Annotated in this window: 53 protein-coding genes and 3 pseudogenes (1 of these 56 running past the window's edge); 40 read left to right on the top strand and 16 right to left on the bottom strand. The window is 30.7% G+C overall.

Annotation, left to right across the window (positions count from 1 at the left end):
- Positions 1-233 precede the first annotated feature (233 nt).
- The 7 genes and pseudogenes from JMUB898_RS04655 to JMUB898_RS12760 all read left to right on the top strand — a co-directional run.
- The gene (locus JMUB898_RS04655; protein ID WP_002476284.1) at positions 234-566 is read left to right on the top strand and encodes a hypothetical protein; all 333 of its coding nucleotides are present in this window, start codon (positions 234-236) and stop codon (positions 564-566) included.
- A gap of 78 nt (positions 567-644) precedes the next feature.
- Positions 645-1,232 (top strand): pathogenicity island protein, encoded by a 588-nt coding sequence (locus JMUB898_RS04660; protein WP_126501929.1) that lies wholly within the window; start codon positions 645-647, stop codon positions 1,230-1,232.
- A complete protein-coding gene (locus tag JMUB898_RS04665) occupies positions 1,232-1,441 on the top strand; it encodes a hypothetical protein (RefSeq protein ID WP_126501930.1) in 210 nt (69 codons plus the stop codon). The genes JMUB898_RS04660 and JMUB898_RS04665 overlap by 1 nt, the downstream gene beginning before the upstream one ends.
- A 54-nt stretch (positions 1,442-1,495) precedes the next feature.
- On the top strand, positions 1,496-1,945 hold the full coding sequence (locus JMUB898_RS04670) for a pathogenicity island protein (protein ID WP_070873149.1): 450 nt from the start codon (positions 1,496-1,498) through the stop codon (positions 1,943-1,945).
- Positions 1,942-2,283 (top strand): MarR family transcriptional regulator, encoded by a 342-nt coding sequence (locus tag JMUB898_RS04675; protein WP_126501931.1) that lies wholly within the window; start codon positions 1,942-1,944, stop codon positions 2,281-2,283. The genes JMUB898_RS04670 and JMUB898_RS04675 overlap by 4 nt, the downstream gene beginning before the upstream one ends.
- Before the next feature lies 1 nt (position 2,284).
- Positions 2,285-2,857 carry a terminase small subunit gene (locus tag JMUB898_RS04680; RefSeq protein WP_002476275.1) on the top strand — a complete coding sequence of 191 codons (573 nt, stop codon included), beginning with the start codon at positions 2,285-2,287 and terminating at the stop codon, positions 2,855-2,857.
- A gap of 534 nt (positions 2,858-3,391) precedes the next feature.
- Positions 3,392-3,510: pseudogene (locus tag JMUB898_RS12760) on the top strand (YolD-like family protein); the annotation flags it as partial.
- A gap of 87 nt (positions 3,511-3,597) precedes the next feature.
- On the opposite strand, the gene blaI (JMUB898_RS04690) reads toward JMUB898_RS12760, so the two are convergent.
- Both blaI (JMUB898_RS04690) and blaR1 (JMUB898_RS04695) read right to left on the bottom strand, forming a co-directional pair.
- A complete protein-coding gene (blaI, locus tag JMUB898_RS04690; RefSeq protein ID WP_126501933.1) occupies positions 3,598-3,978 on the bottom strand; it encodes a penicillinase repressor BlaI in 381 nt (126 codons plus the stop codon).
- Entirely contained in the window at positions 3,968-5,725 is a 1,758-nt protein-coding gene (gene blaR1, locus JMUB898_RS04695) for a beta-lactam sensor/signal transducer BlaR1 (RefSeq protein WP_126501934.1), read from the bottom strand. The genes blaI (JMUB898_RS04690) and blaR1 (JMUB898_RS04695) overlap by 11 nt, the downstream gene beginning before the upstream one ends.
- A gap of 106 nt (positions 5,726-5,831) precedes the next feature.
- Here blaR1 (JMUB898_RS04695) and blaZ (JMUB898_RS04700) point away from each other — a divergent pair, with 106 nt between their 5' ends.
- The 4 genes and pseudogenes from blaZ (JMUB898_RS04700) (at position 5,832) to JMUB898_RS04715 (ending at position 15,989) form a co-directional block, all read left to right on the top strand.
- Positions 5,832-6,677, top strand: coding sequence for a penicillin-hydrolyzing class A beta-lactamase BlaZ (blaZ, locus tag JMUB898_RS04700; protein ID WP_000733621.1), 846 nt, complete (start codon positions 5,832-5,834; stop codon positions 6,675-6,677).
- Positions 6,678-7,005: 328 nt separating this feature from the next.
- Positions 7,006-7,125, top strand: a pseudogene (locus tag JMUB898_RS04705) (YolD-like family protein); the annotation flags it as partial.
- Positions 7,126-8,478: 1,353 nt separating this feature from the next.
- Positions 8,479-9,819 carry an LPXTG cell wall anchor domain-containing protein gene (locus JMUB898_RS04710; RefSeq protein ID WP_037541843.1) on the top strand — a complete coding sequence of 447 codons (1,341 nt, stop codon included), beginning with the start codon at positions 8,479-8,481 and terminating at the stop codon, positions 9,817-9,819.
- 218 nt (positions 9,820-10,037) lie between these two features.
- Positions 10,038-15,989, top strand: coding sequence for a SasC/FmtB family protein (locus JMUB898_RS04715; protein ID WP_002445386.1), 5,952 nt, complete (start codon positions 10,038-10,040; stop codon positions 15,987-15,989).
- Between the two features lie 53 nt (positions 15,990-16,042).
- Here the strand turns inward: JMUB898_RS04715 and JMUB898_RS04720 are convergent, their stop codons facing one another.
- Complete coding sequence (locus JMUB898_RS04720) at positions 16,043-17,332, bottom strand: aminotransferase class I/II-fold pyridoxal phosphate-dependent enzyme (protein ID WP_002445389.1); 1,290 nt, start codon at positions 17,330-17,332, stop codon at positions 16,043-16,045.
- Positions 17,333-17,523: 191 nt separating this feature from the next.
- Between JMUB898_RS04720 and JMUB898_RS12765 the strand changes: the two genes are divergently transcribed.
- From JMUB898_RS12765 to pmtD, 7 genes are all read left to right on the top strand, one after another.
- A complete protein-coding gene (locus JMUB898_RS12765; protein ID WP_002445390.1) occupies positions 17,524-17,622 on the top strand; it encodes a Trp-rich small protein in 99 nt (32 codons plus the stop codon).
- 249 nt (positions 17,623-17,871) lie between these two features.
- Complete coding sequence (locus JMUB898_RS04725; protein WP_002445392.1) at positions 17,872-18,042, top strand: SE1626 family protein; 171 nt, start codon at positions 17,872-17,874, stop codon at positions 18,040-18,042.
- A 180-nt stretch (positions 18,043-18,222) separates the two neighbouring features.
- Complete coding sequence (gene pmtR, locus JMUB898_RS04730; RefSeq protein WP_002445393.1) at positions 18,223-18,600, top strand: PSM export ABC transporter transcriptional regulator PmtR; 378 nt, start codon at positions 18,223-18,225, stop codon at positions 18,598-18,600.
- Positions 18,600-19,499 (top strand): phenol-soluble modulin export ABC transporter ATP-binding protein PmtA, encoded by a 900-nt coding sequence (gene pmtA, locus JMUB898_RS04735; protein WP_002445395.1) that lies wholly within the window; start codon positions 18,600-18,602, stop codon positions 19,497-19,499. The genes pmtR and pmtA overlap by 1 nt, the downstream gene beginning before the upstream one ends.
- Positions 19,496-20,155, top strand: a complete 660-nt coding sequence (gene pmtB, locus JMUB898_RS04740) for a phenol-soluble modulin export ABC transporter permease subunit PmtB (RefSeq protein WP_002445397.1) — start codon at positions 19,496-19,498, stop codon at positions 20,153-20,155. Before pmtA ends, pmtB begins: the two co-directional genes overlap by 4 nt.
- 20 nt (positions 20,156-20,175) lie before the next feature.
- Complete coding sequence (gene pmtC / locus JMUB898_RS04745; protein ID WP_002445398.1) at positions 20,176-21,048, top strand: phenol-soluble modulin export ABC transporter ATP-binding protein PmtC; 873 nt, start codon at positions 20,176-20,178, stop codon at positions 21,046-21,048.
- The gene (gene pmtD, locus JMUB898_RS04750; protein ID WP_002445399.1) at positions 21,048-21,779 is read left to right on the top strand and encodes a phenol-soluble modulin export ABC transporter permease subunit PmtD; all 732 of its coding nucleotides are present in this window, start codon (positions 21,048-21,050) and stop codon (positions 21,777-21,779) included. Before pmtC ends, pmtD begins: the two co-directional genes overlap by 1 nt.
- Positions 21,780-21,812: 33 nt before the next feature.
- Here the strand turns inward: pmtD and JMUB898_RS04755 are convergent, their stop codons facing one another.
- Positions 21,813-22,376, bottom strand: a complete 564-nt coding sequence (locus JMUB898_RS04755) for a thioredoxin family protein (RefSeq protein WP_002445400.1) — start codon at positions 22,374-22,376, stop codon at positions 21,813-21,815.
- 166 nt (positions 22,377-22,542) lie between these two features.
- Between JMUB898_RS04755 and JMUB898_RS04760 the strand changes: the two genes are divergently transcribed.
- The 3 genes from JMUB898_RS04760 to JMUB898_RS04770 all read left to right on the top strand — a co-directional run bounded on the left by JMUB898_RS04760 (position 22,543) and on the right by JMUB898_RS04770 (position 24,483).
- Positions 22,543-23,028, top strand: a complete 486-nt coding sequence (locus JMUB898_RS04760; protein WP_037541850.1) for a hypothetical protein — start codon at positions 22,543-22,545, stop codon at positions 23,026-23,028.
- Between the two features lie 64 nt (positions 23,029-23,092).
- Positions 23,093-23,650, top strand: coding sequence for an HAAS signaling domain-containing protein (locus tag JMUB898_RS04765; protein ID WP_044466844.1), 558 nt, complete (start codon positions 23,093-23,095; stop codon positions 23,648-23,650).
- A complete protein-coding gene (locus tag JMUB898_RS04770) occupies positions 23,647-24,483 on the top strand; it encodes a DUF4097 family beta strand repeat-containing protein (RefSeq protein ID WP_044466843.1) in 837 nt (278 codons plus the stop codon). Before JMUB898_RS04765 ends, JMUB898_RS04770 begins: the two co-directional genes overlap by 4 nt.
- Before the next feature lie 118 nt (positions 24,484-24,601).
- On the opposite strand, the gene JMUB898_RS04775 is transcribed toward JMUB898_RS04770, so the two are convergent.
- Entirely contained in the window at positions 24,602-25,642 is a 1,041-nt protein-coding gene (locus tag JMUB898_RS04775) for a C45 family autoproteolytic acyltransferase/hydrolase (RefSeq protein ID WP_044466842.1), read from the bottom strand.
- 400 nt (positions 25,643-26,042) lie between these two features.
- Between JMUB898_RS04775 and JMUB898_RS04780 the strand changes: the two genes are divergently transcribed.
- On the top strand, positions 26,043-26,213 hold the full coding sequence (locus tag JMUB898_RS04780) for a hypothetical protein (RefSeq protein ID WP_002435939.1): 171 nt from the start codon (positions 26,043-26,045) through the stop codon (positions 26,211-26,213).
- A 75-nt stretch (positions 26,214-26,288) separates the two neighbouring features.
- Here JMUB898_RS04780 and JMUB898_RS04785 read toward each other — a convergent pair.
- Positions 26,289-26,591 (bottom strand): annotated as a pseudogene (locus tag JMUB898_RS04785) (YolD-like family protein); the annotation flags it as partial.
- Positions 26,592-26,773: 182 nt separating this feature from the next.
- Between JMUB898_RS04785 and JMUB898_RS04790 the strand changes: the two are divergent.
- From JMUB898_RS04790 to JMUB898_RS04805, 4 genes are read left to right on the top strand one after another with little or no spacing between them, the layout of a single operon-like run.
- The gene (locus tag JMUB898_RS04790; protein ID WP_002489584.1) at positions 26,774-27,886 is read left to right on the top strand and encodes a tyrosine-type recombinase/integrase; all 1,113 of its coding nucleotides are present in this window, start codon (positions 26,774-26,776) and stop codon (positions 27,884-27,886) included.
- A 2-nt stretch (positions 27,887-27,888) separates the two neighbouring features.
- Complete coding sequence (locus JMUB898_RS04795; protein ID WP_000026848.1) at positions 27,889-29,952, top strand: tyrosine-type recombinase/integrase; 2,064 nt, start codon at positions 27,889-27,891, stop codon at positions 29,950-29,952.
- Between the two features lie 8 nt (positions 29,953-29,960).
- Positions 29,961-30,326: a DUF6262 family protein gene (locus tag JMUB898_RS04800; RefSeq protein WP_000410573.1), complete on the top strand. Its 366-nt coding sequence runs from the start codon at positions 29,961-29,963 to the stop codon at positions 30,324-30,326.
- Positions 30,327-30,330: 4 nt separating this feature from the next.
- On the top strand, positions 30,331-31,701 hold the full coding sequence (locus JMUB898_RS04805) for a hypothetical protein (RefSeq protein WP_002489582.1): 1,371 nt from the start codon (positions 30,331-30,333) through the stop codon (positions 31,699-31,701).
- Positions 31,702-31,743: 42 nt separating this feature from the next.
- Here the strand turns inward: JMUB898_RS04805 and JMUB898_RS04810 are convergent, their stop codons facing one another.
- Both JMUB898_RS04810 and blaZ (JMUB898_RS04815) read right to left on the bottom strand, forming a co-directional pair.
- Positions 31,744-32,154 carry a YolD-like family protein gene (locus JMUB898_RS04810; protein WP_000612778.1) on the bottom strand — a complete coding sequence of 137 codons (411 nt, stop codon included), beginning with the start codon at positions 32,152-32,154 and terminating at the stop codon, positions 31,744-31,746.
- 310 nt (positions 32,155-32,464) lie between these two features.
- A complete protein-coding gene (blaZ, locus tag JMUB898_RS04815; RefSeq protein ID WP_000733270.1) occupies positions 32,465-33,310 on the bottom strand; it encodes a penicillin-hydrolyzing class A beta-lactamase BlaZ in 846 nt (281 codons plus the stop codon).
- Between the two features lie 106 nt (positions 33,311-33,416).
- Between blaZ (JMUB898_RS04815) and blaR1 (JMUB898_RS04820) the strand changes: the two genes are divergently transcribed.
- Both blaR1 (JMUB898_RS04820) and blaI (JMUB898_RS04825) read left to right on the top strand, forming a co-directional pair.
- Positions 33,417-35,174, top strand: a complete 1,758-nt coding sequence (gene blaR1 / locus JMUB898_RS04820) for a beta-lactam sensor/signal transducer BlaR1 (protein WP_126501935.1) — start codon at positions 33,417-33,419, stop codon at positions 35,172-35,174.
- The gene (gene blaI, locus JMUB898_RS04825; RefSeq protein WP_001284652.1) at positions 35,164-35,544 is read left to right on the top strand and encodes a penicillinase repressor BlaI; all 381 of its coding nucleotides are present in this window, start codon (positions 35,164-35,166) and stop codon (positions 35,542-35,544) included. Before blaR1 (JMUB898_RS04820) ends, blaI (JMUB898_RS04825) begins: the two co-directional genes overlap by 11 nt.
- Before the next feature lie 13 nt (positions 35,545-35,557).
- Here the strand turns inward: blaI (JMUB898_RS04825) and JMUB898_RS04830 are convergent, their stop codons facing one another.
- Both JMUB898_RS04830 and arsB read right to left on the bottom strand, forming a co-directional pair.
- Positions 35,558-35,734, bottom strand: coding sequence for a hypothetical protein (locus JMUB898_RS04830; protein ID WP_126501936.1), 177 nt, complete (start codon positions 35,732-35,734; stop codon positions 35,558-35,560).
- Positions 35,735-35,849: 115 nt separating this feature from the next.
- Positions 35,850-37,139, bottom strand: coding sequence for an arsenite efflux transporter membrane subunit ArsB (gene arsB / locus JMUB898_RS04835; protein ID WP_002445410.1), 1,290 nt, complete (start codon positions 37,137-37,139; stop codon positions 35,850-35,852).
- A 180-nt stretch (positions 37,140-37,319) separates the two neighbouring features.
- Here arsB and pglS point away from each other — a divergent pair, with 180 nt between their 5' ends.
- On the top strand, positions 37,320-38,348 hold the full coding sequence (pglS, locus tag JMUB898_RS04840; protein ID WP_126501937.1) for a 6-phosphogluconolactonase: 1,029 nt from the start codon (positions 37,320-37,322) through the stop codon (positions 38,346-38,348).
- Positions 38,349-38,408: 60 nt separating this feature from the next.
- Here the strand turns inward: pglS and JMUB898_RS04845 are convergent, their stop codons facing one another.
- The 3 genes from JMUB898_RS04845 to JMUB898_RS04855 form a co-directional block, all read right to left on the bottom strand.
- Positions 38,409-39,788: an aldehyde dehydrogenase gene (locus JMUB898_RS04845; protein ID WP_002445413.1), complete on the bottom strand. Its 1,380-nt coding sequence runs from the start codon at positions 39,786-39,788 to the stop codon at positions 38,409-38,411.
- A 273-nt stretch (positions 39,789-40,061) separates the two neighbouring features.
- The gene (locus JMUB898_RS04850; protein ID WP_002445415.1) at positions 40,062-40,988 is read right to left on the bottom strand and encodes a manganese-dependent inorganic pyrophosphatase; all 927 of its coding nucleotides are present in this window, start codon (positions 40,986-40,988) and stop codon (positions 40,062-40,064) included.
- 54 nt (positions 40,989-41,042) lie between these two features.
- Positions 41,043-41,597, bottom strand: a complete 555-nt coding sequence (locus JMUB898_RS04855) for a cysteine hydrolase family protein (RefSeq protein WP_002445416.1) — start codon at positions 41,595-41,597, stop codon at positions 41,043-41,045.
- 241 nt (positions 41,598-41,838) lie between these two features.
- Here JMUB898_RS04855 and JMUB898_RS04860 point away from each other — a divergent pair, with 241 nt between their 5' ends.
- Positions 41,839-42,924 carry a glycosyl hydrolase family 28-related protein gene (locus tag JMUB898_RS04860; protein ID WP_037541844.1) on the top strand — a complete coding sequence of 362 codons (1,086 nt, stop codon included), beginning with the start codon at positions 41,839-41,841 and terminating at the stop codon, positions 42,922-42,924.
- Positions 42,925-43,203: 279 nt separating this feature from the next.
- Here the strand turns inward: JMUB898_RS04860 and JMUB898_RS04865 are convergent, their stop codons facing one another.
- Together JMUB898_RS04865 and JMUB898_RS04870 are read right to left on the bottom strand one after the other, a co-directional pair.
- Positions 43,204-44,007 carry a prephenate dehydratase gene (locus JMUB898_RS04865; protein WP_002445420.1) on the bottom strand — a complete coding sequence of 268 codons (804 nt, stop codon included), beginning with the start codon at positions 44,005-44,007 and terminating at the stop codon, positions 43,204-43,206.
- An 18-nt stretch (positions 44,008-44,025) separates the two neighbouring features.
- Positions 44,026-45,093 (bottom strand): nitric oxide synthase oxygenase, encoded by a 1,068-nt coding sequence (locus JMUB898_RS04870; RefSeq protein ID WP_002445422.1) that lies wholly within the window; start codon positions 45,091-45,093, stop codon positions 44,026-44,028.
- Positions 45,094-45,303: 210 nt separating this feature from the next.
- On the opposite strand from JMUB898_RS04870, the gene JMUB898_RS04875 reads away from it, so the two are divergent.
- The 10 genes from JMUB898_RS04875 to JMUB898_RS04920 all read left to right on the top strand — a co-directional run bounded on the left by JMUB898_RS04875 (position 45,304) and on the right by JMUB898_RS04920 (position 56,892).
- Positions 45,304-46,773 carry a nicotinate phosphoribosyltransferase gene (locus tag JMUB898_RS04875; RefSeq protein WP_037541845.1) on the top strand — a complete coding sequence of 490 codons (1,470 nt, stop codon included), beginning with the start codon at positions 45,304-45,306 and terminating at the stop codon, positions 46,771-46,773.
- Positions 46,766-47,587 (top strand): ammonia-dependent NAD(+) synthetase, encoded by an 822-nt coding sequence (gene nadE, locus JMUB898_RS04880; RefSeq protein WP_037541846.1) that lies wholly within the window; start codon positions 46,766-46,768, stop codon positions 47,585-47,587. Before JMUB898_RS04875 ends, nadE begins: the two co-directional genes overlap by 8 nt.
- An 88-nt stretch (positions 47,588-47,675) precedes the next feature.
- The gene (locus JMUB898_RS04885; RefSeq protein WP_002445428.1) at positions 47,676-48,302 is read left to right on the top strand and encodes a DUF2179 domain-containing protein; all 627 of its coding nucleotides are present in this window, start codon (positions 47,676-47,678) and stop codon (positions 48,300-48,302) included.
- Entirely contained in the window at positions 48,286-48,465 is a 180-nt protein-coding gene (locus JMUB898_RS04890; protein ID WP_002445431.1) for an NETI motif-containing protein, read from the top strand. Before JMUB898_RS04885 ends, JMUB898_RS04890 begins: the two co-directional genes overlap by 17 nt.
- Before the next feature lie 272 nt (positions 48,466-48,737).
- Positions 48,738-50,033 carry an adenylosuccinate lyase gene (gene purB, locus JMUB898_RS04895; RefSeq protein ID WP_002445433.1) on the top strand — a complete coding sequence of 432 codons (1,296 nt, stop codon included), beginning with the start codon at positions 48,738-48,740 and terminating at the stop codon, positions 50,031-50,033.
- Between the two features lie 123 nt (positions 50,034-50,156).
- Positions 50,157-50,459 (top strand): YerC/YecD family TrpR-related protein, encoded by a 303-nt coding sequence (locus JMUB898_RS04900; protein WP_002445436.1) that lies wholly within the window; start codon positions 50,157-50,159, stop codon positions 50,457-50,459.
- 323 nt (positions 50,460-50,782) lie between these two features.
- Positions 50,783-51,472, top strand: coding sequence for a heptaprenylglyceryl phosphate synthase (gene pcrB / locus JMUB898_RS04905; protein WP_002445438.1), 690 nt, complete (start codon positions 50,783-50,785; stop codon positions 51,470-51,472).
- A complete protein-coding gene (gene pcrA / locus JMUB898_RS04910; protein ID WP_002445440.1) occupies positions 51,472-53,661 on the top strand; it encodes a DNA helicase PcrA in 2,190 nt (729 codons plus the stop codon). Before pcrB ends, pcrA begins: the two co-directional genes overlap by 1 nt.
- Before the next feature lie 6 nt (positions 53,662-53,667).
- Positions 53,668-55,671: an NAD-dependent DNA ligase LigA gene (gene ligA, locus JMUB898_RS04915; RefSeq protein ID WP_126501938.1), complete on the top strand. Its 2,004-nt coding sequence runs from the start codon at positions 53,668-53,670 to the stop codon at positions 55,669-55,671.
- A gap of 12 nt (positions 55,672-55,683) precedes the next feature.
- Positions 55,684-56,892 (top strand): CamS family sex pheromone protein, encoded by a 1,209-nt coding sequence (locus JMUB898_RS04920; protein ID WP_002445442.1) that lies wholly within the window; start codon positions 55,684-55,686, stop codon positions 56,890-56,892.
- 77 nt (positions 56,893-56,969) lie between these two features.
- On the opposite strand, the gene putP is transcribed toward JMUB898_RS04920, so the two are convergent.
- On the bottom strand, positions 56,970-57,671 hold the 3' end of the coding sequence (gene putP, locus JMUB898_RS04925) for a sodium/proline symporter PutP (RefSeq protein WP_044466839.1). It continues 834 nt past the right edge of the window; the window shows 702 of its 1,536 coding nt (coding positions 835-1,536); its start codon lies off the right edge, out of view; its stop codon occupies positions 56,970-56,972.

Genomic DNA, 57,671 nt, shown 5'->3' on the forward strand with positions numbered 1-57,671 from the left:
TTTAGTGTGAAAGTAGTTGAGAATACTTATTTAATGGCGTTTGATAACTGTTAAGTAGTTATTAGAATTCTATAAAATAGGAACATTTGTTTGTTATTTCGGTGTAAATTTAGTATAATAGTGTTATAGGAGTTATATACTTCTATATCTAATAAAAATCTGGATTAAATATTTGTTGTTTACTTATTGCCTAAATATTGCCTCCTCATTAAAGATGAAATGAGGATAAAACAATGACAATAACAATTGAAAAAGAATTAACGAACGATCATATTAGAGTATTAAACGTATTACGAAACACTAAGCACGAGATTATTACTAAGCAAAATATATTTAATCAATTGAATATGGAATTTAACCGAAACAACGACAGATGGTTAAGAAATACGATTAATAGTTTAGTAGTTGATTATGGTTATCCAATAGGATACAGCTATAAAAAAGATGCAAGAGGTTATTTCATGGTTAAATCTGAGGAACAAAAAGAATTAGCCTTAAGAAGTATCAAGCGTCATATCGAAGGTAGTTTGAAGCGATATGAGGCATTAAAGAAAACTGAGATTTAAGTTTATCTAGCACGTGGTGCTACTGAGATTGCACAAGAGTAATAAATTAAAAAAATATAACTGAAACGAGGTATATCATTGAAAACAGCTAAATACTTTGATGAATACAATGAATATGTGACAGGTCAAAGAGAGAATATCAATAAACTTGAAAAGGAACGTCAGGAACTCACACAACGAATTAAAGAGGATAAAGTTAAATATAAAGAGCTAATTGCAAACTCACAAGATGACGAGGCTGATAAACTTTATACCACATTTGATAGTAATGAGAAGAAATTGAAAGCCTTAGAGAAACGCTTATCAACTAAAAAAGAAGTGTTTGATGAGGCTAGACGTAAAAAGGCGATTGAACTTATTAAACATCAAGCAGATTTACCTCATTTGTACCAAGAGGATAAAGAACGCATATTAGCAAAATTCAAGCCAATCATTGAAGAGTATAACAAAATAATAAATGAAATAGCAGCATTAAACGATGAATATGAAATGGAATTTGATAGATTTGTTCGAGTTTATGACAAAGAAAACTTTGAAAAGGATAGGGAAGTAAGGGCAGAAATAAAAAACTATTTCAGTCCTAATAAATATTCAAACTATGTGAGTGGAGACGAACTACCGTTCATTGATATAAGAAAGAAAATGCAATTAGGAGGTGCTAAATAATGGCTAGAAAATATAATTTAGATAAAGTTAGTAATTATCTTTTAACGGAAACAGAATTATCTGCTGATGAATGCCAGAAAGTGTTAGATGTCGTAGAAGAACAATTCTCCCAAAATATTCGACAACAGAAAAAAGATGAAATAGCCCAGAAATCACAAAGAGAATCAAGTTTTAGGAAAATGGCCGAAGAAAATCGCTTAGTTAAATAATAAATATCTTGCCTATCCTTAGCGATAGGCTCATTTTATTTGTGAGGTGCATACATGAACCTAAAAAGAGTGAAATATCCACTAATCTATCATGAAAATAAAATATCTGAGTACACATTGCTAACGGAATATAACCCTAAGTTTATCAATACCAAAATTAAGGCTATCACTATGCAAATAGAGATGATGTATCACTTAAACATCTCCCACATGACTACTAGTGAAGTTCACGGCGTTATAACTATCTCATATCCCTTAGAGAAGTTAGCAATTACTATTATAGAAGAAAAGGAAAAGTTAAAGTATTTCAAAATGAAATCTAATAGCAATATGCAGCAATTAAAACAAGTTATTAAGCGATATTCACCAGGTGAACAAAAGGAAATCATGTATTATATGCAGTCCAATGGTTCGACGATAGATTATGACCTCATAGAACGCCTACAACGTGACTTATACAAGCTAAGACATGCAAATAAACAGAAAGTAAGTGTAAGGGCATGAGTTACGACAGAGAGGCTATTAAGCAGTTTATACGTGACTACTCAAAAGAGAACCATGATACTACATATAATGATGAAAATATCAATATAGATATTTTCTTTACATTAAATGAAGATGTTGAAAGTATGAATATTGTAGACGTAGGAAAGCAGGCGTTTTTTAATGAGTTAGATCAATATATATACGCCACATGCACCAGTAGGGAACATCTGTTATTTATTATGTTATGTGAAGGACAATCACTAAAACGAATAGCAGATGTATTAATGATTACGAAAAGTAGAGTGTATCAAATATACTCAGATTTATTAGATAAATTAGAAAATAAGGAGGGATAGTATGAGTACATTAAATCCTAGACAAGAGAAGTTTGTCGCTGAATACCTAAAAACGTTAAATGTAACGCAAAGTGCAATCAAAGCTGGTTATAGTCCTCATACTGCAAGTGAACAGGGGAGCAGATTACTAAAAAATAAGAAGGTAGCAAAATATATTGATGAGCAACGTAAGAGGGTAATTGATGAGGGTGTACTATCTGCTAACGAATTACTTCATATCTTAAGTAATGCAGCAGTAGGTGATGAGAGTGAAGTGAGAGAGGTTGTCGTTAAACGTGGTGAGTTTCAACGCAATCCCGATACTGACAGAATGAACCTAGTTTATAACGAACATGTAGAAATGGTAGAAGTACCTATTAAGCCTAGTGACCGTTTACGTGCTAGAGATATGTTAGGTAAGTATCATAAGCTATTTATTGATAAGAAAGAGTTATCTACGGACACACCGATATTTATTAATATAGGTGAGTGGCCGGAAGATGAGGAAGAAGAAAAACGGAAAGCATTAGATGAACTACATGAGCAACACCCTAACAGAACAATGATTATTAATGATTTACCATTAGAGGACTGAGAACCATGTGTGATACTGCCGATAAATTAAATATGATAAGCATTGAAGATATGTATAACAGAGCGATGTCGATAAAGAAATGTTCCGTCATCTATTATGATGATCTAATGAATGACAAAGAGCGTACAGTGTGGCATACATTGAGTAAAATTCAAAAAGGATTAGGAGTAATACTACCGTTTAACTTAATGATTGCCAGAAACGGTGTAGATAGGCGCATAGTACCATCTATAAAATTGAATGATGATAGGATATTTATTTATCCAGATAGATAACGCCAAGTCTATGTGGTTTGGCGTTTATTTTTTACATAAAATCAGCATTGATTGTTAAAGATAGGCATTAAGTTAAAAGATCTCTATTAATTATATAAAAAGAAAATATCCATTATCTAAAAAGATGTATAATCTCATAGCACAGATTTGCTTAGTAAGGTACATAGTTCAAATATGGACAGTGAGAAATACATTGTAAATTCATCTTTACATACATGAACAAGTGTTCTGTGATGTTCATGAGGTGCTAATATGAAAAATAATAAATCCTGATGCACCAGATAAATATAAAAATGAAACTGACCATCGTAAAATACCACGTGAATATCTTAACCCACCATACCACAAGGACATGGAATGGTTAAATGGCAAGCGTTTATTATATGTATTAATCTCATAAAAAATCTAATTTAATAGGGTTCAAACATAATTTATATATGTATTATGTTTGAACCCTATATCTATTTATTTTTTACTAATATCATTTAAAATGTCTTGCAATTCTTCAATTTCTTTGTTATTAAATTCTTCATTTTTCGCAAAATTAAGCACTAAACTTTTCATATCCCCTCCATACAATTTATTAAGAAAGGTTTTAGCAGTTTTCATTTTAATATCATCTTCTTTAATATTTGATGAGTAAAAATAAATATTACTATATTTATATCGTTTTATAATCTCTTTTTTATATAGTCTTGTAATTAATGTTCTAATCGTCTTATCGCTAACTTCTTTATTTTTTTGAATCTCAACTACAATTTCATTAGCTGATACTGATTTTTTATTCCATATTATATTCATAACATCCCATTCAGCCATAGTTATTTCAACTTGCTTATTGGCCATTTAAAACACCCATTTCTTTTAATATTTTTTCATTTATTAATTTAGCATTTTTCCCAGACGGGTTTCCATCTGATAAATGTGTAGCAAAATAATACTTATCATGATTTGTAATTACGTAACCTACAAACCACCCATTATTATACTTCCCGTTTACTATACCTGTACCTGTTTTCCCATACAGTTCATACTTTTCATTTTCCTTAATCAATAATGAAGAAGATAATTGATTCTTTGCTTTTTTACTAAAATGGTTATTTTGTTCCATCATATTTTTAAAAACTATTACTTGTTCAAGATTAGATATTTTCAAACTATCTTCCATCCAATAGTTTTTATAACTTCCCAAATTTTCATTACCATAATTTAATTGCTTGAGTTGAGCCGCAGTATAGTTCTTTGGTATTTGATTACTAATACGTTCGAAGTACCAATTAACTGAATTTTGCATTGCTGTATTTAAATCTTGTTCCTTATTCCAAGACTCGAAAGGATAATGTTTATGATTCCATGACATACGTGAATTTTTATCACTTATGATATGACGGTCAAGTCCAAACATCGCTAAATAAATTTTATAAGTTGAATCAGGAGAATATCTTTTTCTACTTTCTTTTTCATTATAAATATAGTATTTGTCTTTCTTCATGCTGTACATGACGAAAGATCCACTATTTGAACCAAAATTTTTACTTTCATCTAAAATTTGGTGATCGTTCTGTAAGGGCTTTTTATAATTATAATCAGTTATGGATTGTCCCATCAAAAACTGGCTTTGAATTACTATGAGCAAAAAAGTAAAAATACAAATAAAAATTGGAATTAATTTAGACTGTTTTTTCAAATTGGCTTCTTTTATATTAATTAATCTTCTTTTGAGTAATGACTTTTTACCATTAAATGAATGGCTTAATATATTTTTATTAAAAAATGGAATATTTAATACGGAGTCCATAATAGATTCCGCATAAGTTTTAAATTCATTTTTGTTAATATTATTAAGAACAAATCTATCGGCTTCTACTTCATTGTCATGAATTATCTTTCTTTTTACAATATGTATTAATGGATTGTAACTCATAACAATAGAGAAGATATTAAAGATAATTAAATGTAAAGTATCTCTATTTTTAGCATGAGCATACTCGTGCAATATTATATATTTTAGTTTTTTGTCATTTATACTTTTAAAATATAAACTGGGAATCAAAATAATATATTTTCCATACCAAAAAGTTATTGGAGAATGAATAGATTCTGCTTTTCGAATCACAATATTTCTTTTATATTGATGATTGAAAAGTATCTTGTTTATTTTATCTTTTTCTTTTTCATTTAGATAAAGTGACTGTTTCTTTAAATACTTAAGATATAATAAAGAATTTAAAAATTTAAAACTTAAAATAATAACTAAAACTATCCAAATAACTGTGCAGATATTATCTATTGAATCCCAATTAAACTTATGGATGTCTGTTGTAAACTCATGAACAGGTTTAGTGGTATTTATGTTAGGATTCAAATTGTGTGAATTACTTTCAACTGTGGGCTCTTGATTATTCAAATTATTAAATTTAAAAAAAGAGAATTTAATAGGGATGAAAGGAATTAATCCTGCAAGAAGAGTTAGATACCAAACTTTATAATTTAACATATAATTAAAATAGCGTTTTAATATGTACCTAAAAAATAATAACAATAGAAATATGAAACAAAAGCTTACTATGCTCATTATTAATAACTTAGCCATTTCAACACCTTCTTTCAAATATTTATAATAAACTATTGACGCGAATATTACAATTGTAATATTATTGATTTATAGAAATTACAACTGTAATATTGGAGGGTATATTTTGAAAAAGTTAATACTTTTAATTGCAATTGCTTTAGTTTTAAGTGCATGTAATTCAACCAGTTCACATGCTAAAGAGTTAAATAATTTAGAAAAGAAATATAATGCTAATATTGGTGTCTATGCATTAGATACTAAAAGTGGTAAGGAAGTAAAATTTAATGCCGATAAAAGATTTGCCTATGCTTCAACTTCAAAAGCGATAAATAGTGCTATTTTGTTAGAACAAGTACCTTATAATAAGTTAAATAAAAAAGTACATATTAACAAAGATGATATAGTTGCTTATTCTCCTATTTTAGAAAAATATGTAGGAAAAGATATCACTTTAAAAGAACTTATTGAGGCTTCAATGAAGTACAGTGATAATACAGCAAACAATAAAATTATAAACGAAATCGGTGGAATCAAAAAAATAAAAAAACGTTTAAAAAAATTGGGAGATAAAGTAACAAATCCAGTTAGATATGAAATAGAATTAAATTACTATTCACCAAAGAGCAAAAAAGATACTTCAACGCCTGCTGCTTTCGGCAAGACTTTAAATAAACTTATCGCAAATGGAAAATTAAGCAAAAAAAATAAAAATTTCTTACTTGATTTAATGTTAAATAATAAAAACGGAGACACTTTAATTAAAGATGGTGTTCCAAAAGACTATAAAGTTGCTGATAAAAGTGGTCAAGCAATAACATATGCTTCTAGAAATGATGTAGCTTTTATTTATCCTAAGAACCAATCTGAACCTATTATTTTAGTCATTTTTACGAATAAAGACAATAAAAGTGATAAACCTAATGATAAATTGATAAGTGAAACCGCCAAGAATGTAATAAACAAATTTTAATAGTCTAAATGTACTACAAAAACTGATATAATTCTATCTTTCATAAAACTTCATAATATTGAAGAACATATATATTATTTATAATTATATATGTTCTATTTTTTTATGTTCACATTTATTTTTTTATGTTCACATTTTTAAAAGAGAAAATACTATTAATATACCAAACATCATAATTCCAGTAACTATAATTATAAATGCTCGATAATCTTACTCAACTTTTCCATATAGAAAATAACTTAGTTTAAATTAATTAATCACATTAAAAAAATTATACAATTCTTGCCAAAAAGAACGAACGTTCTATAATAATGCTGAGGTGGTTAACATGATTCCAAATCCTAATGCGCCAGATGAATATAAATATGAAACTGATTATAGAAAAATACCAAGAAAATATTTTAACCCTAAAATCCCTCAAGGGCGTGGAAAAATCAAATGGAAATCTATGGTTATATATACTAATTCATAGCGATTTTAATTTAATTGTGTAAAAGCACTAAAAATATGAACCACTTAACTTAGCATCTTTTTATAAATAAAAATTTCTATAATTTTCTATAACAAAAGTAAAACATGTTAATTGAAAAATGTTCTTATACTTTCCTCCTAACTAATTCAAGAAATTATTACTCCTAGTATAATTTCAATATATACTTTCTTAGTCCCACTAAAATCAAAATATTACCACTTATAATGAAATACTAACCATTTAGTAATCAAACTCAGACAATGTATATACTAATGTATATTATATGCATAGCAGTCAATTATATGTAAGTTAATTAAATATAATTTAAAGACTATAATACTTAAAAGTAATCCTCTGAATAAATTTGTATCTACTTATGAATAATAATCAAATTAATAGAGCAGGTGTTTATTATGATTTTACTAATAATAATTTGCGAAATTTTGTTTTGGATATTCTTAATACTAGGTATACTAATTCGATATGCTTTTAAATCACAAAAGCTATCTAACTTATTTTTAATGTCCACTCCTCTAATTGATCTATTATTAATTTTTTTAACATATAATGATTTAGCAAATAATAACGAGCCAACGTTTATGCACGGACTATCGTTTGTATATATAGGCTACTCAATAATATACGGAAAAAGAACAATCAAATGGGCAGATAACCTATTTAATTATTATTTCAATAATGCTAAAAATCCAAACCAATTTAAAGTAAAAGAAAAAAATAAATTAAAATATCAATGGCAAGAATTCAAAAGAATTTGTTTGTGTAGTCTTATAATACTATCATTTCTTTTGCTCGGGATATATCTAAGTGGTTTTGAACATAGTTTCTGGTTTATCTACTGGATAATAGTAGTTATATTTACAGTACTCATCTGGTTCATAATAGGACCTGTTAAAGAGAAATTTAATTCGCATTAAGAACTGTAAAAAAGTTGAGTGACATAATTATGACATAATAGAATTGAAAAACTAAGAATAATAGGGTTATTCAAAATTGTAAATGTTTATATTATAGGGTTTTAACTCTCTATTTATATCTATTTTATACGATAATTAATGCCAGGTATGATGTAATTGAATCAATGATTAAAGTTTAGCTCCTTTCAAAGTGATGAATTCCCTTTGAAGGGAGTTTTTTTGTATCATTTTTTTGAAAACGATGTCGAAACGAGTATTTTTATTTAAAATAATATATTATAATTAATTTAACTATAATGTTAGTGAGACGAGCATATATCAATTCATAATATTTACTATCGTTTCAATTTTTAAAAACGTTATTGTTCAATAATTTTAGGAGGATTTAACAACAATGAAAGACAACAAACCTAAAGATGTAAACAAATTAAAACAATTATCCAGCAAAAAATATTTAGGTTATGGTACCGCAAGCGCATTAACTTTAGCTCTATACCTATTTTCAGGAAATGCGAGCGCACATGCTGAACAAAATAATAGTGACCAACCGCAAGATAAGAAGGTAGCGACAACATCCACTGAAAAGAGTGATAAAACAGTACAAACAACACCTGCGACTCAAAATGCGAGTAATCAACAAAATACAAATAATCAACAACCTGCTGATACTTCAACTAATGAGGATGAAGAAGATTATAGCAGTTTTTACGAAGTCCCAATTCTACATGTTACAGTCTGGTTGGATGAAGACGGCAATATTCTGAAGGATGCAGTTGAAGATGCGAAAACTCCCGAATCAGAGAGAGGACCTGTTAAAATTCCAGGTTATAGATATACACGAATGACAATGTCAGATGGTATTACTAAGTATATCTATAAAAAAGTGAGTAATAACCAAACTACTCCATCCACTGGAAACGCTACAAGCACGAATCAAAGCACACCTGTAGAAACAAAGAAAGAAGAAAAACCAGCTGCAACTCAAGCGCAAAATAAGAATCAAGAAAGTAACAAAGAAGAAACACAAGCAACACCTAGTGACAAAAAAGAAGAAAAGAAACCTACAGAAACAAAGAAAGAAGAAAAACCAGCTACAACTCAAGCGCAAAATAAGAATCAAGAAAGTAACAAAGAAGAAACACAAGTAACACCTAGTGACAAAAAAGAAGAAAAGAAACCTACAGAAACAAAGAAAGAAGAAACAACAACTTCAAACACTAAAAAAGATGAAGAAAATAAAGATAAACAAAAAGCTAAAAATAATGGACAAACTCATTTAAACTCAAATGAAGATGAAAATAAACAAACTACTGAAGAGAAACCATTACTACACGTTACAGTTTGGGTAGATGAAAATGGGAACATTCTTAAAGATGCAGTAGAAGATAGTAAAACTACAGCTAATAATAGAAATCCTGGACAAATTGACGGTTATACTTTTGAAAAAACAATTGTAAAAGATGGTATTACAAAACACATTTTCAAAAAAGAGATGACAAAGAAACCTACAGGTAAAACAAAAAATCCTGAGCAAAACCAGAATAAAAAAGCTACTACGAAAGTCAAAGGACATAACAATATAGAGAATGAAACAGGTGAAGAAAAATCAGATCAAAAAGATAAAGATGAATTGCCAAAAACTGGGGGAGAACAAACTGGTTTTAATCCTGCTGCATTAATGTTACTTGCTGGCTTAGGATTATTAGGATTATATAGAAATAGAACAAAAGAATAAAATTTTTGGAGTACAGACATTATTGTTTGTACTCTTTTAATTTTCGTCAAAAAAATCATCAAAACTATCAATTTTTTAATTGTAAAAAATCGGGCTAAGTGTTATATTTTAACTTAAAGTTTTAGAAATTATAAGATATTTTATTTAATTTTTAGAATAGGCTATAACTGGATAGAAAATTTTCTATTATACAACTAGAGACATAAGGAGACAACAACATGAAGAAAAACAATAGAATATACAACTTAGATAACACAATCACTCGTTTTTCTATTAGAAAATATCAAGGTTTTGGAGCAGCAAGTGTAGCTGTAGCTGCATTTTTTATGATGACAAACACCCATTTTGCCAAAGCTGATGTTAGTGACAGTAAAGAAACTAACGATCAAATTCAAACACAGTCTAACTTAAATCAAACTAATGATTTAACAAAAGAATCGACACCTATTACAAAAGTAAATAATGTCAATAATGAACAAAAGAACCCTGAACCAGTTACTACGCAAAATTCTGTAGACAAGAGTAAGTTAAACCAACTTGTTGCACAATATAAAGCAATTGATTTAAGTCCCAAAACAGAAGAATCTATTAAAGCTTTTGAAGCGGATGTAAATGAAGCTGAACGTGTACTTAATAGTAATTTGACGCAACAAGAAGTGAATCGATTTTATTATAAATTCTTAAATAGTGCCGGTAAATTACGAAATAAAACTACAATGGATTCAAATGATTTAACTAATAATGATAACCAAAGAACTCAAAATAAAGAAACTATCCATACACCTCCACGCACTAGAATCAATACAAATAGTCAACCTAAACATTTACCACATGGTTCATATTTTAGAGCAGTAGATACAGCAGCAAATACAGTAGCCTCCACAGATCCATTAAGTAAAAATGAAACGGATGCTTCGATTAAAAATGGAAACTTTCGACAAGTATCAGGAGGAAATTTACCTACGAGGTCGAATAAATTAACAATCGTCAGAGGAGTAGATCATTGGCATAGTTTATCAAAGGATCCTAATCCAGAATATCCTATACTTTTTACTCCAGCCGCTAAAGACTATGCAAATTTTATGAGTGATAACACAGATCCTTATGGTGTCGTTTTAGCACGTACAACTAATGGATGGGACCGTTCAGTACTCGATCCTCGAGTAGCGGGTATTTATCAAGATATTGATGTTACACCAGGATCAGAGTTAGTCATTAACTTTATATCAACGAGCCCTACCTTTACAGATGGGGTAACTGGAGCTAAATTAAAGATATCTAATGTAGAGGGAACGCAAACACTATTTGATAAACGTCTTGATGCGATGCAAAATTTCCCTACTGGTTGGCTTAAGGCTATGGTTAATATTCCTGATAATATGAATCAAGTACGTATTTCTTTCCTCCCTATTTCGATTAATAATGCTTTAACTACCCGTGAGTCGAACAGTGGGCATGGATTTGGTGATAATCCTAATTATAATTATGGAGGTACGGTAAGCCGTGTAACAGCCAATACGGGGGCATATGTAGTGTCAAGAATTAACCAAGTGAACTATGATGCTGTGGCTTCTACTCCTACTTCTAATGTGGCACGCGCAACAGTATCCTTAACTGTTGAAAATAAAGGTCACACTCAATCAAAAGAGACAACTTATAAAGTTGTACTTCCTCCTAACTCAAAATTTATTTCAGCGACTGGCGCTAACGGTAATTATAATGCGAATACCAACACTCTAACACTGAATATAAGTAATATACACGGTGGTAATACGAAAGATATTTCTTATACAGTAGAGTTCGAGGCAATGCGACCAAAACTGGTTGATTTAAATGGACAAATATCATATAAGACCAATGCGCCTTTCCGTGGTGACGGTAGTCAAAAAACAGGCAACAATTCTGTTAATACTCAAACAGTCACGTTGAAAATGAATAAAACTGACTTAGAATCCAAATTGACTGAAGTTGAAGCTCATATTCGTGATTTAAAAGAATCTAATTATACAAATCAATCATGGAATGCGCTTAAAGAAAAAATTGCAGAAGCACGTACTATCATAAATGAAGATAACAATAATGTTGCTTTAGATAATAGAGCGTCTCAAGCAACGATTAATACCGTTACTAATGAATTAGTTACGTTAAAAGGTGAACTTAAGATGGCTACACCTAGTAAACCTATTGTGAATGCTAATAATCAAGAGGCTAACGTAACTATCAGCCCTGCACTAGAAGCAGATAAAGTGAATATTTCATATCATAATACAAATAATGAAAATGATACTCTCGTAGCTACTAAATCAAATGCTACATGGTCATTAGATAAACAAGTCCAAGGTATTACAATTAATGAAAATACTGGCAAAATTACAATCAGTTATTCAGCAGTTCAATCTGAGAGTCTAATAACTGCTACAGAAACGACAGGAAACAGCGCTGATAGTGAACTAAGCGAAATAACAATGCCACGAAAAGAGACGACACCAGGGGCACCGACAATCAAAGCTGATCAAACCAATGCGACCGTGACAGTGATACCTGTTGGAGAATCCACAAAAATTGTCATTAAATATAAGAATAAAGAAAATCAAGCTGGCGAAATCATCGCGACTAAAACAGGTTCAACATGGTCACTAAATAAACAAGAAACTGGAATTACTATTGACGCAAACTCAGGCGACGTTACAATCAGTTATTCAGCAGTACACCCTGAAAGTGAAGTAACAGCAAGTGAAACCAAAGGCAATAGTGACATGAGTCCAGAGAGCAAAGTGAATATGCCACGTAAAGAGCAGACACCAGTTCCACCAATTGTAAATGCCAATGAAGCACAAGCGAATGTGAATATCGCACCGAACGGTGAATCCACAAAAGTAGTAGTTCAATATATTAATAATGGCGGCCAAGCAAGCACAGTTACTGCAACAAAAGAGGGAACAACTTGGAGTTTGGATAAAGATGTATCAGGAATTTCTATAAATTCAAATTCAGGACAAGTAACTATCAGTCATTTAGCAGTTCAACCGGAAAGTGAAGTAACAGCAAGTGAAACCAAAGGCAATAGCGATGCGAGTCAGGAAATCAAAGTAAAAATGCCACGCAAAGAATCGACACCGCAAGCACCAACAATTAGTACTAATGAAGAACAAGCAAGTGTGATTGTTACACCGAGCGATGACTCTACAAAAATGGTTATTAAATATTTAGATTTAGAAGATCAAATTAATTCAATTACAGCAAGTAAAATCAATCATCAATGGTCTCTAAATAAACAGGTTCAAGGCATCACTATTGAACCAAATACAGGTAAAGTGGAAATAAGTTATCAAGCAACACAACCAGAAAGTGACATTATCGCAACAGAAACAAAAGGCAATAGTGATGAAAGTGGAGAAAGTAAAACAGTTATGCCACGAAAGGAAGATATACCTGAACCGCCAACTGTTAGCGCTAATGTAGAACAAGCAAATGTAAATGTGGTGCCAAATGATGACTCTACAAAAGTGATCGTTAATTATACAAATACAGAGGGCCAAATCATTTCGATTAACGCTAACAAAGAAGGAACAGCATGGAGGCTTGATAAACAAGAAGAGGGAATTACTATCAATGAAAATACTGGCGAACTCACAATCAGTTACACAGCAGCTCAACCTGAAAGCGAAGTAACTGCAAGTGAAATCAAAGGAAATAGTGACGCAAGTGCACTAAGCAAAGTAAAGATGCCACGTAAAGAGTCAACGCCAGAGGCGCCTACTGTTAATACTGATGATGTAGAAACTAATGTAAGTATCCTTCCAAACGATGAGTCCACAAAGTTAGAAATTAATTTTAAAAATAAAGAAGGCCAATCAAGTAAAATTACTGCTACTAAAGAAGGGGGGATTTGGAATCTAGATAAAGAAGTTCCGGGGATTACTATAGAGCCAACTACTGGTGAAGTTACAATTAGCTATACAGCAGTTCAACCTGAAAGCGAAGTAATTGCAAGTGAAACCAAAGGAAACAGTGAGGCAAGTGAAGTAAGTAAAGTAGCGATGCCACGCAAAGAGTCAACGCCATCAGCACCTACTGTTAAAGCTGATGTAAGTTTAGCAAATGTAAGTATCCTTCCAAACAATGAATCTACAAAAGTAATCGTTCAATTCATAAATAAAGATGGCAAGCTGGAAACAGCGATCACAACTAAAGAGGGAGCAATTTGGAGCATAGATAAAGAAGTTCCAGGAATTACTTTAGACACAACCACAGGAGAAGTAATTATTAGCCATACAGCAGTTCAGGCGGAAAGTGAAGTAACTGCGAGCGAAACCAAAGGCAATAGTGACTCAAGTGGATTAAATAAAGTAACAATGCCACGAAAAGAATCAACGCCGGATGCGCCAACTGTAAATGCAAATGAAGCACAAGCAAATGTAAGTATTCTTCCAAACGGTGAGTCCACAAAGTTAGAAATTAATTTTACAAATAAAGAAGGCCAAACAACTACAGTTATCGCAACAAAAGAAGAACAAAATTGGATCCTAGATAAAGAAGTTCCAGGCATCACTTTAGACACTAACACTGGTGAAGTTTCAATTAGCTATACAGCAGTTCAACCAGAAAGTGAAATAACTGCAAGTGAAACCAAAGGCAATAGCGAGGCGAGTCAAACAAGCAAAGTAACAATGCCACGCAAAGAGCAAACACCGCCAGCACCAACAATCATTGCTGATGTAGAACGAGCAAGTGTGAGTGTAATTCCTAACGACGAATCTACTAAAGTAGTTATTAAATACTTAGATTTAGAAGATCAAATTAGTACTATTACAGCAAGTAAAATTAATCATCAATGGTCTTTAAATAAAGTGGTTCCAGGCATCACTATCGAACCAAATTCAGGAAAAGTGGAAATAAGTTATCAAGCAACACAACCAGAAAGTGATATTATTGCAACAGAAATTAAAGGTAATAGTGATGAAAGTGGAGAAGGTAAAACAGTTATGCCACGCAAAGAGTCAACACCTGAACCGCCAACTGTTAGTGCAAATGAAATGCAAGCAAGCGTGAGTATCGTCCCTGCAGTTGAATCTGACAAATTAAAAGTTCATTATACTAATAAAGATGGACAAGCAAGTATATTAATCGCAACTAAAGAGGGTTCTACTTGGACATTAGACAAACAAGAATCAGGCATCACTTTAGACACAAACACTGGTGAAGTAACTATCAGTTATTCAGCAGTCCAACCAGAAAGTGAAATAACAGCGAGTGAAACCAAAGCTAATAGTGACGAAAGTGAAGTAAGTAAAGTAACAATGCCTCGTAAAGAGTCAACGCCAGAAGCGCCAACGGTCAATGCTAACGAAGCACAAGCGAATGTGAGTATCCTTCCAAATGATGACTCAACAAAGTTAGAAATTCATTACACAAATAAGGATGGGCAAGCAAGCGCAATTATTGTTACAAAAGAGGGGACAAGTTGGATCCTAGATACAGAAGTCCCAGGCATCTCCATCAATCCAAACACAGGTGAAATCACAATCAGTTACACTGCGGTACAACCAGAAAGTGAAGTAACAGCGAGTGAAACAAAAGGTAATAGCGACGCTAGTGAATCAAGCAAAGTAACAATGCCACGCAAAGAAGCCACACCTGAGCCACCAATTGTGAGTGCAAATGATAAAGAAGCAACGGTTACAGTAAAACCAAATGATGGAGCAACAAAAGTTGAAATTCAAATTATAGATAAAAAAGGAAAAGCGATTCAAATTACTGTAAATAAAAAAGAAGCCCTTTGGTCTATAAATGAAAACATAAATGGTATTTCTCTTGATTCCATTACAGGTAAAGTAACAATAAGTAGTGAGACGGTTGAAGCAGGTAGTGTAATATCTACAGTTGAATATAGAGGTAATAGTGATAGAAGTAAGGTAATTAATATTAAAATGCCTCAAAAATTAATAAATAAAGAAAAAAATAAAACTAACACCTCAAAAGTAAAAACGAAAGCACATATCTCTGAAAAAGGAAAAGAAAAATCAAAAACAAAATCAAAGCCTAAAACAAATAAAGCTTTACCTGATACGGGAGAGACTAACGAAACAAATCGAACATTAATATCTAGTATATTGTTAATCGGCTTGATATTAATTCGTAAGTCACGTAAGAAAAAAGATACTATATAAAAACAAAGAAGAGTTACTCTCAATCGCTTTAATGAGAGTAACTCTTCTTTCATTTATCTCAAATCATCAATTGCTTTGGCAATAGATTCAAAAACATGAGGAATATCTTCTTTTTCAACACAGCTAAATGCAATACGGATATCTGTGTCATTTAATGCAATAATACCTATTGAATAGTGATCAATTAAATGTTTACGTAGGGTTTCAGGATTTACGTGATTAACTTTTAATGCCATGAAGTATCCAGAGTTGAAATCATATGCTTTCCAATAGTCTGCATACTGTTCACTATATACGACTTCTTTTGTAATTTCATAACGTTCTTTAAGTGTTTGTATATTTTCGTCGATTTCTTTATCAAATTGATCATGATGCTGTAACACGTGCTTAATTGCACTTTGAGAAGGTAGTGGGCCACTTGAAATATTACTTCTAATTAGACCTTTCACTTTTGCTTCGAGAACATTTTTTGTAGTTTCATTTTCAGTACCAAAAGTCATGAAACCAACGCGGAAGCCCCAAGCAAAAAATTCTTTTGTTGCACCATCGAGACGAACAGGCAGAATATTTTTAGAATTCACTTGAGTTAATGCAGTGAAAATAGATTGCGTGTATACATCTTCATAAAATAAACCATAGTATGCATCATCAACAACTGCAATGACCTTTGTACCTTTATTAGCAAGGTCTTGAATCGCACTAACGATTGTTTTAACTTCTTCAACGTTAGGTGTATAACCTGTTGGATTATTTGGATAATTTAAGAGCATAACTACCTTATCTTTATTGTAGTTTTGTAAGGTTTCAACAAGTGAATCTGTTGTAAAATGACCCTCATCATCGAAAATAGGGTATGTTTGAATGTTTGCATTATGTCGAGTATTAAATACGAGTTTATAGTTACCCCAATTATGAGTAGGTAAAAGAATCGTATCATCTGGATTTACAAATAAATCAGCAACTAATGATAAGCCATGAGTTAATGCATTAGTTACAATTGGGCGACTGATAACATCCTTAGTCAAATCAGGATTCTCTTTAAGTATCTTCTCTTGCCATAAGTCGCGCAATGCTTCGATACCTTGAGGTGGTGCATATGGAAAAATTTCATCAGGAGTTAAATCATTAAACATATGATTTAATGAATCAGCATACATTTTACCGTTATTATTAGTTGCCATCCCGATTGTTGCATTGTATTTCGTACTTTTAGCTTCGGCAGATTGAGATAAGATGCCTTTAGGATAGAACATTTCTTTTCCTAAGTTAGACAACATCTCATATACTTCTATGCTTGACTGTTTTAAATCGTTGTTTAGATTTTCGGCTAAAGGGCTCGTCATTTTCTAACCTCTCTTTAATAAAGTGTTTATATATATATTATCTTTAATTTGGTTAAAGATAAAGTATTGTTTACAAAGAATGAAAAAAGAAAAATTTCTAATCATAATCGAACATACGTTCTGTTTTTATGTTAGAATATTGTTAGGTCATCATCTTATATGACACTAATCAATTTGGGAGGTGTAGTATAATGACGTGGTGGCAAGACGGTTTAATAACATTGATTACAGGTGGCGTACTTGTTGTCTTTCGAATATGGTTAGAAATTAAATGGAAAGACAAGAGATGACCGAACACAAAAAACCCCAAGTCTGCTGGTACCAGACCTGGGGTTGTGTAGTATAATTCGTGGATACAATTAAATTATAACATTGCACTAAATATACAGCAAACAATATTTTATTAATCCTAATTATAAAGCGATGATATAAGGCTTGTTTTATATTGGTACATTAAACCCTAAAGCAATAAATTCTTCTAGATAACTTCATTGATAAACTTTTATTTGATATAATTTTTATTGTATTGAGGTGAAATGATGAAGCACTTAACTAAAATATTAGTAGGTTTAGCGGTTGTGCTTTTTGTAGTAGGTTACTATTTACAAGCAACAGGACACGAATCGCAAGGGATTAAACTTCTACTTGCAGCAATCATGTTTATGATTTGTGCTTTTCTAAATAGAAGTAATGAGCGTCGAAAGAAATAATTGATTGAAATGAATGGGCTTAAGTGAAGTGTTTACTTTGCTTAAGCCTTTTTGTGTATATACTTTATACTCAATTTTTCATTAGAAAGCACTTATTTGTAAGTAATTTGATATATACACTTTACAAATCTGTGTATATTGTATATATTATGTATATACAGAAAGAAAAGGGGGACATCAATGAAATTAATTTTGAAAAACAACAGTGAACAACCCATTTATGAACAAATTAAGCAACAAATTAAAGAAAATATTTTAAAAGGTTATGTTGCTCCTGGCGAACACCTTCCATCAATGCGTGAGTTAGCTAAAGATTTGCAAGTGAGTTTAATTACTACTAAACGAGCTTACGAAGATTTAGAAAAGGATGGATTTGTGACTACTATAAGAGGCAAAGGAACCTTTGTTAAGGAGCAAGATAATTCAATTCTTAAGGAGAAACAATTCTTTGTCATTGAGAATTTAGCGAAAACAATGTCTAAAGAGGCGAAAACAATTGGGATGCCCTTAGAAGAATTGATAGAAATATTAACTTTAATTTATGAGGAGGAAGACTGATGAACGCGATTGAGCTTAAAAAAGTAAGTTATCAAACGAGCGAATTTCAGTTAAAAGATATCTCCTTTGAAGTTCCTAAGGGCTTTGTAACAGGTTTTATAGGTGGGAATGGCGCTGGTAAAACAACAGTTATTCGCTTAATTATGGATTTAATTCAATCTAAAAATGGTCAAATTTCTGTATTTGAAAAAAATATGAAGACAGATCCTGTTGAAATTAAAAATAAAATAGGTTTTGTTTATTCAGAGACGTATTTTAATGATAAATGGACAGCTAAAAAGTTAGAAAATATAGTCGCACCATTTTATAAAGATTGGGATCATGAATTATTTATTAATTATCTTCAGTTTTTCCAACTTCCTTACAATAAGAAAATAAAAACATTCTCAACTGGAATGAAAATGAAGTTATCATTAGCAGTTGCATTTAGTCATCATGCAGAACTATTCATTCTAGATGAACCTACATCTGGTTTAGATCCTCTTGTAAGGAATGAATTACTTGAGATTATACAACAAGAATTGATTGATGAAGATAAAACAGTGTTTTTATCTACACATATTATTTCAGATTTAGAGAAAATAGCAGATTATATTGTTTATCTACGAGATGGAGAGATTATTTTCAATGAGTCTAGAGACAAATTGTTTGAAAAATATAAAGTGATTAGTGGTTCCAATGAAGACCTAGATCAAGAGTTGGAGGAATTATTAATATATAAAGAAATAAGAAAAACTGGCTACATAGGCCTTACTGAACACTATCAAACGTTTAAAGAGTTATTTGGAAATAGAATAGAAATTAAAAATCCTACAATCGAAGAATTAATGATTTACTTAGAGAAAAATAAAAAGAAAAAAGACTTTAAATATTATCAACAAAGAGAGAAAAGTTTATGAAACAACTTCTAATAAGAAACATTAAACTTCGACGATGGACACTTTTAATTTATGGATTATTATTACTATTCTTTCCTTTTTATCATTTAATTGATAAACATCATCTAGTCTTCTCTGTTATATCTGGTCCGATGGGTGTCATTTTAACGATTATTTGTTTAGTCGATGCTGGACATCTATTTAGGATTAATCGCAGGCTAGGTGGTTCACAGTCTTACTTGTTCTTTGGTAGTTTGCCAGTTTCAAAAAAGGATTTACTCAATGCCAACTACATCAGTTGCATAGTATTAACTTTGATTGGTGCTTTAATCATTAGTCTATATGGATATGAAACAAATACGATTAAAACGGATTCGATATCTTTTTCAACAACATATTCATTTATAATAGCGAATTTCTTTTCTATTCCAATCGCTTTTAGAAAAAGTACAGAACAAAAGAATAAGGACGTACCTTATATAGGATATGTATTCGGAATTATGATTGTATTACCGATTATTCTTTCTGCTATATTCATTTTGATTAATTATATTACTCGAAATGATAGTCATATCCCTACTATTTATTCATACTTTTTAAATTATGGATTATTGATGATAAGCATCATCTGTTTAATTATTAATTACGTGATTCAAATAAAAAAATTTAAAAACTAATCACTAGAGGGAGGTCTATTATGAAATTAGAACGTATTACTAAAAAATATGGACAAAATACAGTCATAGATGATGTCAACTTTGATTTTGCAAACAGTCAAATTGTTGGTCTTATAGGTAAAAATGGTGTAGGTAAGACAACTTTGATGAAAATTATGAATGGTAATATCATCAATTATCAAGGTAAAGTAGATTTATCTAAAGACGAAAATGTAGGTTTCTTAATTGAACATCCTAAACTTTATGATAATAAGTCTGGCTTATATAATTTGAAACTTTTTGCTCAAGTATTAGGAAAAGGTTTCGATAAAGAGTACTCAGATCATATTATCGATGCTTTTGGTATGAGACCTTACATTAAGAAAAAAGTAAAAAAATATTCAATGGGTATGAAACAAAAATTAGCAATAGCTGTATCTCTTATGAATAAACCAAGATATTTAATATTAGATGAACCTACTAACGGCATGGATCCTGATGGTTCAATCGATGTATTAAAAACAATTCAATCTTTAGTAAAACAATTAGAAATGAAAATTTTAATTTCTAGTCATAAGTTAGAAGATATTGAGTTAATTTGTGATAGAGCGATATTCCTAAGAGATGGTCATTTTGTTCAAGATGTGAACATGAAAGATGGTGGCCCTGAAGACACTACAATTATTACTGTGGAAAATGAAGACTTCAACAAAACATTAGAATATCTAACTGAACATTATAAAGTACAACAGTCACAAAAAGATGCTGGTGAAATAATGATTAAAGCTCAAAAAGATTATAAACCACTACTTAAATCATTATCTCAAAAAGAGGTTTATCCAAAATATATTGAAACACGCAAAAGCTCTTTACGTGATACTTACTTTAATATTAATCAGAGAGGTGATAAATAATGAGAATTTTACAACTAGTCAAATATGATTTAATTAGTATTTTGAAAAGTCCTTTAACATACCTTGCATTGATACTAGTTATAGGAATGACTGTCTTCCAAGCAAGTATGCAAGCTGCATTCGCTAAGACTCACCAAGTAGATAATAATATGGTATTCATATTAGCAAACTGGTTATTCTTATTCGCTGGATTATTATTTATCATCAAAACTATCACTAGAGACTACTCTCAAGGTACGATTCAGTTATACATGAGTAAGGTAAGTAGTAGAATTGGATACATTATTGCTAAAACAATTTCAATAGTGTTAATTTCTCTCTTATTTACGTTACTTCATTATCTTATAATCATTATTATTCAAGCATTTACTAAAGGTACAAACGTTGATGGAGATAAATTCTTAAATAATATTTGGTTTTACCTTATATTCTTCCTATTCTTTGGACTATTCTTATTATTACTAACGTTAATTATTGAAAAGCCAGCAGTAATCTTTACTTTAGGGATTTTCTTATTACTTATCGTCCCATTCGTACAACCTTTCATAGGTTTAATCCCGCACATTGGTGACGATATCCAAAAATCATTTAAGTATATCCCATTCACTTACTTAACTGAGAAAATGACAGAAGACATTAAATTCTCACATTGGCAATGGTTTATTTCAATTGCTTCAATCGTTATATTATTTATTGCTGACATTCTATATGCTGCTAAAAGAGATATTTAATCAGATAATACTGAGGCACATGCCTCAGTATTTCTATTTATACAAAAGTTTAGTAATGATTGAGTTATATACTGCTTTCCAAAATGAAGAATCGGTTTTAAATCTATTGGAAATTAATAGATGCGTTTCTTTTACTTTGTCATCATAATCAGGGTGGTCTTTACTTGGCAATTTATCATTTCTAAGCTCAGTGACGAATGTTTGAACTTCTTTAGCTCTTGGACCCCATACAGTGATTTGTTCATATGAATCATTCATAAATACAAATATAGGTATAGATCTTGATTTACCGTTAGTTAGGTATTGGTCAATGAGATTTGTGTCATCATCTCTATGAAAAACTTTAACTTCAAGGTTTAATACTTCACTGATTTGTTTTAATATTGGGAGATTCATCATTGCATCTCCACACCAGTCTTCAGTGATGACTAATACCTTGGAATAATTTGTTTGTTGTAATTGCTTTATACGCTCATCATTTGTAGGGGGGCTAAAAGATTTGTAAATTGACAATAAATTCTCTTTGTTGTCTTTCATTTGTTCAATGTACTGTTCTAACGACTGACTTCTATTAAAATATGTTTGTAAACTTGTCATATAAGTAACCTCCTTTGATAATTTAGAATATTATAACAATTTTTAAACTTTAAAGATATTAATTAACTTAATTCGAACGTGATTCACAATGTGACTAAGTTGTTAGATGAAACTCAAAATTCCTTATGCTATATTAGTTAGAACAAGAGTGAAAGTGGTGACTCAAGTGCGAATACAAAATCGATGGGTGATTTCAACCCTTTTTTTGATTGGAGCAATCATTTTACTATTCGGAATTATGTACTATAAAAGTATTAAGACCGTAGATTTATCCAATTATACTATTAACAACATTAGTTTGAATGAACATTTTAAAGAAAAAGGATATGTATTAAATAAGAAGGTTAAATTAGATAGATTTAAATTTTATAACGATGAAAATCATAAAGATTTAACAGTTAAAGTAAAAAATAAAAACCATACTATAAAAGGTATTGTTCTAGTTAAAGATAAAAATGTTAAAACAAATTTTGGCATTAAAATTGGCGATTCGATTGATGAAGTAATAGACGAACTCGGAGACAGCTATAAAAGAAATATTGCTGGTAAGCATTATAAATCAATTACATATATAGATCGTGAGCATAAAATGAAGCTAAGCATACTTTATAAAGATGAGGTAGTAAAAAGAATAGAATTCTTCAGTAAATAAGTTTAGTTGAGGAATGTACGCTATTACATATTCTTTAATTCAAATTCAGGAAGAGTGACAATATATGGATAAGATTACTTTTTTAAATGAATTAGAATTAGCCTTGGATGAGCTTCCCAGAAATGAAAAGGATAATAAGATGTACGAGTATGAAAATCTTTTTTATGAAGAGGAACTCAAGGGCAACAATGAAGAGCAAATTGTAAAAAAATTAAAGGACCCTTATGACATAGCTAAAGAAATTAAGGCAAAAAGTGCTATTAGTTACGCTAGTTCTAAACCTACGATTCAAAATATAGCTAAGGCAATCTTTGCATCTTTAAGTTTGGGCATCTTATCGATATTTATTATATTGATACCTGTCGTGATTATCGCATTACTTCTTTTGATTTTATTGTTTTTATCAATTTGTCTTTTATTTTCTCCTATAATATTAATCGTTTATTCATTACTTAATGGTTTTCATAACTCAATAAGTAATATATTATTTTCGATTTCATTGGCTGGTCTAGGAATTATTTTTATTGTTTTAACCTTTAAAATTATGCATATAGTACATAAACTGATTTTAAGATATTTACTATGGTACATAAAAACAGTTAAAGGAAGCGTTAGAGAATGAAGAAGCTTTTCATTAGCGGTTTAATTATATTTATTGTGTTTTTTATTGGTGGAACGGTAACATGGTTTGCTTTTGATAAAGCTATTTATGAAAAGCAAAATTACTACAAAACGTTTAGTAACAATTTTAGTAATGTATCTGTAAATACAATAGGTTCAGAAATAAATGTTATAGAAGGTAAAAAATTTAAAATCGACTATAAAGGAGATAATGATATTTTTGTCTCCAAAAAAAGAAACACACTAAAAGTAACAGAAAAGCGAGCGACTAACAGAGGCTATGGTTTAAATTTTAATCCTTTTCATCGAAATAAGAAAAAACTCACTTTAGAAGTTCCAGATAAAGAACTGAAAAACTTGAGTGTAGATTCGCTTATCGGTGATATCCATTTAAAAAATTTGAAGGTAAAGAATACGACTGTTATCAATCACCGTCTTTTTTCAATGGATAATTCAAATTTGAATAATTTAAATTTTGGTAGCTCTGGTAGAAAAGCCAATATTAATGATTCTACTGTTCAAAAAGGTAATATAAAAATGAATTCAGGCAAAATATTAGTTAATCATAGCCAATTGAAAGATTCAATATTCTTATTGAATAAAGGTGATATTCTTATGAAGAATATGAAATCTTCAAATGATATTAAAGCCTCTACGAAACAAGGTGATATTAAATATAACTTCGGAGAAAAACCTAAAGACACATTACTCAAATTACATCCTGGTCGAGGTAAAAAAGTTGTTAACAATAAGTACTTTAAAGAAGGCAAAGTAGGTAAAAGTAATAATATTTTAGAGTTTTATACTGTTGATGGTGATATAACTGTTGATTAATTTTAGTCGGACAGTACCATTTTCTAAGTATCATAGCCCTTAAAATGAATGTATTTAAAAGTTCATTTTAAGGGTTATTTTAATATTTATTCATCACGCATTAGCCCGAAATAAAACTTTAATAAGTTGCGAAAGTCAAAGAAGTGTCAATTTCACCTCTGAAATAATCAATGTTTAAATCTTCGCCATTTAACCATTTTGAAAAGTTTATTTCAGTAGCATGGTTATTCTCACCGAGTGCCATCCAAGCAGTTAATGTATTTGGTTCATAAATAGATGTATGAATGGTGCCAGACCAACTTCTAAAGAGTTTACTGTATATCTCATATTGTGGATCGTTAAATAATTTGAAAGCATCTTCTTTAGTAATAGTGTGATTCGTATGTTTGATAACTCGCTCTAATCTCTCTTTAGACTCTTTTGTGTAATTGCGATTTTCATGGGTTAATAATTCGAAATGATTTGTACATATTGGGTCATATCTCACATTAATTGAACGTGGTGTCACTTCAACTATCGCATAGTTTAAATTCTTATCCATTAAAATATAGCTAAATGAACTTCTATGAGGGATTTCTTTTAAAAGTCGAATAGCTTCATGAACATCTTTACAATTTTCAAGAATAAGTCTGCCTATCATATAACAAACAAAACCGTTGGCCGGCTTTTTACGATGCATAAAATTATAAGCCATTACTAGTCCGCATTCATTCATCCCATCCATTCTGCCTGTCACTCTCGAAGTAGGACCTATTTGAGCCAGACCACTATCATTTGGTTGGAAAAGTAAATATCTACCATCATATGTTGCTGGGTGATAATCATAATTACGTATTAAATAGTCTGTCCCCTTAAAAACTGTACAACCACTGTCTTTTAAATCTGTAAAGCGGTAATGACCAAAATTTAGGATGATCTGTTTAGTTGGAAGGTTAAGCACATCTTGCATACCAATGAGCTCATCCCATATTTTCGGAGCATATGTTTGAAAGATATGATATGTTTCTTTTACATCTATATCAAAGCGAGGATTTCTTTTTCTCCATTCCTTTTCACGATTTTTTAAAAGGGGAGTCGTTTGTAACCATTTTGCTGTTTCAACTCCTAAATCGTAGTGGGAACCACGATGAGTCATAATATCAGATTGTACGCTTTGCATTCAGAACATCCTCTCTTTTCAAATGTTTACTTTAATGTAATAGGAAATTAACTTAATGTTAATTGCATTACATTAGTTGAAATAATACAATCGAATTGTATTTTAGTTGGGGAATTTTTAATATTTATGGGAGTGATTTCTATGTTTACAGATCGTTGTAGAGCAATTGCTGATTCAGTTAAATCATGGTGGCTAAGTTAATACGCATGATACTTTATTATTTAAGCTATTATTATTTAGATTTAAAATAATTAAATTAATCTTTATTTGTCATATTACCATAATTCTTACTTATATTGAGAATAATCATTTTTGAAACGGGTATTTATTTATCGAAGAAGATAAGTATGCTATCATATTGAATTGTAGATATGCATATTAATTTTAGAGGTGAAAAGTAATGTGGAACTTTATTAAAGGTTTATTTAAATTTGTATTTAGCTTATTAGCTATTACTACAGTTGTTGTAGGCGTAGGTGTTGTTGCCTTTGCTTATATTTTCAAAAAAGATTTCGAAGATATTGAAAGAAAAACAAAAGAAATTGTTTCAGATATCGAAAACAATAATTAATTAGTTAAGTGTATACTAGCTGATTTTTAAATAATGGTTGGCAATGGCTCAAAGTTAAGCTATTGCCAACTTTTTTTATGCGAAGGTAATATCAATAATATCTAAGATTGAAACCTTTTGATGGTATGTAGTATTAGGTTTTATACCTTCAATTTCAAAATTCAACGAATCTATGCGATGTATATTAAGCTGAACAAAATCAATGTAGCCTTCTTTATAAAATTTGATATTAACAGGTTGGGATTTTTGTAAAGCCTCATGTAAGCGTATATTTAATTGAGCCAGTTGGTCATCTGAAAGCACAGGTCTATCTATTTTATTTTGGTCAATCATATATTGATGAATTGTTTCAAACTGCTCTGGTAATGTAGCAAATGGTTATATATATGTTAAAGAATATAGACTATTTTGTTTAAAATGAATCATGTTTTAAGAAAAAATAAACAAAGTAAAAATATTAAATAGTCTTTTTTATTATGTGTAATAAGTTTAATATGTAGGATGTAAAAAGAGTTGAAATAATGTATACTTATACTATTAAATTTAGAAATGAGATTATTATGAAAATAGTAGAAGTAAAATCTAAGAATGGTATCAATTTTATGATTTTAGATGGTAATAATGAACCTATAGTAGATGCAGTAAGATATTTGAAGTATCTGGATAGTGTTAAGAAAAGTTTAAATACCAAGAAAACCTATGCCTATGCGCTAAAAAAATTTTTTGTTTACTTAGAAAATAAAAAGATATGCTATAAAGAAGTTAGTTTTGATAACTTTGTTGATTTTATAAGATGGATGAAAAAACCTTTTGAAAATGAGAATGTCCTCTCTTATCACCGAAAAGAAATAAGCATTAGTCCTAAGACAATTAATCTGACTATGACCGTAGTATCTAATTTTTATGATTATCTCTATAGGAGCAAAAAATTAGATGTTAATTTCTATGATTTTATACATATGGAAAGTAAATACTCTAAAAAATATAAAAGTTTTATGCATCACGTAAATAAGGACTATAGAACGTTGAAAAATATTTTGAAAGTTAAAGAACCAAAGAAAAAGATAGAAGTATTAACTAATGCGGAGGTTAAGAAATTATTAGGAGAAACTAATAATATTAGAGATAAATTCTTAATACAATTATTATATGAAACAGGATTACGTATAGGTGAGGTATTATCATTACGTATTGATGATATTAAATTTGACTTTAGAAAAGGCCATCAAATAGTTTTGAAAAATAGATTAAATGACAATGGTACTTATTTAAAAACTGGTGAAAGAAAAATATTTATTTCTCAATCGTTAATTGATTTATATGATGATTATGTCTACGAAATAATTGACGAACTTTCAATATGTTCTGATTATCTTTTTGTAAAAATAAAGGGGAGAAATGTAGGAGAAGCTATGAATTATAGCGATATATGTTCATTATTTAAAAGGCTAAAACATAAAACATCTATAAATGTTCACCCTCATTTATTTCGCCATACACATGCAACTGTTTTTTATAATGAAACTAAGGATATTAAACAAGTTCAAGAAAGACTTGGTCATAGTAATATACAAACGACTATTAATTTATATGTTCATCCTACTGAAGAAGATATACGCGAAGATTGGAATAAAGTAAAGCATCAATTTCAAGTTTTTAATAAAGGGGAATGACTATGTCAATACCAATTAATTTACCTACAAACAGTACTATTATTAATGAATTATGTACATTACAAAGTAGAGCCATCAATATAAAAGGAGAGGTTTTAATAACTGAAATATATGATGATTACTTTTTTAAAAATGATGAGTGGCACATTTCAGCTTTTAACAAATTCAAGCAATTTCAAGATAGTATCAAGAACTATAGAGACAAAAGAAAAAATGTTTTCTTTAGGATTAAAAATAAAAATTTGAATTTAGAATTTAAATACCTTTTTTTGAAACTGATAGTTAAAGAGGATTGGTCTTTATCTAATTTATTTAATACTGGAGCAGTGAAGATTAATAAGATTGCTGAGTTCTTTAATAAAGTTTATCCAAATTTAAATTCTTTACTTGATTGTGATATAAATATATTAGAAAAGCACTGGTTTAATTGGTTGACTGCAAATAATATACCAATAAAAAGAAGATCATCAACAATAGTTTTTGGTGATTATGAATACAAAAGTGGGCTAGCTTCTTTTTTAAAGAATATGTACATTAATCTAATTAAGTTCATTGATAAGCGAGAAGAATGGGAAAAAGATAAATGGGATATTAGAAATTTAGAAAAATATGGATTGAGTTATAATAAGACACTAACTGGCAATTATTTAAACTTTGAAAAAATTGAGTCAATTAAAATGCGAGAATCAGCAAAAAAATATTTAAAAAAACGTTTGATAACTGGTGATATAGTATTTGCTACAGCAAGGTTTTATATAAGAGTTTTAACTAGGTTTTTTCAAAATATAACTAAAAATGAAGAAACAAGGAATAGTTTAAACGAACTAGATAGATGTCATATCGAATCATATATAGAATTTTTATTTGAATATGCAGCTAATAAAAATTTGCGAAGTACTAAGAACTTTGTGAGAGAAGAATTAAAAACAATTAGAAGATTCTTAAACGATATTATAACTCAAAACTATGCTATAGCACCGTACCAAGATATACGATTTTTAATTTATCCACAAGACTTACCTAAACACGAAAAGAAAAATAGTAGCCAAATTGATTATATCCCAGATTTTGTATTGGAACAGCTTTTTGAGCATATAAATGATTTGCACAAAGATTTAATACCTGTAGTTTGGATAGCTTTTAAAACGGGATTAAGAATTTCTGATGTATTGACATTAAAAAATAATTGCCTTGCAAAAGTTAATGGAAAGTATTCAATAATAACAGATATTGCTAAAACTTTTGTTAAAGGACATAGAATACCAATTGATAATAAATTAGCTGATATAGTAGCAGTTTTAATAGCCGATTCTAAAATTAAAAGTACAAAAGATAATAATCCTAATAATTATATTTTTGCTATTCATAAAGGAAAAAGAAAGGGAATGCCCTATACACAACATATGGTCAGGGCACACTTAAATCATTTATCAAAAACTAAAAATATTATTGATGAACAAGGAGAAATCTTCCATTTCAAAACTCATCAATTTAGACATACCTATGCAGTAAAATTGTTAAATGGTGGAGCAGATATATTAACTATACAAGAATTATTAGCACATTCCTCACCAGAAATGACTCTAAGATATGCTAAGTTACTTGATGATACAAAAAGAAAGGCTTTTGAATCAGTTATTGATCAAGGAGCTTTTAGTTTTGATGTTGACGGTAAAATTAAAAATATACAGCATAGTAGTGAACTATCTGAAAAAGCATTGAATTCTTTATGGCAAGAACATAAATTAAATGCAATGGACAATCCTTATGGTACTTGTCATGCTAGATTGAGCGGCGATTGTCCATACATGGAAGCTCCGCCATGCCTAACTTGTAATTCTGGGAAACCATGTAAGGATTTAGCTATTGGATTTTCTGATTTAGATGTTGAAAAATATGAATTACATATCAAATCAACGGTCAAATCTATAGAATTAGCTAAAAATAATAATAGGCAAGATATGGTTGAAAAACACACTAATATATTAAATAAATATGAAGAAATACTAGGTAATATAAAAGATGGAAACATTATATTCGGGAGAAGTAATAGAATAAAAGTATAGAGGTTAAAATGGAAAAATTTAATAGACAAGAACAATTAAAACAGTTACATGCAGAACGAAAAGTTAAAACCGAGAAAAAAGTTGATAAAGCAATAAATGATTTAGTTCAAAAAAATAAAGAAATTAACTTTAATATCGTTTCTAAACATTCAAAAGTTTCTAAAGCTACATTATATAAAAATAATAAAATTCGAAAGAAAATAGAGAAGTTACGTGAACAAAACAATGAAATATTTGTTCATAAAAATAAAAATGACGGTAAAGATGCGTTAATTTCCTCTTTAAAAAGAAGAGTAAATTCTTTAGAAAAAGAGAAAAAAATGTTGAAAGAAGAAATTAGCGTTTTATATTCTAGGTTATATGAGGATATTTAAAATAATGGACAATAAAAATGAAAAGATTCTTGAAGATATTAATAAATTACAAGGCTATAAAGTAACATATCAATATGCTACTGCTATAAATATAAAAGATAATAACATGAACCCTTGGTTTGAAAAAATTGAGGAAATTCTATTGAATGTAAAAGGAGTTATACGCATTTTATCTCCTGACAACCCCCAGGTAAATTATGATTATTGGGTTTTACCTGGAAAATATAAAAGACATACAAAAGAATATCACGAAAAACTAGAAAAATTTTTAGAAAAATTTGCTACTAATGTAAATATTAATGAAGGATTGTTTGATCAAAAAAATATACATGGATACAAATATAAAAAATATATATTCACTCCACATATTGAAATTACTCATGATAACACTTTAAATTTATTTTTTTTAACCTTAACTATATTTAACAATGGTACATTTGTTGTAGAAATCATTGAAGATTTAGAGAGTATAGACTTTGGAAGCGACTTGTATAGTACTTTCTCATATGTAAAAGATACGATATATCCTCTAATTAATCAAGAAAATAATAATAGACAAAGACAGTATCAATTGTATGGCAATAGACATGGTAAAAATATTAGAGATGTTTCTAGGCAAATTAATAGAATTATAAAAAATAATAGTAAGGATATTTTTGAATATAAAGTATCTAAAAATATGGACTTTGAAGTTTATTATTTAGCTAATGAAAATGAATTTACTGATGATCCTTTTTATGAGGATGTGAAAATTCAAGAGTGGTTAGTAAATGCGCCTATTTTTTCATTTGAAGGAAAAAGTAAACATTTTAGGCAAGATGGTTATAGCGATAATTATATAAATTTCTTGAATAAAGCATCAATTTTTGTAGTTTGGATGAATGAGCAAGAAGGAGATGTTTTAGAACAATGTTCTCAAATGGCAATTTATTTCAGTAGTTCTGCTAATTTCTTTTTCTTAGAAACTATGTTAAATGAATTACAATTGTATGGGTATCAACAATATAATTTAAATGGAAAAAAAGAAGCCCTATATTTTAGACAATGGATACTAAATTTCAAGAGATCTATTGCAATTATTTATAGAACAGAGCTTTTACCTAGTTTATATTTATATTTGTATCTAAAGAATAATAATGATTTTAAATCTCCTCAGTATATTGAAGAATTAAACAAAGAAGAATTATCACTAATTGAATTGGAGCAGTCATATAAGGAAGAAGAAAGAAGCGAAAAATTAAATAAACTTTTGTTAATAATAAGTCTTTTATCAATTTTCCAAGTAGTAGAAATTTTTTTCAGTGATAAAAATAATATATTTAATATCAGTATCATACTTATAATGATTTTGCTAGAAGTATTTCGAAAAAGGTAATTATAAGAACACTATTTAAGCTTTTAAAAAGTTTAAATAGTGCTAAGTGATACTACAAACGTTAGTATTATTTAAATTATATATATTATTGTTAGTATCAGAAAAGGAAAATGTATTACCAATTTCATCCTTTTTTAAAATTTTTCCCGTATATTTTGAAATGTTACCGTCTTCCCAATATGTGATTGTACATAACTCATCATTTCTAATTTTTATTTGGAAAATCTGATCTAAATTATCTAATGAATCATATGTTAGCAATGGTTTTTCAACTTTATCTTGATTCATTATGATTTGCTCTAAAATTTCAAACTGTTTTGGGAGAGTCGCAAAAGCTTGCCATTTGATTTTTCCCCGCCCTTGAGGGATTTTAGGTTTTAAATATTTTCTTGGTATTTTTCTATAATCAGTTTCATATTTATATTCATCTGGCGCATTAGGATTTGGAATCATGTTAACCACCTCATCATCATTATAGAACGTATGTTCTTTTTCGGCAAGGATTATATAATTTGTTAAGGTGATTAATTAATTCAAAATAAGTTATTTTCTAGATAGAAAAGCTGAGTAAGATTATCGAGATTTTATAACTATAGTTACTGGAATTATAATGTTAGGTATGTTAATGGTATTTTCTCTTTTAAAATTAATGTGAACACAAAAAATAGAACATATATAATTATAAATAATATATATGTTCTACGATATTATGAATTTTTATGAAAGATAGAATTATATCAGTATTTATTATGCATTTAGAATATTAAAATTCCTTCATTACACTCTTGGCGGTTTCACTTATCAACTTATCATTTGGCTTATCACTTTTATTGTCTTTATTCGTAAAAATGACTAAAACAATAGGTTCAGATTGGCCCTTAGGATAAACAAAAGCAACATCATTTCTAGAAGCATATGTTATTGCTTGACCACTTTTATCAGCAACCTTACAGTCTTTTGAAACACCGTCTTTAATTAAAGTATCTCCGCTTTTATTATTTAACATTAAATCAAGTAAGAATTTTTTGTTTTCTTTGCTTAATTTTCCATTTGCGATAAGTTTATTTAAAGTCTTACCGAAAGCAGCAGGTGTTGAAGTATCTTTTTTGCTCTTTGGTGAATAGTAATTTAATTCTATCTCATATCTAACTGGATTTGTTACTTTATCTCCTAGTCCTTTTAGACGTTGTTTAACTTTTTTGTTCCCACCGATTTCTTTTATAATTTTATTGTTTGCTGTATTATCACTATATGTCATTGAAGCCTCAATAAGTTCTTTTAAAGTGATATCTTTTCCTACATATTTTTCTAAAATAGGAGAATAAGCAACTATATCATCTTTGTTAATATGTATTTTTTTATTTAACTTATTATAAGGTACTTGTTCTAACAAAATAGCACTATTTATCGCTTTTGAAGTCGAAGCATAGGCAAATCTCTTATCTGAATTAAATTTTACTTCCTTACCACTTTTAGTATCTAAAGCATAAACACCAATATGAGCATTATATTTTTTTTCTAAATCATTTAACTCTTTGGCATGTGGACTGTTTGAATTACATGCACTTAAAACTAAAGCAATTGCAATTAAAAATATTAACTTTTTCAAAATAAACCCTCCAATATTACAAATATAATTTTTATGAATAAATAATATTACATTTGTAATATTTGTGTCAATAGTTTATTATAAATATTTGAAAGAAGGTGTCAAAATGGCTAAATTACTAATAACGAGCGTAGTAAGCTTTTGTTTTATATTTCTATTGTTAGTATTTTTTAATTACATATTAAAACGCTATTTTAATTATAGTTTAAATTATAAAGTTTGGTATCTAACTGTGCTTGCTGGATTAATACCTTTTATCCCAATTAAATTCTCTTTTATAAAATTTAATAATGTGAATAATCAAGCGCCCACAGTTGAAAGTAAGTCACACGACTTGAACCATAACATAAATACCACCAAACCTATTCAAGAGTTCACAACAGATATCCATAAGTTTAATTGGGATTCAATTGATAATATCTGCACAGTTGTTTGGATAGTTTTAGTTATTATTTTAAGTTTTAAATTTTTGAAATCCTTATTATATCTTAAATATTTAAAGAAACAGTCACTTTATCTAAACGAAAATGAAAAAAATAAAGTAGATACGATACTTTTCAACCATCAATATAAAAAAAGTATTGTGATTCGAAAAGCAGAGACTATTCAATCTCCAATAACTTTTTGGTATGGGAAATATATTATTTTGATTCCTAGTTCATATTTTAAAAGTGTAATTGATAAAAGACTAAAATATATAATACTGCACGAATATGCTCATGCTAAAAATAGAGATACTTTACATTTAATTATCTTTAATATCTTCTCTATTGTTATGAGTTACAATCCATTAATACATATTGTAAAAAGAAAGATAATTCATGACAATGAAGTAGAAGCCGATAGATTTGTTCTTAATAATATTAACAAAAATGAATTTAAAACTTATGCGGAATCTATTATGGACTCCGTATTAAATATTCCATTTTTTAATAAAAATATATTAAGCCATTCATTTAATGGTAAAAAGTCATTACTCAAAAGAAGATTAATTAATATAAAAGAAGCCAATTTGAAAAAACAGTCTAAATTAATTCCAATTTTTATTTGTATTTTTACTTTTTTGCTCATAGTAATTCAAAGCCAGTTTTTGATGGGACAATCCATAACTGATTATAATTATAAAAAGCCCTTACAGAACGATCACCAAATTTTAGATGAAAGTAAAAATTTTGGTTCAAATAGTGGATCTTTCGTCATGTACAGCATGAAGAAAGACAAATACTATATTTATAATGAAAAAGAAAGTAGAAAAAGATATTCTCCTGATTCAACTTATAAAATTTATTTAGCGATGTTTGGACTTGACCGTCATATCATAAGTGATAAAAATTCACGTATGTCATGGAATCATAAACATTATCCTTTCGAGTCTTGGAATAAGGAACAAGATTTAAATACAGCAATGCAAAATTCAGTTAATTGGTACTTCGAACGTATTAGTAATCAAATACCAAAGAACTATACTGCGGCTCAACTCAAGCAATTAAATTATGGTAATGAAAATTTGGGAAGTTATAAAAACTATTGGATGGAAGATAGTTTGAAAATATCTAATCTTGAACAAGTAATAGTTTTTAAAAATATGATGGAACAAAATAACCATTTTAGTAAAAAAGCAAAGAATCAATTATCTTCTTCATTATTGATTAAGGAAAATGAAAAGTATGAACTGTATGGGAAAACAGGTACAGGTATAGTAAACGGGAAGTATAATAATGGGTGGTTTGTAGGTTACGTAATTACAAATCATGATAAGTATTATTTTGCTACACATTTATCAGATGGAAACCCGTCTGGGAAAAATGCTGAATTAATCAGTGAAAAAATATTAAAAGAAATGGGTGTTTTAAATGGCCAATAAGCAAGTTGAAATATCTATGGCTGAATGGGATGTTATGAATATAATATGGGATAAAAAATCAGTATCAGCTAATGAAATTGTAGTTGAAATTCAAAAATATAAAGAAGTTAGCGATAAAACGATTAGAACATTAATCACAAGACTATATAAAAAAGAGATTATAAAACGATACAAATCAGAGAATATTTATTTTTACTCATCAAATATTAAAGAAGACGATATTAAAATGAAAACTGCTAAAACCTTTCTTAATAAACTGTATGGAGGGGACATGAAAAGTTTAGTGCTAAATTTTGCGAAAAATGAAGAATTAAATAACAAAGAAATTGAAGAATTGCGAGCCATTTTAAATGATATTAGTAAAAAATAAATAGATATAGGGTTCAAACATAATTTACATATATATTATGTTTGAACCCTATTAAATTAGATTTTTTTATGAGATTAGTACATATAATAAATGCTGCCCACTTAACCATGCCTCGACCAGCTGGTATATTCTTATCTAACATTTCACGTGGAATGTTTCGATAATCTGTTTCTTTATTTATATACGTCATTTTCAATCACCTCATCCGATATAAATCATTATACGAACATTTGTTCTGTTTTGCAATACAAAATTGCTGACTATATTTTTGAGTTTTATAGTCAGCAAGAGGTGAATGTTAAATTTTAAAAAATAATTAGAGTAAAATATAGTCCTAGCAACGTTATAAATAGTACAGGGAGGGTAACAATAATTCCTGTTTTAAAATAGGTTCCCCAAGAAATTTTTATACCTTTTTGAGTTAACACATGGAGCCATAATAGTGTCGCTAAAGATCCAATAGGTGTAATCTTAGGACCTAAATCAGAGCCAATAACATTTGCATAAATCATACCTTCTTTAATTAAACCGGTAGAATTTGATTGTGAAATAGCGATTGCATCAATTAAAACAGTTGGCAAATTATTCATAATCGATGAAAGAAACGCTGCTATAAATCCCATACTCATAATGCTACTCAATAGTCCATGAACTGAAAAGGAATGTAAAATATTTCCTAATACTAAAGTGATACCTACATTTTTCAATCCATAAACTACGAGATACATTCCTATTGAAAATACCACAATATTCCAAGGTGCGCCTTTTAAAACTTCTTTAGTACGAACGGCTTCTGAACGACTTGCTAGAAGTAAGAAAATAAAGGCAACAGCTAATGCAATAAACGCTACAGGTACTTTAATAAACTCACTCACTAAATAACCAAATAATAAAACAATGAGCACAATCCATGAGATGTTAAAAAGTTTTTTATCTTTGATGACTGATCGAGGTGTTTTTAAATGATTAATATCTACAGACCTTGGTAGTGAACGTCTAAAATAAATCCAAAGTACAAGAACACTAGCAAAAAATGAAAAAATATTAGGAATCATCATCTTTAAAGCGTATTGAATAAATGTGATATTAAAATAATCAGCAGAAACAATATTTACTAAATTGCTCACAATAAGTGGGAGAGAAGTAGTATCTGCGATAAAACCACTAGCTATGATAAATGGGAATATAGTTTTTTTATCAAATCCTAGACTTCTCACCATGGCTAATACAATGGGTGTGAGTATAAGTGCAGCACCATCATTTGCAAATAAAGCTGCAACTATAGCGCCTAAAGTCATGATCAATATAAACATTCTAAAACCGTGACCTTTAGAAGCGGTAATCATATGTAAAGCAGCCCATTCAAAGAATCCAATTCGATCTAGAATTAAAGATATCAATATAATCGCTACAAATGTTAATGTAGCATTCCAAACTATGTCGGTAACCTTAATAACATCGGAAAATGATACAACACCAGTTACTATAGCTATAATGGCACCGATAACAGCAGTAATGCCTATATCTAAACCTTTCGGCTGCCAAATAACAAAGAGCAAAGTTATAACAAAAATAGCTATTGCTAGAAAAACCATAAAGGTTCACTCAACTTTCTTTATAAGAGTAAATAAATGATTTGTTTTAAATAACATAATCAAGAATATCAATACTTGAATTTTTTATCTAGAGTTATTACCAGTGAACAAGTTTTAATTGTAAATTAATCATAGTTAAAGTTAAAATTAAAACAACATCAATCTAATGGAGGGGTTAATATGACTATTGGATACATCGGTTCTTATACAAAGAAAAATGGTAAAGGTATTTACCGTTTTGAATTAAATGAATTAGAGGGGACTATTAAAAACGTTGAAACAGGATATGAAATTGAAGCTTCAACCTATCTTACTAGAAATGAAAATTTCTTATATGCAATAACAAAAGAGGAAGAAGATTGTGGCATTGCAAGTTTCAAAATTAAAAATAACGGTGAATTAGAATTAATTAATAAATGCTTAGTATCTAAGAATGGAACAGGTTGCTATATTCAGGTTTCTAAAGATGGTAATTATTTATTTGAAGCAGTATATGGTGCTGGCATCGCTCGATTATATAAATTAAATAAGAATACTGGAGAAATCGAAACACTGATTGAAGAATTAGAACATGATTATCCTACAGGACCACATGAGCGACAAGAAGATTCACATGTCCATTTTTTAAGTGAAACACCAGATAATAAATATGTTGTGGCGGCGGATTTAGGTACAGATAGAATTGTCACTTATACATATGGAGAAAATGGCTTTAAAGAATATGCAGTTTCACAATTTCAAGAAGCGGATGGTACACGACACATTACTTTCAATGATAATGGTAAATATGCTTACGTGGTTCATGAATTATCGAATTATGTTAGTGTAACAGAATATCATGATGGTGAATTTAAAGAAATTGAACGTCATCTAACAATTCCGCAAGATTTTAAAGAGGAAACAAAATTAGCTGCTGTTAGATTGTCTCACGATCAAAAGCATCTATATGTAAGTAATCGTGGTCATGATAGTATAGCTATTTATGAACTTGTAGATAATGGTAAATCATTGAAAATCGTTGATATACAAACAACTAGAGATGTGTTCCCAAGGGATTTTAATATTACTCCAGATGATAAATATATCGTTTGTGCACATCAAGAAGGGGATTCCAAAGTCACAGTATTTGAACGAGATGATGTTACAGGGAAACTCACTTTCATAGATGATCACGAAAGTGCGCCTGAGGGAGTATGTGTGCTCTTCTAATAAAATGCTCCACATGTAATGAATCGACCATGTACATGTGGAGCTTAATTCAAATGATTTTTAATTTTTAAAGAAGGCTTTGATATATTTAAATTTACCTTTATAAGGAGGGAAGTAGACGCTTGATTCTAATCGAGTTGACTTAAAAGTATATGATTTCATATGACTAAATGTGTCAAATGAATATTTACCGTGATATTGTCCAATACCTGAGGCACCAACACCACCAAATGGTAAATTAGGGTTAGCGACATGCATGAGCGTATCATTAATTGCACCACCACCAAATGATAGTTCATCTAATACACGATGAGACGCATTTTCATCTTCGCTAAATAAATATAAACTTAAAGGTTTAGGCTTGCTTTGAATAATTTCAATTGCTTCATCAAAGCTGTCATAAGTAAGAATAGGAAGTATAGGGCCAAAAATTTCTTCTTGCATCACTTTATCTTGAACATTGATATTTTCAAGTATTGTAGGTTCAATGTATAAATCTTCTTTGGAACTTTTCCCTCCAAATACTATGTTATTTTTATGAATTTCTAGTAACTCATTTAGACGATTATAATGTTTTTCATTAACAATTCTTCCAAAATCAGGACTTTCTTTTATATTTTTTCCATAAAATTCAGTGATAGTTTGTTTTAATGCATCAATAAGGTCATTTTTAACTTTGCGATCAACCAGTATATAATCTGGAGCAACACAAGTTTGACCTGCATTTGTAAACTTACCAAAACTTATTCGCTCACTAGCTACTTTAATATTAGCAGTGTCATCAACAATTACTGGTGATTTGCCACCTAATTCTAAAGTTACAGGTACTAAATTTTTAGCTGCAGCTTCATAAACAACTTTGCCAACTTTTTCACTACCCGTAAAGAACATATAATCAAAAGGTAGATGGATTAAAGTCTGAGTTTCATTAATCCCGCCCTCGACAACAGAGATATAATTAGAGTCAAAAGAATCTTCAATTACATTTCTGATAACTGTTGCTACGTTAGGTGTATGTTCTGATGGTTTTACAATTGCAGTATTTCCTGCAGCTATAGCGCCAATCAAAGGTTCAAAAACTAATTGAACAGGATAATTGAAAGGTCCTATGATTAAGACTGTGCCATAAGGTTCATTTTTGATATAACTTTTAGTCGGGAATAAATATAGTGGTGTGTCCACTTGCTTTGTTTTAGTCCAATTTTTTAACTCTTTACGAGCAATTTTAATGCTTTTTAAAAGTACGCCAATTTCTGTAGCATATGCCTCTACATTATTTTTACCTAAATCCTTTTCGAGTGCTTCAAGTAATTCATTTTCATGGTTTTTAATACTTTTGCGTAAAATTTTCAATTGATGTTTACGAAATTTAAGTTCCTTGGTTTTATTGGTTTTGAAGAATTGTTTACTTTGGTAAAATTTTTGTTCAATATTATTCATCAAAATGACCTCCTTATTTATTTGTATGCAAGAGGGGGGATACAACACAGAAATCTATCGCTTAAAAACATTAATTCACTTAATAAATTTATACCCTAAATATTAATTTTTAAATGCAATTCTTTAGTTAAAAAAGAGTAAGAAAAAGTTAATTTTTAATATATGAACTATGTATGGATATAAAATGTGCCCCTAAATAAATTTGTTTAAAATTCATTTAGGAGCATACATACTAGGAAAGTCCTAGCTACTATATTAAAGATTTAGATGGAATTAAGATAATACTTCAGTAATTTGAGGTACGACTTGTTTTTTACGAGATACTACACCTGATAAGAATGCCATACCATCATCTAATTGTACATCAAATGCTTGACCGACTTTATCTTTCTCAGCACCCACAACTAAAATTTTAGAATCGCTATTAATAATATCAGTAACTACAAGTACAAATAAATCATATTTTTCATTTGCACTCACTTCTAACATTACTTTTTCTAACTCATCTTTGCGGTTTAATACTTCATCAATATCTACAGTATTTACTTGTGCAATACGAGTCACATAGTCACCCATAGTAAATGATTTAGCGTCCATGTCTAATAAAGTTTCAGCAGATTTATCAGTAGTAGAAGCACCTGCTTTTAACATATCAAGACCGTAGCTATCTAAATCGACATTTGCAATATCTTTTAATGCTTGAGCAGCATTTACATCTTCTTGAGTACATGTAGGTGATTTGAATAATAAACTATCTGAAATGATTGCTGAAATCATTAAGCCGGCAATGTGAGGTTTAATTTCAAAGCCACGTTCTTTGTACATTTTATATAAAATCGTTGCAGTACAACCAACAGGTTCTGCTCTGTAATAAAGAGGACCTGCTGTTTCGAAGTTAGCAATTCGGTGATGATCAATCACGTGTTTTACTGTAGCATCGTTGATTGAATCTGCACTTTGTTGGAATTCGTTATGGTCTACTAAAATAACTTCTTCATTATTTAAGTCTTCAGATAATAATTCTGGCGCATCTACTTTGAAGTAATCTAATGCATATTGTGTTTCAGCGCTGACTTCGCCTAAACGATATGCTTTAGCTTCAGTGTTTCCTGTTTGTTGTTCAAAATCAGCCATAATAATTGCTGAAGAAATTGCGTCAGTATCTGGATTTTTATGCCCGAATATATAAGTTTTTGTCATTTTCAATATCTCCTTATTCTTTTATATTTAATCATATTTTAGCATGATTTAAGTTTAATCTTCTACCTTAGCACCAAGTGAGTTTTTGAAATGCGAAAGTGCCCAAGTATGTCCTTCTTGATTAAAAGACGCGACACCTTTACTAGGTATCGTAATATGATAACCTAAATTATATGCTGAAATAGCGGTATGAAGTACACAAATATCTGTACATACCCCAACAATTTCTACATTTTTAATATTTCTTTCTCTTAGCAAGCTATCTAATGAAGTGCCATAAAAAGAATCATACCTTGTTTTATCTAAATAATGCACGTGTGTATTATCTTTAATTGTTTGATATAAACTGCCTACTTTTCCATATAAATTACGACCTTCCGTACCGTAAATATTATGAGGAGGGAATAATTGTGTTTCAGGATGATATTGATCATTCTCATAATGTAAGTCCATTGTAAAGATGACCTCATCTTGATGATCAATGTATGAATGAATGCGATCAACGATAAAGTTCTCTATTTCTTGACCTGGCTTCCCACATGTAAGTTTCCCATTATCAGCAATAAAATCCACAGAATAATCCACTATAATTAATGCATTTTTACTCATAAAAACATCCTCTCTCAAATGTGTTTAAAAAGTATTAGATTGGTATATTTATATATAACTAAGACTTTTTGATATGAAATTAAAAAATGATGAGCATTTCGACAAAGAGCGATAAAATTTATCGACAGTTTGACTCATTTTTGAAATTAAATAACATATCATTAATAAAATCTAACTTTAGTATATAGAGTTCGCCTTAACCGCACAATCTTTATTTTCAATTAAAATGGAGGATACTGTTATGTTAATTAATGCTGCAGATTTTGGACTCAAAGGAGAAAGTAAATACAAGGATACTAAAGCAATTCAGAAGGCGTTAAACTATGCAAAGCACGGGGAACATACCGTATTTATACCTAAAGGCACTTACCATATTAGAAAAGCGCTAGTCATTTATGATTCTACGACGTTATTACTTGATGATGAAGCGGTACTTTTGCGCGTAGGTAAAGATGCATTACTAAAAAATGGAAAATCATATATTTTATATTATGGTTATTCGGGTAATAGTCATATATATATTAAAGGTGGTACCTTCGATATGAATGGGGGAGATTATCCATATAATAATACTGCTATGAGTATAGGACACGCAGAGGATATTCAACTAAATGGAGTGACATTTAAAAATATTGTAGGTGGCCACGCCCTAGACGCATGTGGCTTAAATGGAATACATATTACGAATTGTTCATTTGAAGGATTTCTTGATATTGATGGTGACCGTTCATTTTCTGAAGCGGTGCAATTAGACATTCAAGTCCCAGGCGCATTTCCTAAATTTGGCACAACAGATGGAACGATTACTAAGAATGTAGTTATAGAGAATTGTTATTTTGGTGACTCCGATAACCCGAAAATGAAAGCATGGAACCGAGCGATTGGTTCACACGCGAGCAGATATGACAGATTTTACGATAATATTCATATTAGAAATAACATATTTGACCAACTGAATGAATTTGCGTTAACACCTTTAAAATCTAAAAATACATTCATTATAAATAATGAATTTAGAATGTGTAATGGAGGAATACGCTTCCTTGGTGTTAAAGATGGAAAAAATGCGGCTGATCCTGTAACAGGACAAGTGATGGAAACGCAAGCAGGTGAGAACTTTAACGTCATCGGAAATATATTTATCGGAAAAATGGAAAGAGACGCAATTCATATCAGAAATTACAATAATGTTAAACATCACCAAGTATTTATTGCTGGTAATTATTTTGATGACGCCTCTCAAACGTTACATTTAGAAGATATTAAAGATCTTACGTTAAACCAAGAAGAACCATTTCTTCAAATAGAAAAAATCAATATAGAATAAAACGCACGCATATTTTTGAAGAATGAACAAAAAGGAAGAATATAAAGAAGCTGGGACATAATTAATTGTCTCAGCTTTCTTTAACATATTGGCAGTAGATGTCTGAATTAAAAGTGCGCTTATATCAAGCTTCTTTCAATCCTAGCCATCCTTGCCAGCGGGGCCCCAACATAGAGAATTTCTTAAAAAGAAATTCTACAAACAATGCAAGTTGGGAGAGGGACAACGAAAATAATTTTGCTAAATTATATTTCTGTCCCACTCCCAACACTTATAAATTTATTGTTCTTTATTAAAAGAACCTATTAGTTTTACTTTAAAATCTAAAGTTTCTAAAATTGTAATGACTTTATTAATATCATGTGTGACAGGTGTATCTGCTTGAACGAAGAAACGGTACATACCTAGTTGCGTTTTTAATGGTCTTGATTCAATCCACGATAAATTAATGTTAAATAGTGCGAAGGTATTTAACACACTTGCCAGTAAACCTGGTTTATCATATTGTGGTGTAATTAAAAACATCGTTGTATTCGCATTTTTGTCGAAATGTGTATGATTTTTAACTATTAAAAAGCGAGTGACATTATGTGGGTAATCTTGAATATGTTTGTCTATGGGTTGATATCCATATGTCTCTCCGCTACCCAGCGGCGCAATCGCCCCTATACCTTTATCAATCTTATCCAAACTTTGAATCGTGCTGTCAGTATAATCATATAAAAAGTGATGCTGATGAATATAATTGGTTGTTTGGCTGATAGCTGGCGCAATCGAGTAAACCTTCTTTATGTCCTTCAAACTGTCTGTTCCATTACCGTACAATGCAAAATTGATGTCTAAGTGAATTTCTCCATGTGCATAAATTTGTTGTTGGGCTAATGAATCAGCCACGATATTAATAGTACCTTCAATTGAATTTTCTATAGGCACAATGCCTACAGATTGATCGTTACTAGACACTGCTTTAATGACCTCGTGAAGATTCGTTTTTGCTGAATATTCGATTTCATTTTCAGATATAAATTTTTGTGAAGCTAAATAAGAAAAAGTTCCCTTTGGACCTAGGTAATATAATCGCATGATGACACCTCTAAAAACTTAATGAAAAGGGCACTTCATAGGTTCATCTTTTTTGTAAAAGAAATTTGTTGAACGCATAGTATTATCATAACCATGATGATAATTTGATGTTAAAGTTGGTGACAATGGTGGCGCTAACCAAGACCATTTGCCAGTGACGGGTCTATCATTTTTTTGTTCATTTCGCTCAAACATTTCGAATTGTTTTGAAGCGGTGAGATGATCGACGATTGAAACGCCTTCAGATTTAAAAGAATGATAAACTGCATAATTTAATTCTACGAGTGCTCGATCCCTATTAAATGAATTATTTTTAAGTGTACCAAAATCAAAGGCTTCTGCAACTTTTTCTAATAAATTATATCGATAACTATCTGTGAAATTACGTACGCCTATTTCAGTAACCATGTACCATCCATTGAAAGGTGCAGTTGGATAGGTAATCCCACCAATTTTCAAGTCCATATTTGAAATAATTGGGACAGCATACCATTTTAGGCCTAATTCTGCTAATTTTGGATATTGGTCATGCCAAATTGGGACCTCTTTAATGATGTGATTTGGGAATTCATGCCACTTAATACTTCCATTAGATATTTGATAAATGAGTGGTAGAATATCGAAATTTGTGCCTTCGCCTTTCCAACCTAAATGTTGAGCTAAACGTGTGATTTCTTTTTCAGATGGATCTCCCGCGTTATCGTAACCTGCATATCGAATTAATTGGTTATTATAGATTTTGGGCGCATTTTGAGGTGAGAAAATTGTAATAAGTGGTTTGATTTTGCCACCATTAGTTGCGATATCGATATGACGATAAATTGCTTCTAAAAAGTTTTCTTCATTATCTATATCTCGCGCATCCTCTACATTTAATGAGTCCCAGAATAGTCTCCCAATGCAACGGTTAGAATTTCTCCATGCTAGTTTTGCTCCATAAGATAGCTCTTCATAAGTATGCGTATAACTTCCTGTACGTGTGATTTCATTCTCAATTTCATTCAATCTCTCTGCTATTTTACTTGAATCATAATTAAGTTCGGTATACATAGTTTGAATAAATGATCTAGCTTCATCTAATAACATTTAAAAACACCTCACACGTATTATAATCGAGGTTTTAAAAATACTCAGTTAAAATATTCAATTGTCATGAATTTGTCGTATAGAATGATTTTGTAAATGATTAAATCTAAACTATTAAAAGATTCAGATTAATCAAGTAACTCATTTACCTACAGTATGTGAATTATGATAAACTAATTGTAAATGAATCGGTCGATTGGAGAGATAAGTGTGTATCAATTTAAAGACGACAGCTTAATGTTACAGAACGACTTATATCAAATTAATATGGCAGAAAGTTATTGGAATGATGGCATTCACGAAAGAATTGCTATTTTTGACTTATATTTTAGAAGTATGCCTTTTAATAGTGGGTATGCGGTTTTTAATGGGTTAAAACGTGTAATTGATTTTATAGAGAACTTCGGATTTTCCGATAGTGATATAGCGTATTTGAAAACAATAGGCTACAAGGATGACTTTTTAGAATACTTGAGAGAACTCAAGTTCACAGGTAATATTCGCTCAATGCAAGAGGGTGAATTATGCTTTGGTAATGAACCGTTAATTAGAGTTGAAGCGCCTTTGATTCAAGCGCAACTAATAGAAACGATTTTACTTAATATCATTAATTTCCATACGTTAATTGCGACCAAAGCAAGTAGAATACGTCAAATTGCAATGAATGATACTTTGATGGAATTCGGTACTAGAAGAGGTCAAGAAGTTGACGCTGCATTATGGGGCGCAAGAGCAGCTTTTATTGGTGGTTTCGATTCAACGAGTAATGTACGTGCAGGTAAATTGTTTGATATTCCAGTTTCTGGAACACATGCGCATGCATTAGTGCAAACGTATGGTGATGAATATATAGCTTTTAAAAAATATGCAGAACGACATAAAAATTGCGTCTTTTTAGTCGATACTTTCCATACTCTTAAATCAGGTGTACCTACAGCTATTAAAGTTGCGAAAGAGTTGGGAGATAAAATCAACTTTATAGGAATTAGATTAGACTCAGGTGATATTGCATACTTATCTAAAGAAGCTAGACGAATGCTAGATGAAGCAGGCTTTACTGATGCGAAAATTATTGCTTCAAACGATTTAGATGAACAAACAATCACAAGTTTAAAAGCGCAAGGCGCAAAGGTTGACGCATGGGGCGTCGGAACGAAACTCATTACTGGTTTCGATCAACCTGCTCTTGGAGCTGTTTATAAATTGGCAGCTATTGAAACAGAAGATGGTACGTTTAGTGATCGAATTAAGTTATCTAATAATGCGGAAAAGGTCACAACACCAGGTAAAAAGAACGTTTATCGTATTATCAACAAAAAAACAGGTAAGGCGGAAGGTGACTATATTACACTTGACGGGGAAGACCCTACAGCTGAGAAACCACTTAAATTATTCCATCCTGTTCATACCTATAAAATGAAATTTATTAAGTCTTTTGAAGCAAAAGATTTACATCATACGATTTTTGATAATGGCAAACTTGTATACCAACTTCCAAGCGAACGTGAAGCTCAAACTTATTTAATGCAAGGTTTAAACACACTTTGGGATGAAAATAAACGTTATTTAAATCCACAAGAATATCCTGTTGATTTAAGTGCAAAATGTTGGGAAAACAAACACAAACGCATTTTTGAAGTGGCTGAACATGTTAAGGAAATGGAGGAAGAAAATGAGTAAGTTACAAGATATTGTAGTTAAAGAAATGAAAGTAAAAAAACAAATTGATAGCGAAAAAGAAATCAATGAAATCAAACATTTTATAAAATCGTATGTTCAATCACATTCATTTATTAAATCATTAGTACTCGGTATTTCTGGAGGACAAGATTCAACGTTAACAGGTAAGTTAGTGCAATTAGCGGTGAATGAATTACGAGAAGAAGGTCGAGAATGTAAATTCATCGCAGTTAAACTACCTTATGGTATTCAAAAAGATGCTGACGAGGTGGAAGATGCACTTAAATTTATTGAGCCTGATGAAATCATTACGGTCAATATTAAACCTGCTGTAGATCAAAGTGTTCAATCTTTAAAAGAAGAGGGGATAGTCCTTACTGATTTCCAAAGAGGCAATGAAAAAGCAAGAGAGCGCATGAAAGTTCAATTTTCTATTGCTTCAAATCAAAGCGGCATCGTCGTAGGAACGGATCATTCTGCCGAAAATATTACAGGTTTCTATACTAAATATGGTGATGGTGCAGCTGATATTGCGCCTATTTTCGGTTTAGATAAAAGACAAGGTAAACAGTTACTTGAATATTTGAAAGCACCAAAACATTTATATGAAAAAGTGCCTACAGCAGATTTAGAGGATGATAAACCTCAACTACCTGATGAGGAAGCGCTTGGTGTGACATATGATCAAATTGATGATTACTTAGAAGGTAAAGAAATACCTGCTGAAGCACGCGAAACAATCGAAAAACATTATGTAAGAAATGCGCATAAACGTGAGCTTGCTTATACAAGATATACATGGCCTAAAAATTAATAATGATTAATACGTAAAAATTTAAGTGACAAATCGATGCATGACTGATAAAATGATTTGGATTTAATTGTAAGAAAAGAGGAATAATATGTCAGCAATTGCTCACAATCCATGGTTAATGGTCTTTGCTATATTTGTAATCAACGTATGTTATGTCACATTTTTAACAATGAGAACGATACTAACGTTAAAAGGTTATCGATATATTGCTGCTGCAGTGAGTTTCCTTGAAGTTCTCGTATATGTGGTTGGTTTAGGTTTAGTTATGTCTAGTTTAGATCAAATTCAAAATATTTTCGCATATGCATTAGGATTTTCAGTGGGAATCATCGTCGGTATGAAAATCGAAGAAAAATTGGCATTAGGTTATACCGTTGTCAATGTAACATCTTCAGAATATGAATTGGATTTACCAAATGAATTGAGAAATCTTGGTTATGGAGTTACACACTATGAAGCATTTGGTCGTGATGGCAGTCGAATGGTGATGCAAATCTTAACCCCTCGTAAATACGAACTTAAGCTTATGGATACAATCAAAAATTTAGATCCTAAAGCGTTTATTATTGCATATGAACCTAGAAATATTCATGGTGGATTCTGGGTTAAAGGTGTACGTAGACGCAAACTTAAAGCTTATGAACCAGAACACCTTGATGTAGTAGTAGAATACGAAGAACAAGAAAGTGCAAGGTCAAATGAGCAAAAAATTTAAAGTAGAAGATAATGAGACCATTTCAGACTGCTTAAATCGAATGCGAAATGAAGGATTTATGCCAACGCGTAGAATGGAGAAACCAGTCTATAAAGAGAATAAGGACGGAAGTATTGAAGTCCTTAGACAAGAAATTATTTTTGTAGGTAAACCAATCAAGTAACAAGTTATAAAATTTCATATATAAATATGTACAAAGAGTAGGATATCGAAATGATACTAAAGTAGAATTTCTATCCTACTCTTTCTTATAGTTAATTGAGTTTCTAAGGTAATTACAATAAAATAGGCATATAAAGAAAAAAGATTTATACATTTTGAAACAGTTCTGTTAAACTAAAGACGAAAGCTTAAACACGAACTTTTAGATTAAAAAATAATTTAATGTACAGGTTTTAATTCTACAATAATACATACGATTGGAGTTTATAAAGAATGATTGAACGCTATTCAAGAGAAGAAATGTCTAATATTTGGACGGATCAAAATCGCTATGAAGCTTGGTTAGAGGTAGAAATATTAGCATGTGAAGCATGGAGCGAATTAGGTTATATTCCTAAAGAAGATGTCCAAAAAATTCGTGAAAATGCAAAAGTTGATGTAGCACGTGCAAAAGAAATTGAATTAGAAACACGTCATGACGTCGTTGCATTTACAAGACAAGTTTCTGAAACATTAGGTGAAGAAAGAAAATGGGTCCACTATGGTCTTACATCAACTGATGTGGTAGATACTGCATTAAGCTTCGTAGTTAAACAAGCGAATGAAATCATTGAAAAAGACTTAGAAAGATTTATTGATGTATTAGCAGAAAAAGCTAAGAATTATAAATATACGCTTATGATGGGACGTACACATGGTGTTCACGCTGAACCAACTACATTTGGTGTGAAAATGGCATTATGGTACACAGAAATGAAACGTAACCTTAAACGTTTCAAGGAAGTACGTAAAGAAATTGAAGTAGGTAAAATGAGTGGCGCAGTTGGTACATTTGCGAATATTCCTCCAGAAATTGAAGCATATGTTTGTAAACATCTAGGTATTGATACTGCTCCTGTATCAACTCAAACATTGCAAAGAGATCGCCATGCATATTATATTGCGACGCTAGCGTTAATCGCTACTTCTTTAGAAAAGTTTGCAGTAGAAATTCGTAATCTACAAAAAACTGAAACACGTGAAGTAGAAGAAGCATTTGCTAAAGGTCAAAAAGGTTCATCTGCAATGCCGCATAAACGTAATCCAATTGGTTCTGAGAATATTACTGGAATATCTCGCGTTATTCGTGGCTATATTACTACTGCTTATGAAAATGTTCCTTTATGGCATGAACGCGATATTTCTCATTCTTCAGCTGAACGTATTATGTTACCAGATGTAACCATAGCGCTTGATTATGCATTGAATCGTTTTACTAATATTGTAGATCGCTTAACGGTCTTTGAAGATAATATGCGAAATAATATTGATAAAACATTTGGTTTAATCTTCTCACAACGTGTATTATTAGCGCTAATTAATAAAGGCATGGTTCGTGAAGAGGCGTATGATAAGGTTCAACCTAAAGCAATGGAATCATGGGAAACTAAGACGCCATTCAGAGAATTGATTGAACAAGACGAAACAATTACTAATGTTTTAACAGCAGAAGAATTAGACGAATGTTTCAATCCAGAACATCACCTTAATCAAGTCGACACAATATTTGAACGTGCAGGTTTAGAATAAAAATCTTAAATATCATGTTAGAAAAGCGGTTAAATTCCTATACTTTTTTCATTGAAACTACTACACTTTAACTAATTAGTACGTTAAAATGATGAAAGAAAACGTGTATAGGGGTTGTTCGAGATGCAAATTGAAAAATTACGTGGTCAAGCATTAGATGAATTATTTGATGCGATCCTAGCGCTAGAAAATAGAGAAGAATGTTATCAGTTTTTCGATGATTTATGCACTGTCAATGAAATACAGTCATTATCTCAGAGGCTTCAAGTTGCTAAAATGATTAAACAAGGTTATACGTATGCAACAATTGAAGACGAATCTGGAGCATCAACTGCAACAATTTCTAGAGTGAAACGATCATTACAATGGGGTAACGATGCGTACACTATGATTTTAGATAGACTTAATATCGAAACACAGTCATAAGACAATGTTGATTTAAAATTGATTTACAGTCTGACGCTGACTCGTTTTAATGTTTTAATTTTTATAAAATAATATGACCTAAGGCTTTGAAAAGTGTTTAATCATTTTTCGAAGCCTTTTATATTTGAAAATAAAAGTTCGCAATGATGATTAGTTTAAAAGGAAAATGATTGATTCAATTCTCAACAAATTCAAAATTAAACACGCACTAGAGTAAATAAAGTTATTACTTAAATAATGTATTATTTTCATATTTACTCTTTAGAACTTAGTACTTAAAAATGCTATAATTTAGGGTATGTTAATTAAAGGAGTTACGAAAAATGTATGACATAAAAAAATGGCAACATATATTTAAATTAGATCCTGCTAAGTCAATTTCTGATGATGATTTAGAGGCAATATGTATGTCTAATACAGATGCAATTATAATTGGTGGTACTGATAATGTAACTGAAGACAATGTCATCCATTTAATGAGTAGAGTAAGACGTTATCCATTACCACTTGCATTAGAAGTCTCAAATGTTGAAAGTGTCATGCCCGGGTTTGACTTTTACTTTATACCGACAGTGATGAATAGCAACGATACGAGATTTCACAACGGTATTTTGCTAGAGGCACTGAAACAATATGGACATGTGATCAACTTTGAAGAAGTAATATTTGAAGGATATTTAGTATTAAATTCAAATAGTAAAGTAGCTCAAAGTACCAATGCCAATACGGCACTTGATATGGAAGATGTTGAGGCATATGCGCAAATGGCTAATGAACTCTTTCATTTCCCAGTAATGTACATAGAATATAGTGGGGAGTACGGTGATATTGATAAAGTCAAAGCCGTATCTAACATGCTTACAGAAACACAACTTTTCTACGGTGGAGGCATCACAAGTTTAGGACAAGCACAAGAGATGGCTGATATTGCCGATACGATTATCGTAGGAAATATCATATATACAGATATTAAAAAAGCGCTAAAAACAGTAAAAATAAAGGAGTCTAATTAATGAATTCGCTAGTCAAGAATATGAATACCGAACAAAGTGAAGCCGTAAGAACGACTGAAGGGCCACTACTAATAATGGCAGGTGCGGGATCAGGAAAAACACGTGTATTAACACATCGCATTGCTTATTTATTAGATGAAAAAGATGTCTCTCCTTACAATATTTTAGCGATTACTTTTACTAATAAAGCTGCTAAAGAGATGAAACAACGTGTTGAACAACTTGTTGGTGAAGAAGCCCAAGTTATTTGGATGTCAACGTTTCACTCCATGTGCGTAAGAATATTGAGAAGAGATGCGGATAGAATTGGCATAGAAAGAAATTTCACGATTATTGATCCTACTGACCAAAAATCTGTCATTAAAGATGTTTTGAAAAATGAAAATATTGATAGCAAGCGCTTTGAACCTAGAATGTTTATTGGCGCAATTAGTAATTTAAAAAATGAATTAAAAACACCTGAAGATGCTCAAAAAGAGGCAAATGATTTTCATTCACAAATGGTAGCGACAGTTTATAAAGGGTACCAAAGACAACTGTCTCGTAACGAAGCATTAGACTTTGACGATTTAATTATGACTACTATCAATTTATTTGAACGTGTGCCTGATGCTCTAGAATATTATCAAAATAAATTCCAATACATTCACGTAGACGAATATCAAGATACAAACAAAGCGCAATATACTTTAGTGAAATTACTTGCTAGTAAATTTAAAAATTTATGTGTCGTAGGGGATTCTGACCAATCGATATATGGTTGGCGTGGCGCTGATATTCAAAATATTTTATCCTTCGAGGAAGATTATCCAGAAGCGAAAACCATTTTCCTAGAACAAAATTATCGTTCAACTAAAAATATTCTCAATGCTGCAAATGAAGTCATTAAAAATAACTCAGAACGTAAGCCAAAAGGTTTATGGACTGCCAATACCGGCGGAGATAAAATTCAATACTATGAAGCAATGACTGAACGCGATGAAGCGGAATACGTTGTTAGGGAAATTATGAAGCATCAACGTAATGGTAAGAAATATAGTGATATGGCTATTCTTTATAGAACAAATGCACAATCACGTGTGTTAGAAGAAACATTCATGAAATCGAACATCCCATATACGATGGTTGGTGGCCAAAAGTTCTATGATCGTAAAGAGATTAAAGACTTGCTAAGCTATTTACGAGTAATTGCTAATAGCAATGATGACATTAGTTTACAACGAATTATTAATGTGCCGAAAAGAGGTATCGGACCTTCTTCAGTGGAAAAAATTCAAACCTATGCTGTTCAAAATCAAATTAGTATGTTTGATGCACTTGGTGAGGTTGATTTTATTGGATTATCTAAAAAGGTCACTCAAGAATGTATCAATTTTTATGAAACCATCACTAATTTAATTAAAGAACAAGAGTTTCTTGAAATAAGTGACATTGTAGATGAAGTATTACAAAAATCTGGATATCGTGACATGCTTGAGAGAGAACAAACACTAGAATCTCGTAGTCGCCTAGAAAACTTAGATGAATTTATGTCAGTACCAAAAGATTACGAAGAAAATACACCTTTAGAAGAACAATCATTAATTAACTTTTTAACTGATTTATCATTGGTTGCCGATATAGATGAAGCGGATACGCAAAGCGGTGTAACGCTCATGACAATGCACTCAGCTAAAGGTTTAGAATTCCCAATTGTCTTCATTATGGGTATGGAAGAATCACTGTTTCCTCATATTCGTGCAATCAAAAGTGATGATGATCACGAGATGGAAGAGGAACGTCGAATTTGTTATGTAGCAATTACGCGTGCAGAAGAACTTCTATACATTACGAATGCTACGACAAGAATGTTGTTCGGACGTTCTCAATCAAATATGCCTTCACGATTCTTAAGGGAAATTCCTGAAGACTTACTTGAAAGTCATACTGGAACGAAACGTCAAACCATTTCACAGGCTAAACCACAACAGAAACGTGGATTTAGTAAACGCACAACGTCACCTAAGAAACAAGTTTCTTCTTCTGATTGGAAAGTTGGAGATAAGGTTACACATAAAGCATGGGGCGAAGGTATGGTGAGTAACGTCAATGAGAAAAATGGTTCAGTAGAGTTAGATATTATCTTTAAATCTGAAGGACCTAAACGTCTACTTGCACAATTTGCGCCAATAGAGAAGAAGGAGGATTAATGGGGGATGGAAGATTTACAACGTCGCGTTAATGAATTACATGACTTATTAAATCAGTATAGTTATGAATATTATGTACAGGATAATCCGTCTGTACCAGACAGTGAATACGATAAACTATTACATGAACTTATAGAGATTGAAACAGAACATCCTGAGTATAAAACTGCAGATTCACCTACTGTTAGAGTAGGTGGAGAAGCTCAGTCCTCGTTTGAAAAGGTAAATCACGATACACCTATGCTAAGTTTAGGCAATGCTTTTAATGAGGAAGATTTAAGAAAGTTCGACCAACGTATTAGGGAAAATATTGGTAACGTCGAATATATGTGTGAACTTAAGATTGATGGTTTAGCTGTTTCACTTAAATATCAAGACGGTAAATTTGTTCAAGGACTAACGCGTGGTGATGGTACGACAGGTGAAGACATTACTGAAAATTTAAGAACCATACATGCGATTCCATTAAAAATAAAAGAACCACTCAATTTTGAAGTACGTGGTGAGGCTTATATGCCGCGACGTTCATTTATGAATTTGAATAAGCAGAAAGAAGAGAATGGTGAACAACCTTTTGCAAACCCTAGAAATGCAGCAGCAGGTTCTCTGAGACAACTCGACTCTAAATTGGCAGCGAAAAGAAAACTAAGTGTGTTCTTATATAGTGTAAATGACTTTACCGATTTTAATGCTACGACCCAAAGTGGTGCATTGAACGAACTTGATCAACTAGGATTTAAAACGAATCAGGAGAGAGAACGTGTTTCAGATATTGAAGGCGTTCTTAAATACATTGAGAAATGGACCGATAAAAGAGAATCACTTTCTTACGATATTGATGGGATTGTAATTAAAGTCAATGATTTAGATCAACAAGAAGAAATGGGTTACACACAGAAATCACCAAGATGGGCGATTGCGTATAAATTCCCAGCTGAAGAGGTGGTTACTAAATTATTAGATATTGAATTAAGTATTGGACGCACAGGTGTTGTTACGCCTACAGCTATATTGGAACCAGTCAGAGTAGCTGGTACGACAGTTTCAAGAGCGTCTTTACACAACGAAGATTTGATACATGAACGAGATATACGTATTGGTGATAGCGTCGTCGTTAAAAAAGCAGGTGACATCATACCTGAAGTAGTTAAAAGTATTCTAGATAGACGTCCAGACGATGCAGAAACGTACCATATGCCGACACATTGTCCAAGTTGCGGTCACGAGTTAGTTCGCATTGAAGGCGAAGTCGCGTTACGTTGTATTAACCCTAAATGCCAAGCACAGCTCATTGAAGGTCTGATTCATTTTGTTTCAAGACAAGCGATGAACATCGATGGTTTAGGTACAAAAATCATTCAACAATTATATGAAAATGAGCTTATCAAAGATGTTGCTGATATATTTTACCTTCAAGAAGAGGATTTACTTCCATTAGAACGTATGGGAACTAAAAAAGTCGAGAATTTATTAGCTGCAATTGAAAAGGCTAAAGATAATTCATTCGAACATTTACTATTTGGGCTAGGAATTAGACATCTCGGTGTGAAAGCGAGCCAAGTATTAGCTGAGAAGTATGAAACGATGGATCGCTTATTAGAAGTCACTGAAGCTGAATTGGTTGAAATTCATGATATTGGCGATAAACTTGCACAATCTGTTGTTACGTATCTTGAAAATGAAGATATTCGTGCTTTAATTCAAAAATTAAAAGACAAAAATGTTAATATGAGTTATAAAGGAATTAAAACAACAGATATTGAAGGACATCCAGAATTTAGCGGTAAAACAATTGTACTAACAGGAAAATTAGAACAAATGACTAGAAGTGAAGCATCACAATGGCTAGAAATGCAAGGCGCTAAAGTAACAAACAGTGTAACTAAGAGCACGGATATCGTCATTGCAGGTGCCGATGCGGGTTCTAAATTAACCAAAGCTGAGAAGTTTGGAACAGAAATCTGGACAGAGGAAGAATTTGCTAACAAACAAAAAGAATTAAATAATTAGAGGAGTACGTCGATGAAGCGAACACTTATATTACTCATTTCGACAATATTTTTATTAGCTGCTTGTAATAATGGACAAAAAGATAATCAATCAAACAAAGATCAAAGTGAGAGTAAAGATAGTAAAAATTCAAACCAAGTTAAACAAATTGCAACTGACAAAAATGTTCAAGGTGATAATTACAGAACGATTTTACCTTTTAAGGAAAGTCAGGCTAGAGGTTTACTGCAAGATAATATGGCCAATAGCTATAACGGTGAAGACTTTGAAAGTGGCTTATTAGAGTTAAGTAAAGAAGTCTTTCCTACAAATAAATACCTTTATCAAGATGGACAGTATTTAGATAAGAAAACAATTAATGCTTATTTAGATCCGAAATATACGAAAAAAGAAATTGATAAAATGAGCGAAAAAGAGAAGAAAAGTAAAAAAGCTAATGAAAACTTAGGACTTAATCCTTCTCATAATGGTGAAACGAATCAGGAAAAAATTGCCGACAACTCACCAGCTTATCTATCAAATATTTTAGAACAAGATTTTTACGGTAATAGTGATTCAAAAGGTAAAAACATTAAAGGTATGACAATTGGTTTAGCTATGAATAGTGTTTATTATTATCAAAAAGAAAAAGATGGCGAGACTTATAGTAAAAATCTAAATGATAAAGACATAGAGAAACAAGGTAAACAAATGGCAAGTGAAATATTATCTCGATTACGTGAAAATAGTGATTTAAAAGATATCCCAATTCATTTTGCAATTTATAAGCAGTCTGGACAAGACTCTATTTCACCAGGAGAATTCATTGCTGGAGCGACTGCAGACGATGGTCAAACAAAAATCAATGGATGGGATACGATAAAAGAGAAATCTGCTTTACTTCCATCCTCAACAGCAGAAGATTATAATGAAACACTGAATAATAATTTCAAACAATTTAACGATAACCTACAATCGTACTTCTCTAACTTTACACAAGCAGTAGGAAAGGTTAAATTTGTAAATAAAAAAGCGAAACAATTAACAGTAGACTTACCAATTGACTATTATGGTCAAGCGGAAACAATTGGTATTACACAATATGTCACTGAACAAGCTGAAAAATATTTTGATAACATTGATGAATATGAAATACGTATCAAAGATGGTAATACACCTCGTGCGCTTATAAGTAAATCCAAAGATGATAAAGAACCTCAAGTTCACATCTATCATAATTAATACATGAAAAGGCGTCTTCGACTAAAATTAACAATCTAGTTGAAGACGCCTTTATATATATGAATATTAGGTAATAGTTATTCTTTTACAATTTGTTTTACTTTATTTAAATCATTCTCAACGAAAGCACCAGGTTTCTTAGTGAGTTTACTTACAATATAAGTCACTAATACACTAATGATAAAACCAGGTATAATTTCATACATACCAAAAATTTCATTGATTGATGCAAGAGGTTTAATCCATGCTATCCAAATAATTACGACTAAAGCACCAGCAATCATACCGCTAATAGCACCAGCGCGTGTAAGCCCCTTCCAATAAAGTGAATAGAGTACAAGCGGGCTAAAGGCTGCACCAAAACCTGCCCAAGCATTACCTACAAGGTTTAAAATTGTATCATTAGGTTGCCAAGCAATAGCGATAGCAACAATTGCTACAAGTAATACTGAAAGTCGTCCAATCATGACGAATTCTTTCTGATGCGTTGAAGCTTTATCTTCGCCACGAATCAATTTGTAAAAATCTTCTGTTAAAGAACTAGAAGTAACGAGTAATTGAGAAGAAATGGTACTCATAATAGCTGCTAAAATGGCTGCCAATAAGAATCCACCTACAAGAGGGTGGAAGAGAATTTGACTCATAATGATAAATAATGTCTCTGGGTCTTCCATTTTGATATGCTTTTCAGAAATAAAAGCAATACCAGTTAAACCTACGCCTACTGCACCTAACAAACCAATTGCCATCCAACTAATACCTAATCGTCTTGCTTTAGG

This window comes from Staphylococcus caprae, assembly GCF_003966625.1.
Taxonomy (GTDB): Bacteria; Bacillota; Bacilli; order Staphylococcales; family Staphylococcaceae; genus Staphylococcus; species Staphylococcus caprae.

Excerpts from the sequence above, each read along its gene's own strand:
- JMUB898_RS12765 (WP_002445390.1), top strand. The coding sequence starts at position 17,524 with ATGACGTGGTGGCAAGACGGTTTAATAACATTGATTACAGGTGGCGTA.
- JMUB898_RS04775 (WP_044466842.1), bottom strand. The coding sequence starts at position 25,642 with ATGCAAAGCGTACAATCTGATATTATGACTCATCGTGGTTCCCACTAC.
- purB (WP_002445433.1), top strand. The coding sequence starts at position 48,738 with ATGATTGAACGCTATTCAAGAGAAGAAATGTCTAATATTTGGACGGAT.
- JMUB898_RS04830 (WP_126501936.1), bottom strand. The coding sequence starts at position 35,734 with ATGACGTATATAAATAAAGAAACAGATTATCGAAACATTCCACGTGAA.
- pglS (WP_126501937.1), top strand. The coding sequence starts at position 37,320 with ATGACTATTGGATACATCGGTTCTTATACAAAGAAAAATGGTAAAGGT.
- pcrA (WP_002445440.1), top strand. The coding sequence starts at position 51,472 with ATGAATTCGCTAGTCAAGAATATGAATACCGAACAAAGTGAAGCCGTA.
- JMUB898_RS04810 (WP_000612778.1), bottom strand. The coding sequence starts at position 32,154 with ATGATTCCAAATCCTAATGCGCCAGATGAATATAAATATGAAACTGAT.
- JMUB898_RS04920 (WP_002445442.1), top strand. The coding sequence starts at position 55,684 with ATGAAGCGAACACTTATATTACTCATTTCGACAATATTTTTATTAGCT.
- JMUB898_RS04800 (WP_000410573.1), top strand. The coding sequence starts at position 29,961 with ATGGAAAAATTTAATAGACAAGAACAATTAAAACAGTTACATGCAGAA.
- JMUB898_RS04680 (WP_002476275.1), top strand. The coding sequence starts at position 2,285 with ATGAGTACATTAAATCCTAGACAAGAGAAGTTTGTCGCTGAATACCTA.
- blaR1 (WP_126501935.1), top strand. The coding sequence starts at position 33,417 with ATGGCTAAATTACTAATAACGAGCGTAGTAAGCTTTTGTTTTATATTT.
- ligA (WP_126501938.1), top strand. The coding sequence starts at position 53,668 with ATGGAAGATTTACAACGTCGCGTTAATGAATTACATGACTTATTAAAT.
- JMUB898_RS04715 (WP_002445386.1), top strand. The coding sequence starts at position 10,038 with ATGAAGAAAAACAATAGAATATACAACTTAGATAACACAATCACTCGT.
- pmtC (WP_002445398.1), top strand. The coding sequence starts at position 20,176 with ATGAAATTAGAACGTATTACTAAAAAATATGGACAAAATACAGTCATA.
- JMUB898_RS04885 (WP_002445428.1), top strand. The coding sequence starts at position 47,676 with ATGTCAGCAATTGCTCACAATCCATGGTTAATGGTCTTTGCTATATTT.
- JMUB898_RS04805 (WP_002489582.1), top strand. The coding sequence starts at position 30,331 with ATGGACAATAAAAATGAAAAGATTCTTGAAGATATTAATAAATTACAA.
- JMUB898_RS04860 (WP_037541844.1), top strand. The coding sequence starts at position 41,839 with ATGTTAATTAATGCTGCAGATTTTGGACTCAAAGGAGAAAGTAAATAC.
- JMUB898_RS04655 (WP_002476284.1), top strand. The coding sequence starts at position 234 with ATGACAATAACAATTGAAAAAGAATTAACGAACGATCATATTAGAGTA.
- blaI (WP_126501933.1), bottom strand. The coding sequence starts at position 3,978 with ATGGCCAATAAGCAAGTTGAAATAACTATGGCTGAATGGGATGTTATG.
- pcrB (WP_002445438.1), top strand. The coding sequence starts at position 50,783 with ATGTATGACATAAAAAAATGGCAACATATATTTAAATTAGATCCTGCT.
- blaI (WP_001284652.1), top strand. The coding sequence starts at position 35,164 with ATGGCCAATAAGCAAGTTGAAATATCTATGGCTGAATGGGATGTTATG.
- JMUB898_RS04850 (WP_002445415.1), bottom strand. The coding sequence starts at position 40,988 with ATGACAAAAACTTATATATTCGGGCATAAAAATCCAGATACTGACGCA.
- blaR1 (WP_126501934.1), bottom strand. The coding sequence starts at position 5,725 with ATGGCTAAGTTATTAATAATGAGCATAGTAAGCTTTTGTTTCATATTT.
- JMUB898_RS04780 (WP_002435939.1), top strand. The coding sequence starts at position 26,043 with ATGTGGAACTTTATTAAAGGTTTATTTAAATTTGTATTTAGCTTATTA.
- JMUB898_RS04710 (WP_037541843.1), top strand. The coding sequence starts at position 8,479 with ATGAAAGACAACAAACCTAAAGATGTAAACAAATTAAAACAATTATCC.
- pmtB (WP_002445397.1), top strand. The coding sequence starts at position 19,496 with ATGAAACAACTTCTAATAAGAAACATTAAACTTCGACGATGGACACTT.
- JMUB898_RS04795 (WP_000026848.1), top strand. The coding sequence starts at position 27,889 with ATGTCAATACCAATTAATTTACCTACAAACAGTACTATTATTAATGAA.
- JMUB898_RS04865 (WP_002445420.1), bottom strand. The coding sequence starts at position 44,007 with ATGCGATTATATTACCTAGGTCCAAAGGGAACTTTTTCTTATTTAGCT.
- JMUB898_RS04845 (WP_002445413.1), bottom strand. The coding sequence starts at position 39,788 with ATGAATAATATTGAACAAAAATTTTACCAAAGTAAACAATTCTTCAAA.
- pmtR (WP_002445393.1), top strand. The coding sequence starts at position 18,223 with ATGAAATTAATTTTGAAAAACAACAGTGAACAACCCATTTATGAACAA.
- JMUB898_RS04790 (WP_002489584.1), top strand. The coding sequence starts at position 26,774 with ATGAAAATAGTAGAAGTAAAATCTAAGAATGGTATCAATTTTATGATT.
- pmtA (WP_002445395.1), top strand. The coding sequence starts at position 18,600 with ATGAACGCGATTGAGCTTAAAAAAGTAAGTTATCAAACGAGCGAATTT.
- JMUB898_RS04670 (WP_070873149.1), top strand. The coding sequence starts at position 1,496 with ATGAACCTAAAAAGAGTGAAATATCCACTAATCTATCATGAAAATAAA.
- nadE (WP_037541846.1), top strand. The coding sequence starts at position 46,766 with ATGAGTAAGTTACAAGATATTGTAGTTAAAGAAATGAAAGTAAAAAAA.
- JMUB898_RS04665 (WP_126501930.1), top strand. The coding sequence starts at position 1,232 with ATGGCTAGAAAATATAATTTAGATAAAGTTAGTAATTATCTTTTAACG.
- JMUB898_RS04770 (WP_044466843.1), top strand. The coding sequence starts at position 23,647 with ATGAAGAAGCTTTTCATTAGCGGTTTAATTATATTTATTGTGTTTTTT.
- JMUB898_RS04855 (WP_002445416.1), bottom strand. The coding sequence starts at position 41,597 with ATGAGTAAAAATGCATTAATTATAGTGGATTATTCTGTGGATTTTATT.
- JMUB898_RS04870 (WP_002445422.1), bottom strand. The coding sequence starts at position 45,093 with ATGTTATTAGATGAAGCTAGATCATTTATTCAAACTATGTATACCGAA.
- JMUB898_RS04720 (WP_002445389.1), bottom strand. The coding sequence starts at position 17,332 with ATGACGAGCCCTTTAGCCGAAAATCTAAACAACGATTTAAAACAGTCA.
- JMUB898_RS04725 (WP_002445392.1), top strand. The coding sequence starts at position 17,872 with ATGAAGCACTTAACTAAAATATTAGTAGGTTTAGCGGTTGTGCTTTTT.
- JMUB898_RS04755 (WP_002445400.1), bottom strand. The coding sequence starts at position 22,376 with ATGACAAGTTTACAAACATATTTTAATAGAAGTCAGTCGTTAGAACAG.
- JMUB898_RS04890 (WP_002445431.1), top strand. The coding sequence starts at position 48,286 with ATGAGCAAAAAATTTAAAGTAGAAGATAATGAGACCATTTCAGACTGC.
- JMUB898_RS04765 (WP_044466844.1), top strand. The coding sequence starts at position 23,093 with ATGGATAAGATTACTTTTTTAAATGAATTAGAATTAGCCTTGGATGAG.
- arsB (WP_002445410.1), bottom strand. The coding sequence starts at position 37,139 with ATGGTTTTTCTAGCAATAGCTATTTTTGTTATAACTTTGCTCTTTGTT.
- pmtD (WP_002445399.1), top strand. The coding sequence starts at position 21,048 with ATGAGAATTTTACAACTAGTCAAATATGATTTAATTAGTATTTTGAAA.
- JMUB898_RS04900 (WP_002445436.1), top strand. The coding sequence starts at position 50,157 with ATGCAAATTGAAAAATTACGTGGTCAAGCATTAGATGAATTATTTGAT.
- JMUB898_RS04675 (WP_126501931.1), top strand. The coding sequence starts at position 1,942 with ATGAGTTACGACAGAGAGGCTATTAAGCAGTTTATACGTGACTACTCA.